The sequence below is a fragment of the Vibrio xiamenensis genome (assembly GCF_900100015.1).
GTDB lineage: Bacteria > Pseudomonadota > Gammaproteobacteria > Enterobacterales > Vibrionaceae > Vibrio > Vibrio xiamenensis.
On record NZ_FNDD01000028.1, the window covers coordinates 1 to 57,671 of the forward strand.

Consider the following 57,671-nt stretch of genomic DNA (forward strand, 5'->3'; position numbering starts at 1 on the left):
GGAGAGATGGCTGAGTGGTTGAAAGCACCGGTCTTGAAAACCGGCATACGTTAATAGCGTATCTAGGGTTCAAATCCCTATCTCTCCGCCACTATTGAGAAAGCCCGCTGAGAAATCAGCGGGCTTTTTTACGTCCATCGTAAATAAAACAGCAAATTAACCTTCGCGCCAAGATTACTTCTCTCCCCTACTCTGCTTCGCTTTAGTGTCATTAGAGAGTGCGTAGGCAATAAAAAGCCGATGCAAAGCATCGGCTGATTGTAATAAATTGAAGCTTAAACGCGCTGGCTTGCCATCTCTTTTAGTGCTTGTTTTTCTTGTTGAGACAAGAAGGCTAGCTCCAAACCATTGATTTGAGCTTGGCGAATTTGCTCAGCACTTAAGCCTGCCTTTGGCGCCGCAACTTCATATTCATAAGGCAGTTCAATACCTTCAACTGCTGGGTCATCGGTATTTAGACAAGCTAATACACCGTGATCCAAGAAAGTTTTAAGCGGGTGTTGGCTGAGCGAAGCAACCGTGCTGGTTTGAATATTGGAGGTGAGACAAGATTCGATACCGATACGGTGTTTGGCGAGATAATCCATCAGTTTTGGATCCTCAACGGCTTTAACACCGTGGCCAATGCGTGTCGCGCCTAATTCTTCAATCGCTTGCCACATGCTTTGCGCCCCTGCTGCTTCACCCGCATGAACGGTTACACTGAGTCCGGCATCTTTTACTTGCGAAAAATGCTTAACGAAGCGCTCTCCAGGCTGGCCAAGTTCATCACCTGCAAGGTCAACTGCGACAATCTTGTCTTTGTGGCTCAGAATCGCATCCAGCTCTTGCTGGCATGCTTGGGTGCCAAAGGTGCGGCTCATAATACCGATAAGGTTAGCTTTGATACCGAAATCTTTGCTACCCGCCTGCACCCCATCGATGACAGCCTCAACCACACCCTCAATCGGCAGTTGATGTTTCATCGCCATGTAATAGGGAGAAAAGCGCAACTCTGCATAATCGATCTGCGCGTTGAGCGCATCTTCAACATTTTCATAAGCGACGCGGCGACAGGCATCCAGATCGCCAAGCACAGCAACGCCCCAATCGAGTTTAGATAGGAACGCAACCAGCGAAGGTTCGGCTTCTACAATCTGCACATGCGGGGTTAAGTCTTTAATATTGTTTGCCGGAAGAGCAATCCCAAACTTTTGTCCCAATTCTAGAATAGTTTGGGTGCGAATATTACCGTCGAGGTGGCGGTGTAAATCGGTGACCGGGAGATTTTTAGTTATCATTCTGAGCATTCCAATTGAGGGAAATTAAATTAAGTATAAAAAGCCACACACCCGCTGTCAGTACGGTGTGAATTCAAATATCCCTTTTGAGCTTAGATTTTAATCGGTGTTTACTAATTGTGTTGGCCATTCATCATAGGGCATTGGTCGACTGTAGAGGAAACCTTGTCCTAATGGGCAGGTCAATTTCACCAACATTTCGGCTTGTTTTTCCGTCTCTATGCCTTCGGCAACTAAATTGACGTTCATTCCTTTGGTCATATTGATAATGGCCGCGACAACCGAATTATCGAGTTCTTGCTCGTTAAGCTTGTTAACGAAGGTACGATCGATCTTCAGACAGTTAAATGGCAATTTATGCAGGTAAGCAAGTGAGCTATAACCTGTACCAAAGTCGTCAATCGCGATCTGAACATTCAGCTCGCGAATGGATTGCATATTCTTCACTATGATTGGGTCGTTGTCGACTATTCGTGACTCGGTAATTTCTAAGGTCAGATTACTCGGTGTCATTCCGGTGCGAGCAAGGACATGTTTCAGAGTATCGATAAAATCACGCATCGATAGCTGATCCACTGACAAGTTAACGTGCATATTAAAATCGGTGCCCCACTTACCTTGCTGCATACCTTTGACGGTATCCGAGCAGGCTTTGGTGAGGATTTGTTTGCCGATTGCAGCAATCAGCCCGCTTTCTTCAGCAATCGAGATAAACTCAAGTGGCGGCACCACACCATCTTTTGAATGCCAGCGTGCAAGCGCTTCAGCGCCAACCACGCGACCGGATTTTAAGTCCACGATTGGTTGGTAATATGGAACAAACTCTTCGTTTTCAATCGCATCTTTGATCTTGGCTTGCATCAGGGTTTTACGCCTCGACAGATCGGCCATTTCGGGCTTGTAGTAGCTGATTTTAGTTAAGTCTTGTTTGGCATTGCTGAGCGCGATACTGCCGTTACGCAGCCACAGGGTCATATTTGACTGTGAGCCTTCGGTGACAATACCAATGGAGACATTCACCACTACACTTTCTTGCTGCATGGTAAATGGCGACGCGAACATTTTTTGAATGCGATTGGCGATCAGCGACGCCTCAATTTTTACGGCTGGGTTATCGACATAAATCGCAAACTCATCACCACCGATTCTGGCGATGTAAGCATCTTTCTCAAACAGCGTTTTTAGCCGCTCTGAAATGATCACCAACAATTGGTCACCTTTATAGTGACCTAAGCTGTCGTTGATATCGCGAAATTTGTTAATCCCAATCAGGAATAGACAGCCATTGAGCTTACGCAGGTTGTCACAAGTATCGATTAAGCCTTCACGGCTATAGAGCTTGGTTAACGAATCGTACAGCAGCTGTGAGCGTAGTGCTTTAAAGGTGGCCTTGAGGTTGTTCGCCATTTCGGTAAAGGCGTGCACCAGCATGGTGGTTTCGTAAATATGCCCCGGCTTTGGCATTTGGCTTTCCCAGTCACCTTTGGCAAGGTTACGGGCAGCCGTTGCAGTTGACGTTATCGGGGCGGTGACTTTATTAAACGCAATTAAGCCGATCAAAATGCCGAGTAAGCTGACACACAAACCTATCACCCAGCTGTCACGTTGGCTGCGAGCCAGTTCACCGAGCAAGTCGGTTTCAGGAATTACCACGCCGATGTACCACTTAAGACCGTACTTATCGATATATGGCGTCACGCGGTTGAAATAGCGCTGCTCATCGAGCGCAAAGGTAAATTGGTCAACATCGCCAGGCAGCGGCAGCGCACCCTGTTTAATCAACTGAGCACTTTTGTTGATAATCGGGTTGCCGTTTTCGGTAAGAAGTAAACGCTCACCTTTATTGGAGTATTTGGTTCCCCAAGACACGATGCTCCCCGTTGAGGATTGAGCGATAATGCGTTGGTGCGGGTCAAACAGATAGATATAGGCGTTAGTCTCTTGCTGCTTTTGACGCAGAAACTCGCTAAAGGTATCGATTTTGACATCGGTCACCATCACGCCAACAAACTTATCTTTTTCGAATACTGGATTAAGCGCGGAGAGAGTAATGTCCTGACGCTCGTCCACATTGGCGTAAATCGGCGACCACATCGGGTGCTCGGTTTGCGCCACTGGCACATACCAAGGACGCACACGCGGGTCATAATCTTTTATCACTGAGCGAATGTCGTCGGTGATCGTATCGCTGCGATAAATGACCAATTGGTCTTGAGTGCGACGGTCTTTCACCATCAAGGTGTATTTTTTATTGGGTTCTTTACGAAAGCCAACGTATTCAGCGTCTATCCCCCCAAAACCGATGGCGTCGATTTGTGGAATATCTTGGTAAATATTTTGAAAGCCGCTGAGTAAATAAGGTTGAATGTCTGCGGTGTTGTTGGTGTGGTAGAGCTGATTGAATCCAAGTCCATGACTGAGCTGTAAGCCGGCCTGAAAGGGGCGGTTGAGAAAGTTACGCAGTTCTAACGAAACATTGGAAGTTAGCGTGGAAAGTTGTTTCGCGCTGACATCCGCGACCATATCTTCGTAGTTGTTTTTTTGCACAACAACAATGATTCCGATTGCAAATAGAAAGATCAATACAAAGGGAAAGACCACTGCGGTTTTTAATGTGATTTGATTTATTGTGCGCATAAACAAGCTCTTAGGAAGCGTATGAATTCGTGTTGTAACATAAGTACAAAGCTAACAGAAGTGTACGTAACACTTTATTATTATCTGATGGCAAACTTTGTTCTTACAAGTTACAACACGAAATCGTGGGAGCAACCTTTAATAAAGCTCTTTGAGTTTTCTCGTCAGTGTATTTCTACCCCATCCAAGCACCTTAGCGGCGTCTTGTTTGTGTCCTTTAGTGTGATCCAAAGCGACTTCAAGCAAAATGCGTTCAAACTCAGGAAGCGCAAAAGCGAGTAATTCGGTTTCTCCTTGGGCAAGGGCCTTTTTCGCCCAATTGGCCAATTGTTGCTGCCAACTGACTTCATCAGAGAATTGATGCAGCGATTTTTCTTCTAACAGTTCTGAAGGTAAATCGTTAGGCAGAATTTCACTACCACTTGCCATCACGGTTAACCAGCGACAAATGTTTTCAAGCTGACGTACGTTACCCGGCCAATCGAGTTGATTAAGGATTTCGACCGTTGAAGGATGCAGAGTTTTCGCATCGACGCCGAGTTCTTCCGACGCTAAGGCTAAGAAGTGCAGCGTCAGTTTTTCGATATCTTGGCGACGCTCGCGCAGCGATGGAATATGGATACGAATGACGTTTAGACGGTGGAATAAATCTTCACGAAAATCCCCTTCATGCACCAGTTTCTCAAGGTTTTGGTGCGTTGCCGCAACGATGCGAACGTCAACTTTAATTGGTGAATGCCCACCAACACGGTAGAACTGACCGTCGGCCAAGACACGCAGCAAGCGAGTTTGAATATCCAGCGGCATATCGCCGATTTCATCCAAAAACAGCGTACCACCGTTGGCTTGTTCAAAGCGCCCTTGGCGAATGTTATTGGCACCGGTAAATGCGCCTTTCTCATGACCAAACAATTCTGATTCGATCAAGTCTTTAGGAATCGCCGCCATGTTTAACGCGATAAAAGGTTTTTGCGCGCGAGGGCTGTGACGATGCAGTGCGTGAGCAACCAGTTCTTTACCGGTTCCCGATTCACCGTTAATCAGTACAGAAATCGATGAACGAGACAGACGACCGATAGCGCGAAATACCTCTTGCATCGCCGGTGCTTCACCAATGATTTCAGGTGCCGCATAGGCATGAGGTTCTTCTTTCGCTTGTTCTTGCTTCTGTTCATGGCTGTGAGTGATGGCGCGCTCAACCAGAGTCAGCGTTTCGTCGACATCAAACGGCTTAGGTAAGTATTCAAACGCACCTTTTTGGTATGCGTTGACCGCAGCGTCTAAATCCGAGTGCGCGGTCATAATGATAACTGGCAGCTCTGGGTAACTGGTATTGACTTGAGCGAGTAGCTCAATACCGTCAATACCGGGCATGCGAATATCAGAAATCAGCACGTCAGGTGTTTCGCGCTCTAGCGCCAAAAGTACACTTTCAGCATCAGAAAACGTTTCGCATTTAATATCTGCTGAAGATAACGTCTTCTCCATTACCCAGCGAATTGAGCTGTCATCGTCTACGACCCAGACATATCCCTTACTCATAATATGAATTCCTTACAGCAATGCTATGCCTCTAAATCGGCAAATAAATCGTAAAAATCGTTCGTCCTGGCCAGCTTTCTACATCTATTTTTCCGTTGTGCTGGTCGATCAGGTTTTGGGCGATAGAAAGTCCTAGCCCTGTTCCCCCCTCACGGCCGCTGACCATGGGGTAAAACAATGTGTCTTGTAATTCGCTTGGAATCCCTGGACCGTTATCGATGATCTCTATGCGGGCTGCGAGTTTGCAGCGTTGACCATGGATATTGGCCTGGTGCACTGTCCTAGTGCGAATGCGGATTTCACCGTGCTCTTGTTTGGATAGAATTTCCGCTGCGTTACTGACGATGTTGAGCAGCGCTTGTTCTATCTGATCAGGGTCCATCACGATGTCTGGTAAGCTCGGATCATAATCGCGTTCGATGACCACTGATTTGCCAATATCAAGCTCGACTAACTGGCGAACCTTTTCGATCAGCAAATGCAAATTCACCGGTTTCTTCTTACCCGGTTTTTGTGGACCAAGCAGGCGGTCGACCAACGAACGTAGGCGATCGGCCTGTTCGATAATGATTTGCGTGTATTCAGTGAGCGATTCATCTGGCAGAGTTCGTTCTAGAAGCTGCGCCGCGCCACGTAAGCCACCAAGCGGGTTTTTAATTTCATGGGCGAGACCGCGAACCAGTAGCTTCGCCGCTTGTTGCTGAGCGTGTTGATTGAGCTCTTGAGTTAATCGACGTTGCTGGCCAATCTTGCGCATCTCAACCAATAGCATCAGCTCTTTATCCCATGAGATCGGGCTAACGGTGACTTCCAGCATCAGCGGTTTACCATCCACCACGAACGTGACATCGCTGTCGGTAATGCTTTGACCACTTTGCAGTGGCTGAGAAAGTAACGCGAGATCGAGGGATGCGTGTTGGATGAGATTTGATAACGGCTGGTCAACAATGCGTTTGACACTCTGAGAAAAAAGCTGCTCTGCCGCTGGATTGGCATAACGCACCAAGAGTGACTCTTCCATGATTAAGGTCGCGGTCACTAAGTTGTCAAGAATGATGTCACTCAGCTTTGGGCTCACAGTTGATATCCTTTCGATGTACCAATTAGGTGCAATGATCCATTATGGTGCATTGCATTTTCCCAAGTATGGCGCATAAATGCAGCGAGCTAAAGGAGAAACCAAAAAAGCATAGGTTGTTTAAGCCTTTAGACCTTAGCGAAAGCTCGCTTTATACATATGCACCATGATTACTCTACATAATGCAATAAGCTTGCCGTATCTAATCGATTGAATTTAAAACTGATGACTATCGCGATCTTGATGATCGCATGCGCTTTCTCTCAATTTTGACTCGAGACCGAATGGTGCCCTGTTGTGGGTCATTGGCTGTTTTTTATTGTGCCACTATGTTGGATATTTTGAGTAGTAATTTAGCGCTTGGCCGAAATGGGTCATGGCTGGTTCAATATGGTGATTGTGTATTGAACAGGCATAAAAAAAGCCCGCCGAAGCGGGCTTTTTTATCACCAAAGTGATTATACAGAGTAGTAAAGTTCGAACTCAAGTGGGTGAGTTGTCATGTTTATTTTCTGTACATCGCTAGATTTAAGGTCGATGTAAGAGTTGATGAAGTCATCAGAGAATACGCCGCCAGCAGTTAGGAACTCACGGTCTGCATCAAGAGCTTCTAGCGCTTGTTGTAGAGATTCTGCAACTTTTGGAATCTCTGCTGCTTCTTCTGCTGGTAGGTCATACAAGTCTTTGTCCATTGCATCGCCAGGGTGGATCTTGTTCTTGATACCGTCAAGACCAGCCATTAGTAGCGCAGAGAACGCTAGGTATGGGTTAGCTGCTGGGTCTGGGAAGCGAACTTCGATACGACGAGCTTTAGGGCTTGGTACCACTGGGATACGGATAGATGCAGAACGGTTACGTGCTGAGTAAGCAAGCATAACTGGTGCTTCGAAACCTGGGACTAAGCGTTTGTACGAGTTAGTCGCTGGGTTAGCAAATGCGTTGATTGCGCGAGCGTGCTTGATAACACCACCGATGTAGTACAGTGCAGTTTCAGATAGACCGCCGTACTTGTCGCCAGCAAATAGGTTAACACCGTCTTTTGCTAGAGATTGGTGAACGTGCATACCAGAACCGTTGTCGCCAACAAGTGGCTTAGGCATAAAGGTTGCTGTTTTGCCAAATGCGTGAGCAACGTTGTGAACAACGTACTTGTAGATTTGGATTTCGTCAGCTTTGTTAGTCAAAGTGTTGAAACGAGTTGCGATTTCGTTTTGACCCGCAGTCGCCACTTCGTGGTGATGCGCTTCAACAACAAGGCCCATTTCTTCCATGATTAGACACATAGCAGAACGGATGTCTTGTGATGAATCAACTGGTTGTACTGGGAAGTAACCACCTTTAACGCCAGGGCGGTGGCCTTTGTTACCTTCTTCGTAATCAGCGCCAGTGTTCCAAGCTGCTTCTACGTCGTCGATTTTGTAGAAAGAACCAGACATGTCTGTGTTGAATTTCACATCGTCGAATAGGAAGAATTCTGGTTCTGGACCAACAAGAACAGTGTCTGCGATACCAGTTGAACGCATGTAATCTTCTGCGCGTTTAGCGATAGAACGTGGGTCACGGTCGTAGCCTTGCATAGTTGCAGGCTCTAGGATGTCACAACGGATATTCAGAGTTGCTTCTTCAGTAAATGGGTCAAGAACGGCAGAAGCTGCGTCTGGCATCATCACCATGTCAGATTCGTTGATACCTTTCCAACCTGCTACTGATGAACCGTCAAACATCTTACCGTCTTCGAAAAAGTCTGCGTCAACTTGATGCGCAGGGATAGAGACGTGTTGTTCTTTACCTTTAGTGTCGGTAAAACGCAGGTCAACAAACTTAACTTCGTTTTCTTGGATCAGCGATAAAACATTTTCTACTGACATCTTGGATAACCTCCAGTGTTATTAAAACGGTGAAAGCGGGAATTCTTTTGAATCCAGCATTGATTAATTTCATTTCAATTTAATTAATCGATGCTATTTTCCGTAAAGCTAAAACCATGCCAGAAAACAATTTTCATATAAATCATGGCCTTAAAAAGTCGTTGCACGTTTTCGGGCAACCAGGTGCACTAAAATGATCCTTTGTTGCATTGTTTTGGTGCGTTAACTGGATTTATGCACCACGATGTGACATTAGCGAGTTATTGAAGTCGGTTTATAACCATTTTGTCAATGTGGTTTTGTGGGAAAAGATAGGAATGCTATGCATATTTATCGCAATGCTGGCAACACGCAGCAAAAAGCACAGAGTTAGATCACATATTTCTAGGTTTTTCCCCAGAATCTGGTACATTATGGCGGCTTTTTTTTAATCAAGTAAGCAACGCTTTTAATGATTACAATTAGAAGATGGGCTTCTTATATCGAGTGAATCTAATTCCATGACTACTCCACAGATTGATAAATTACGAAATATCGCGATCATCGCGCACGTTGACCACGGTAAAACCACGCTGGTAGATAAACTGCTACAGCAATCCGGTACGCTTGAGTCTCGCGGTGAAGTTGAAGAGCGAGTCATGGACTCGAACGACATCGAAAAAGAACGTGGCATCACCATTTTGGCGAAAAACACTGCGATCAACTGGAACGACTACCGTATCAACATCGTAGATACTCCAGGGCACGCCGACTTCGGTGGCGAAGTTGAACGTATCATGTCAATGGTCGATTGCGTACTGTTGATCGTTGACGCGGTTGACGGTCCAATGCCTCAAACCCGTTTTGTAACTCAAAAAGCGTTTGCTCACGGCCTAAAACCTATCGTGGTCATCAACAAGATTGACCGCCCAGGCGCTCGTCCTGATTGGGTAATGGACCAAGTATTCGACCTATTCGACAACTTAGGTGCAACTGACGAACAGCTAGATTTCAAAGTTGTTTATGCTTCTGCTCTTAACGGTTGGGCTGCTCTAGAAGAGGGCGAAACTGGCGAGAACATGGAACCGCTATTTGAAACTATCGTAAAAGAAGTGGCGGCACCAGAAGTTGACCTAGACGGTCCACTACAGATGCAAATCTCTCAGCTAGATTACAGCTCTTACGTTGGTGTTATCGGTGTTGGCCGTGTAACGCGTGGTACTGTGAAGCCAAACCAACAAGTTACTGTTATCGGTGCTGATGGTAAAACTCGCAACGGTAAAGTGGGTACAGTACTAGGTTACCTAGGTCTAGAGCGTCATGATGTTGAACAGGCAAACGCGGGTGACATCATCGCGATTACTGGTCTTGGCGAACTAAAAATCTCTGACACCATCTGTGCTCAAGGTAGCGTAGAAGCGCTTCCTGCACTTTCAGTTGATGAGCCAACGGTTACGATGACTTTCCAAGTCAACACTTCTCCATTCGCGGGTAAAGAAGGTAAGTTCGTGACTTCACGTAACATCCTTGAGCGCCTTGAGAAAGAATTGGTGCACAACGTAGCACTACGCGTTGAGCAAACTGACGATCCAGATAAATTCCGCGTTTCAGGCCGTGGTGAACTTCACCTATCTATCCTGATCGAAAACATGCGCCGTGAAGGTTTTGAGCTGGCGGTATCACGCCCAGAAGTTATCATCAAAGAAGAAGATGGTCAGCTAATGGAACCGTTTGAAACTGTGACTATCGACGTGCTTGAAGAGCACCAAGGTGGCATCATGGAAAACATCGGTCTGCGTAAAGGTGAGCTAAAAGACATGGCACCAGATGGTAAAGGCCGTGTACGTATGGACTTCATCATGCCTTCTCGTGGCTTGATCGGTTTCCAAACTGAGTTTATGACTCTGACTTCAGGTTCTGGTCTGCTTTACCATACATTTGATCACTACGGTCCACACAAAGGTGGCACGATTGGTCAACGTAACAACGGTGTGTTGATTTCAAACGCAACCGGTAAAGCTCTGACTTACGCACTATTTAACCTGCAAGATCGTGGTCGTCTATTTACTGAACACGCAGACGAAGTCTACGAAGGCCAAGTTATCGGTATTCACAACCGCTCTAACGACCTAACGGTAAACTGTCTGAAAGGTAAGCAGCTAACCAACGTTCGTGCATCAGGTACTGACGAAGCGCAGGTTCTATCTCCTGCAATCAAGTACACACTTGAGCAAGCGCTTGAGTTTATTGATGACGACGAGCTAGTTGAAGTAACACCTCAAAGCATCCGTATTCGTAAGCGTCACCTAACGGAAAATGACCGTAAACGTGCAGGTCGTGGCGCGAAGTAATTCCGCTCGATAACCGCGAATAATGCTAAGCCCTGAATTGGAAACAATTCGGGGCTTTTTCATCTCGGTGAGTTTAAATTGTCGAGATAAGTTTAAATTGTCGACATAAGTTTAAATTGGTTACAGGAGTTTCTAAGTTATGGACCCGATCATCATCAGTGGCGGACCGGGCGCAGGCAAGACCACCCTATTACACGCGTTGGCCGAGCGCGGTTTTACCACGTTCAATGAAGTTCCGAGAGACTTAATCGAGCAGCAAAGCCAGTTTGAGAACGGCATTTTGCCTTGGGATAATTTGCCTGCGTTTGCCGAGCTGTGCCTTGAAGAGATGCAGCAGCAAAAGCAGCAAGCGATGTGCGAGAAGGTGGCGTTTTTAGACCGCGCGATTCCAGATATTTGCGCGTATCTTAGTGGCGCAGGGCACCCGTTGTCACAGCGTTACTTAGAGGGCAGTCGTGGCTACCATAGTCAGGTGTTTTTCTGTCAACCGAATGAGTTTACCTATGTGCAAGATGAGGTGCGTCCTTATCCTTTTGCAGAGGCATTAGAGTTGCATCAGCAGTTGCTTGCTAGCTATCAAAGCTTGGGTTACCACATCATAGAGGTGCCGTGGGCGAGCGTAAGCGAACGAGCGGAGTTTGTTGCGCGGCACATAATGCTTGGCAAATAAAAAAGCCGTGAGGGACACTCACGGCTTTTTCGCTAATTAAACGCTTATTTGTCGTTTAGGTGAGCGATGAATTTATCTGATTCAGCAATCGCAGAGTTCATCTCGTTGATCGCATTTTGGATATCCAGTTCTAGATCTGAGAACTCGCCTTTCAAAGAACCAATCGCGCTCGCATTGAGGTTATGTTTCAAGTACAAGGTGTTGTCACGCAAAGTATCAAGTACAGGGTCCATTTTCTTCTCAGCACGTTTCATTGCAGCAATCATGCTTTGGTAAGAAGATTTGGTGGTACGCATTTTAGCGGCACTTTTGTTACGTAGCGATGCGTTCGAGTACATGTCGAGCTCTTGTTGCCACTCTTCAAATAGCGCAGCTGAAACGTCTTCAATCGCGGCAATACGGTCACGAACGTCTTGAGCAGCGGCTTCGCTGTCTTCGTACTCTGCGTTAATTTTGTTATACATTTTTTCTAATTCGCCGCCATCATAATTAGTGAGGGCAGACAGTGCTTCTAAAGCACTTGAGAACTCTTCTTGAGCGTCTTGTTGGGATTCTTTTGCGTCTTCGACACGGTCAACCATAATATCGCGTTTATGGTAGCCTACTTGCTCCATCGCGGAGTAGTAAGCAGATTGACAACCAGTCAGTGTCATCAGAGAAATGAAGATAGCTAACAAGTAAGGCATGATGAATTTCTTTCCATTACAATAAGTTGAAGAATCAAACCGATCTCGGAAGTGAATGTTTCCGAGTCACAGATTGTTGGGTAATAGCATGAACCACAGATTAAGCGGTTACAAGGTGAAAACTGCCGCGTTCGCAAGACAAACCGTACAATTCTTCCGCTATCTATTTACCAGAGTTATACATGATCGTGTGAGTGTGAGTGCAGGTTATATGGCATACATCACGTTATTGTCGATTGTGCCAATGTTGACGGTATTGTTTTCGGTGCTGTCAAAATTCGAAGTTTTTTCTGATGTCGGCGAGGTGGTTCAACAATTTATTATCACCCATTTTGTCCCCGCCGCCGGAGAAGCGGTTGGCATGGCGCTTAGTGAATTCATTCAAAACACCGGCAAAATGACCGCAGTTGGTAGTGCGTTTTTGGTGGTTGCGGCGCTAATGCTGATCTCCAATATTGATAAGAATCTCAACTATATCTGGCGTGCGCGTGGTCAGCGCCAAGCGATGTTCTCTTTTGCGATGTATTGGATGGTGATCACGCTCGGCCCTATGTTAGTCGGTGCGAGCATCGCGGTAACATCGTATATTACGTCTCTGAAACTTATCGAAAATGAAACCATCTCCGGTCTTTATGATGTCATACTGCGTTGGTTGCCGATCATGTTGTCTTTCTTTGCGTTTATGGGGTTGTACCTTTTAGTACCGAATAAACGCGTCAAGTTTTCACATGCGATTGTTGGTGCGGCGAGCGCAGCGCTGCTGTTTGAATTGAGCAAAAAAGGGTTCGCGTTTTACATTACCCAGTTCCCATCATACCAACTCATTTATGGGGCTCTGGCGGCCATACCGATTCTGTTTATCTGGGTGTATCTGTGTTGGATGATCGTGCTGCTTGGCGCGGAAATAACCGCCGCGCTTGGTGAGCGAGAGCACTGGAGTAAAGGGCTTGTCGTGGTAGACTCTTTCACTCATGTCCATCCGCAACTCGATGAAAGGAATAAAGATGATCGCACTGATTCAACGCGTGAGTGAAGCTGCAGTTAACGTTGACGGCGAAATCGTCGGTCAAATCGACCAAGGTCTACTTGTGTTACTTGGGGTTGAGAAAGACGATGATGAAGCAAAAGCCAAACGTCTAATGGAGCGTGTTACGACTTACCGCGTGTTTGAAGACGAAGCGGGAAAAATGAACCTTAACGTGCAGCAAGTCGGTGGTCAGTTGTTAGTGGTGTCGCAATTTACACTGCCCGCAGACACCAAGAAAGGCACTCGCGCTGGTTTTTCTCGTGGTGCCCACCCGGCAGATGCCGAGCGTTTGTACGATTATTTTGCTGATCAGTGCGAAGCGTTATTGCCTACAGAGCGGGGTCGATTTGCTGCAGACATGAAAGTCTCGCTTATCAACGACGGCCCAGTGACTTTCTGGCTGCAAGTATAATTATTAATGACAAGTATAATGACAGGACTGGATGGATTTCAGACTGCCTAGCATCGCGGTGAAGTATGCTAAAAACAACTTAAGGGATGACTATGTTTAAACTGATTACGCCGAAAACCGATAACCAGCTCAACAAGTATTATCATTTTCGCTGGCAAATGCTGCGTGAACCTTGGCGTATGCCGATAGGTTCCGAGCGTGATGAGTACGACGCCACCAGTCATCACCGCATGATCACCGATAGCCGAGGCAGACCAATTGCCATCGGACGCCTTTATATTACCCCTGATAACGACGGCCAAATTCGCTATATGGCGGTGAAAGGTAATCGTCGCGACAAAGGCATGGGTTCGCTGCTGTTGGTCGCTCTTGAGTCATTGGCGCTGCAAGAAGGTGCCAAACGCCTAGTATGTAGTGCCCGTGAAGATGCGATCGCATTTTATGAGAAGAACGGTTTTGAGCGCCGCGGCGAACTCAATGATGAACGTGGCCCGGTGCGCCATCAACAGATGGTCAAACAGCTTAATCCGATGTCCAACGTATTGAGAAACCCTGAATGGTGCGCTGAGCTGCAGCAGCGCTGGGAAACTCAGATTCCAATCAGTGACAAAATGGGCATCAAAATCAATCAGTACAACGGTTATCAATTCGAATGCAGCGCTCAGCTTAACCCAAACCTTAATCCGCATAATACGATGTTTGCGGGTTCGGCATTTACTTTGGCAACGTTAACCGGCTGGGGCATGACTTGGCTGTTAATGAAAGAGCGTGGTTTAAGTGCCGATATCGTGTTGGCGGATAGCCGCATTCGTTATCACCATCCGGTGGAACACAGTCCTGTGGCATCGACCTCGATGGATGGCATTAGTGGCGACTTGGATCGCCTAGAGTCAGGGCGCAAAGCCCGAATTGTCATTCACGTAGTGATTTACAGTGATGATGTCGCAGCGGTCGAATTTACTGGTACCTATATGCTGTTGCCTAACTATCAATCCTTGATTGCATCGGGCGAGGCTTGAGCCTCATCGCTCGGCTGTTGAAGCTGAGTTTGCTCGTCAGCGGTTTCGTCGTTATCACTCGTTGACTCAGGCTGTTGCGGTTTGGAATCCAAACATTGTTGCGACTGAGGGCCGACAGAAATGGTTTGACTGACCACGTCGGAATGAAATTCACCGCACTGACCTTGAATCGATAGCGCGAGCGTGTTTGAACGGCGCGAAACCAAATCTAGGCTGCCTTGCAGTGATGCATTGGCGTTACCTGAATTGACTTCAATGCGCCCGCGGTCAGCGGATAACTGCAAATCATCAATCGAAAATTGACTTTGGGCGGGCGTATTCGCGCCATCGGCAATCTGTATTTGGCCTTGGCGAATCGCCGCTTTGAGCTCGCCAGATAGAGAATGAGTCAGCATCGATTGATCGCCAGCCAGGCCATTTAGCGTAGCGCTGAAATCAGCCAAACCTTGCAAGCTTACCGGAGTGGTAAAATAGCGCGCCAATGGCTTGATCGGCACGCCATCACCTTCCGCTGATAACTGCCATGGCTGGCTAATCGCATTTAAATCTCCATTGGCGGTAATATCCAAATAACCTTGTTCTAGCGGCACAAACAGTCGTGAAATACTCCAACGACCATGCTCAGCATTTAGTTCAATGATCGCCTGCGAACTCATCACTTGGTCATAGCTAAGATTATTGGCCGACAACTCCGCTTGGCCATCCCACAGCCCGATTTGATGGTGCTCGACTAAGCTAAGTTGTGAGCCGGAAGCATTAATTCCCGTCAGTTGCCAATAGGGTTCGCGCTCGGTTTGAATGATCTGACCGCGCTTGATATCAAGTTGGTCAAATTTGACGAAACTAAAGCCTCTTAACCATTGGCGCAGGGTTTGCGCATATTGCTGGCTGTGGTCGAGAATCTTAATGTCGCTGGCATGCAGCTGGTGGAACACCAACTCTTCGGGAGTAATGGTCGCCGAAAGCTGAACATTACCTTCGGCAAACTCACTATCAAAATCTTCAATTTGAATTCGGCGATCGGCAAATTCGAGTTTGGCACTCGGCTCAATCAGCTGTAATTGTTGGTTGTCGATGCTGTCGGCGTTAAACGACAACGAAGCGTGTTGCTGCTGGTACAAAGAGCGGCGCAGGTCGACATCTTCAATTGAAATATCGGCATTATTGATGCGATAGCCTTGTAGGCTAAAGCTGCTATTGAGTAAATCTAAGCTATTGATGTGAAATAGCTGACTGGTAAACGGTGACCATAAATCGATTAACGTTGGCAGTGGCTCATTTTCGGGTACGTTGAGATGATTAATGGTGGCATTGACTAAAGACCACTGCTGACCATATTGCTCCGCTTGGCCTGAAATCATGGCATTGCGCCAGTGAAATGAGCCGCCGTAGATAGTGCTATTTTGCGGCCGATATTCGGCATCAATGAGAATATCGCTGAGTGTTTCTTGGTTGATTTTCCACACCCCAGCAGACACTTGTAGGTTGCCAAACGGCAGAATTTGCTCGCTACTTTGCCATTCGGGATTGCGAACTTGCACGCTCAATTCATGAACTTGCCACTTTTCGCCGGTCAATTTTAAATTCTTAATTGCCAGCTGCTGCATACTCAATGGATGCAATTGTGGGCTGAATTGTTTGAGTTGATCGGTGGTTAAATCCATACCGTCGAGCAGGACGCTGTCGAACTGGACTTTGCGATCGAGTAGTTGTGAAATCGATAACCACACTTGGACTTGGTCAACATTAAGTGTTTGTCTGTCAAAATGAATCTGGGCGTGGTCAAACGTAAAGTGGGCTGGGTAGTCGTAGTGCACGCTACGGGCTTGGATATCTAGCGGAGAGTATTCGAGGACACGGTTAACTAAGGTCGTCGCGTACGGGGTGAACAGAGCAGTAAAAGCTGCGCCAATCAACACCAGGCTGACTATCAGCAAAATCACCACACCAGACCAGAGTTTTTTCATTCTTTCGTGCTACCTCATTCATCAGTTCAGCCTAGCTTGAAACATTTCTCCCGTCGCTTCAATAACAAAGCCCCTCAAAAGAGGGGCTTTAGTACTAATTTTCCGTTGAGGTCACTTAATCAGCTTGCGTGCATCAATCGAGTTGAGGGCCGGCACTGACTAATGATTTACCTTCTTGATTGTCGGTGTATTTTTCAAAGTTGTTGATAAAGCGCTGGGCCAAATCTTCCGCTTTGCTTTGCCATTGCAATGGATCGACATAGGTATCACGTGGGTCGAGAATGCTGGCATCCACACCTGGTAGCGCCGTTGGCACTTCCAAGTTGAAAATTGGAATGTGCTTGGTTTGGGCTTCTTCAATCGAACCATCAAGAATCGCATCGATGATGCCGCGAGTATCTTGAATCGAGATGCGTTTGCCGCTGCCGTTCCAACCTGTATTGACAAGGTAAGCTTCAGCGCCCACCGCTTCCATACGTTTGACCAACACTTCAGCGTATTTGGTTGGATGCAGAGTTAGGAACGCTGCGCCAAAACATGCAGAGAAGGTTGGCGTTGGCTCTGTGATACCACGCTCAGTACCCGCCAATTTGGCGGTAAAACCAGATAGGAAGTGGTATTTGGTTTGCTCTGGGGTCAATTTTGACACCGGAGGCAACACGCCAAATGCATCCGCAGAAAGGAAGATCACTTTATTGGCATGACCGCCTTTCGATACCGGTTTAACAATGTTGTCGATGTGGTAAATCGGGTAAGAAACACGGGTGTTCTCGGTTTTTGAGCCGTCGTCAAAGTCGACTGAGCCGTCAGGACGAACGGTGACGTTTTCAAGTAGCGCATCACGACGAATTGCGTTGTAGATATCAGGTTCAGCTTCTTTGGATAACTTGATTGTTTTTGCGTAGCAGCCGCCTTCAAAGTTAAATACGCCATCGTCGTCCCAGCCGTGCTCATCGTCGCCAATTAGCGCGCGTTTAGGGTCGGTTGATAACGTGGTTTTCCCCGTGCCAGATAAGCCGAAGAAAATCGCTACGTCGCCATCTTTACCCATGTTGGCGCTGCAGTGCATGGATGCGATGCCTTTAAGTGGCAAAAAGTAGTTCATCATCGCGAACATACCTTTTTTCATTTCGCCGCCGTACCAAGTACCGCCAATCAATTGCATGCGTTCAGTCAGGTTGAACACGGTAAAGTTTTCAGAGTTCAGACCGTGTTTTTGCCAATTTGGGTTGGTGCATTTCGCGCCATTCATGACCACGAAGTCAGGCTCGAAACTGGTGAGCTCATCTTCGCTTGGACGAATGAACATGTTTTTCACGAAATGCGCTTGCCAAGCCACTTCAGTGATGAAGCGAATGCTAAGGCGAGTATCAGGGTTTGCACCACAGTAACCGTCTAACACGAACAGACGTTTTCCTGAGAGTTGATCTGTAACCGTGTCTTTCAGGTCATTCCAGATCTCTTGAGTGATCGGCTTGTTGTCGTTTTTCACTGCATCAGAGGTCCACCACATGTGTTCTTGTGTGGTCGCATCTTTAACAATGTATTTATCTTTGGGTGAGCGGCCAGTAAAGATACCGGTGTCAACCGCGATTGCGCCGAGTTCAGTGACAACACCTTTCTCGTACCCTTCGAGGTGGGGTTGGGTTTCTTCTTCAAAAAGCAGGTCGTAACTTGGGTTACGCACCACTTCTTTGACATTGTGAAGCCCGTACTGGGAGAGGTTTATTGTTGCAGCCTTATTATGTTCCATAACGGTCATAGGTGCTCCTTATCGGAATTTTTGTAGGGAATTTAGTATTTTTAATAATGTTTTATTTTAGTTTGCTCATCATGCTAGCAACGGGCCTTTAGCAAAACAGGGAGGTAGTTCAAAAAATAACCACTATTTTACTGTGGGTTTAAGCGATCCGTCACATATTAGCCCTGTCAGTTTATCGTGTGCGCAAAGCATTGCGCTAGTGCTTGAGCATTATTAATTTTAAAAAAATAAGTACGGCATGCGGCCTTGTGGAATCAGGCTTGGCGGCGAGTGAGATCACAAAAAAAGCCAGCGAATCGCTGGCTTTTTGAATAAATTATCGTGCTTGATAAATTGTACAAATTAATGCATTTTTTTTCTGGATTGATCGACAGATTCAAACAACTCGTTCACTTGGGTTGCGTCAAACGAGTATGTCGTGCCACAGTAATCACAATGTAGTGAAATTGCGCCAATTTCTGCAACGATATCATTAACTTCTGAGCGTTCCAGCGTGACGATGGCAGAGCCACTGCGCTCGCGAGAACAGCCACAGTGGAATTCTACCGCTTGCGGTTCAAACAAACGCACCTTTTCTTGGTTGTATAAACGGTAGAGCAATTCGTTGGCTTCGAGAGTAAATAGCTCTTCATCTTTAACGGTGTTGGTCAACTGTTCAAGATGCTCGAAATCGTCGGCGCTGCCGGTACCGTCAGGCATGACTTGAATCAGCATGCCAGCGGCGTGTTTATCATCGCTACGAATCCATAGGCGCGTTTTAAGCTGCTCTGAATTGGCGAAGTAGTTTTCGATCACTTGAGTTAAGTTATCGCCTTCTAAACCAACCACACCTTGGTAGCGTTCACCTTGTTTTGGATCGATGGTGATCACCATGTGACCTTTACCCATCATCTCATGCAGCGTGGCGTTGTCGGCAATGTCACCTTCCCAACGAGCAACACCACGGACTTTTTGATCGTGGTCGCCGTTGATAACCGCGAGCGATACCGGACCGTCACCTTGCAATTGAATGGTAATAGAACCTTCAAATTTTAACGTCGCCGTTAATAGTGTGGTTGACACCAAAAGCTCACCCAACAGAGTTTGCAGCGCTGCTGGATATTCCTTGCTAGAAATGATTTGTTGGTACGTATCTTCCAATTGCACCAACTCGCCGCGTACAGATAAATCTTCAAATAAGTAGCGGTGTAATACATTGTTTGCCATGTGGCGATTCCTCTCGAGAATATTCCAGCTTATTGATGTTTAAATTTAATGATGTCGCGACGCTGCTTTTTATCCGGGCGACGCTCTGGGCTCGGATTGTGTGCGTTAAGCTTACGACGCTGTGCTTCTTGCTCGCGTTTTTCGATGCTGTCGGCGGTTTCGCTATACAGCGTTTGCGCTTCTGGCGCTCCGCGACGTTGATCAGACACTTTTTCGATAGTAACGGTTTTTTCTTCGTTACCTTGGCGCAGCGTAATCACCGCACCGAGTTCAACCATTTTACTTGGTTTACTGCGTTGGCCATTATAATGGACTTTACCGCCGTCGACCATGGTACGAGCAATCGAGCGAGTTTTGTAAAAACGCGCCGCCCACAGCCATTTATCCAAGCGAACGGCTTCGGTGTTGGAACCCATTGGCAAATATTACCTCTAAGGATGTACAGTGATGCCACTTTTGATAGATAACTAAACAATGGTGACAGCGCTCCCATTTTTCAAGCAAGATCTAAAAATCTACACTCGTCTCATACAATATGCTCAGAGTGGTATATTGTGTGGAATATTTTGTTTTGTAGATCGGCTATTAACTTAGTAGGATATGCACAACTTGAACAGCCTTGACTACTTGTATGAAAGGATTTGAACAAGTATAGGTCTGTGGTGTCACTATAGACTGAATTGACCACAAAGGAAGAAGCGTGAGTTTCCGCGATATAACAACCAATCCATTACAGTTCTTACAACCCATACTCAAAAATCAAGCCCGTTTGAGCCGCATAGCAACCTGTATCCTTGCGCTTATTACTGCATGGTTATTGGGGCAAATGGTGTGGTTATTTCTTCCCTCTTCCCCGATTTCACCATGGTCACCCAATTCTGGGGGCGCAGCAAATCATACGAAACCAAATCACCAAATCGATGTCTCAGTTTTGCAGCGCAGCAACCTGTTTGGTCGTTACCAAGAACAAGAGAAAAAACCTCAACCGAAAGTGGTACAAGATGCGCCTAAGAGCCGCTTGAATGTTACTCTGGTTGGTGTCGTTATCAGTTCTGTGCAAGAAAAGAGTCTCGCTGTGATTGCTAATCATGGCGAGCAAGCGACTTACGGTGTTGGTGAAGTACTGGATGGTACTCGCGCTAAATTGGTCGCCGTACACAGCGATCGCGTGATTGTCGAAAACGACGGTCGCAACGAAACTGTGATGTTGCAAGGCATCGATTACACTAAACGAACTTCGCCAAGCGCCCAGCGTGCTGACCCTGAAGATCGTGAGGTGCATAATAACGATGATCGCGAGCATGAAGAACAGGGTAACGCTTCAAAACCGAAAAATGACTCGGTTGCGACAACCTTGGATGAAGTTCGTGCTCAAATAAAAGAAAACCCACAACAACTGTTCCAATACATTCGCATGTCGATGGTAAAACGCGACAATGATGTGGTCGGTTATCGTTTAACCGCAGGCAAAAGCCCAGAGTTGTTTGAAGAAGTCGGTTTGCAAGATGGCGATATTGCCACCCAAATTAACGGCAACGATTTATCGGATCCAAAAGTGATGTCCGAGATATTTAAATCGATACCCGACTTAACAGAATTGAATTTAACGGTTGAAAGAGATGGTCAACCCTATGATATTTATATTGAATTATAAGATTAGCGCGTTCGTTATTCTTCCAAGGAGAACACAGTGAAGCATTGGCTCAATAAAAGTGCCTGGTTATTGCTCGGGAGCCTATTAGCTTCGCCAATGGCCGTAGCGAATGAATACAGTGCCAGTTTTAAGGGTACCGATATTCAGGAGTTCATTAATATCGTTGGCCGCAATTTGGAAAAAACCATTATTGTGGATCCTTCGGTGCGCGGCAAAATTGATGTGCGCAGCTACGATATGCTTTCAGAAGACCAATATTACCGCTTCTTTTTGAATGTCTTGGAAGTTTATGGTTATGCCGTCATCGAAATGGATAATGGTGTTCTGAAAGTCATCAAATCCAAAGATGCCAAAACCTCAGCGATTCCTGTGGTTGGCGACGACAGCGCTAAAGGCGATGCGGTCGTCACGCGTGTCGTTGCGGTGCGTAATGTCTCAGTGCGCGAGCTATCGCCACTTTTGCGCCAGCTTAACGATAATGCCGGTGCGGGTAACGTGGTGCACTATGACCCAGCCAATATCATCTTGATCACTGGCCGCGCTGCAGTCGTTAACCGTTTGGCCGATATCATCAAACGTGTTGACCAAGCCGGCAACAAAGACATTGAAGTGGTGGAGCTTAATAACGCGTCTGCTGCGGAAATGGTGCGCATTGTTGATGCACTAAACAAAACCCAAGATGCCAAAAACACCCCAGCATTTCTTGAGCCTAAGCTGGTGGCCGATGATCGCACCAACTCAATCTTGATTTCTGGTGAGCCGCAAGTGCGTGCGCGCCTCAAACGCATCATAAAGCAACTCGATGTCGAAATGGCGACCAAAGGCAATAACAAGGTTATCTACCTGAAATACGCCAAGGCCGAAGAGGTGGTCGATGTGCTGAAAGGGGTTTCTGAAAACCTGCAAGCTGAAAAAAGCGGTGATGGCAAATCATCGTCGAGCAGCAAAGGCCGTGACCAAGTGCTGATCGCAGCGCACGCGGGTACCAACTCGTTAGTGATTACTGCGCCGCCAGATATCATGCTCGCCCTGCAAGATGTGATTTCTCAGCTCGATATTCGCCGTGCTCAAGTGCTGATTGAAGCGTTGATCGTAGAAATGTCGGAAGGTGACGGTATTAGCCTTGGCGTACAATGGGGCTCGCTGGAAAGCGGTTCGGTCATTCAGTACGGCAATAGCTCGGCGCAAATTGGCCAAGTGATGGTGGGTTTGGAAGAAGCGAAAGATACTCAAACCGAAGAGAGTTACTGGGATTCTGACGACGACGAATGGGTGACTCGCCAATCAACCGAAGAAGGCGATTATTCAACCTTAGCATCGGCGCTATCTGGCGTGAATGGTGCGGCGGTGAGCGTGCTGATGGGCGACTGGACAGCGCTGATTGAAGCGGTATCCAATAACTCAACCTCAAACATTCTGTCTTCGCCAAGTATTACCGTGATGGACAACGACGAAGCGTCGTTCATCGTTGGTGAAGAAGTTCCGGTTATCACTGGTTCTGCCGCGGGTTCAAATAACGAAAACCCGTTCCAAACCGTGGATCGTAAAGAAGTCGGTATTAAGCTAAAAGTGACGCCACAGATCAACGAAGGCGACTCTGTGCAGCTTAAAATCGAGCAAGAAGTATCGAACGTTTTAGGTGCCAATGGTGCGGTTGACGTACGTTTTGCTAAACGTCAGCTCAATACCTCGGTGATGGTTAACGATGGTCAAATGATTGTACTCGGCGGTTTGATTGACGAGCGCGCCGTTGAAAGTGAGTCAAAAGTACCGCTACTTGGCGACATTCCTGTCCTTGGCTACTTGTTCAAATCAACCTCAACCGAAGTGCAAAAACGCAACCTGATGGTGTTCCTCAAGCCAACCATTATTCGTGATGGCGTGACGGCGGATGGTATCACCCAGCGTAAGTACAACTTCATTCGCGCAGAGCAACTGTACAAAGCGGATAAAGGTTTAACCTTGATGGATAACGACAACATTCCAGTGATGCCGAAATACGGTGATGACATGGGACATCCTGCGGAAATTCAAGCCTTTATCGAACAGATGGAAAGCAAATAATTATGAGTGAAACTCTCTCGGCCGCTGCCGCTTATCGCCGATTGCCATTCAGTTTTGCCAATCGCTTTAAGTTGGTACTGGAAACCAATCAAGAACAGCTGGTGCTGTACTATGTTGCACCACTGGCGGTTGAAGCCTTGCTTGAAGTACGCCGTGTTGCCGCCGAGAGTTTTACTTTAGTTGAAATTGACCGTGAAGCATTTGAGCTGAAATTAACCGCTGCGTATCAACGTGATTCGTCGGAAGCGCGTCAGTTGATGGAAGATCTTGGCGCCGATAAAGAAGACTTTTTCTCGCTAGCTGAAGAGTTACCTCAAGACGAAGACTTGCTGGAATCGGAAGACGATGCGCCGATCATCAAATTGATCAACGCCATGCTTGGCGAAGCGATCAAAGAAGGCGCGTCGGATATTCACATCGAAACCTTTGAGAAAATTCTCTCGATTCGTTTTCGCGTTGATGGTGTATTGCGTGAAGTGCTATCACCAAGTCGCAAACTGGCACCGCTGGTGGTATCGCGGATTAAGGTTATGGCCAAACTCGACATCGCTGAAAAACGAGTGCCTCAAGATGGCCGTATCTCGTTGCGTATCGGTGGCCGCGCAGTTGATGTGCGGGTTTCAACCATGCCGTCATCGCATGGCGAACGCGTGGTAATGCGTCTGCTCGACAAAAACGCCACGCGTCTTGATTTGCATAGTTTGGGGATGACGCCATCCACTCACGAAAAATTCCGCCATATCATCGAACGTCCACACGGTATTTTACTGGTGACCGGTCCAACCGGTTCGGGTAAATCCACCACTTTGTATGCTGGCTTGCAAGAGCTGAACAGCAACGAACGCAACATTCTCACCGTTGAAGATCCGATCGAATTTGATATCGACGGCATCGGCCAAACTCAAGTTAACCCTAAAGTCGACATGACCTTTGCTCGCGGGCTGCGCGCAATTTTGCGTCAAGACCCAGACGTGGTGATGATCGGTGAGATTCGTGACTTGGAAACCGCGCAAATTGCGGTTCAAGCGTCATTAACCGGTCACTTGGTTCTGTCGACCTTGCACACCAATACCGCGATCGGTGCGATTACCCGTTTGCGTGATATGGGTATTGAACCATTTTTGATCTCTTCATCGCTACTAGGTGTGTTGGCGCAGCGCTTGGTACGTACTTTGTGTTCAGACTGCAAACAGCCCTTTGCAGCCAACAAAGAGCAGAAACAACTGTTTGGCTTGGAGGAGCATGAAGAGCTGACGCTGCATCGTGCCCATGGCTGTGAGAAGTGTAATCACAAAGGCTACCGTGGCCGAACCGGTATTCATGAGTTGCTTTTGATTGACGATGCGGTGCAAGAATTGATTCACAGTGAAGCGGGCGAGCAAGCGATTGAACGTGCGGTGCGCGATCACACGCCAAGTATTCGCAGTGATGGCTTGTCCAAAGTCCGTCTTGGGATCACCAGCCTTGAAGAAGTGATGCGGGTGACCAAGGAAGTATAATGGCAGCATTTGAATACAAAGCGCTCGACGCCAAAGGCAAAACCAAACGCGGTGTCCTTGAAGGGGATAATGCGCGTCAGGTACGCGCGCGGCTGAAAGAGCAAGGCCTGATTCCAGTTGAAGTCGTTACCACCCGTTCGGGCAATAACAGCGGCGGTCAGCACAACAAAGCGCAACCTGCGGCGGTGTCTTTCAAACGTGGCATCAGCACGCCGGATTTGGCGTTGATTACGCGCCAGTTATCGACCTTAGTGCAATCGGGTATGCCACTTGAAGAGTGTTTGCGTGCGGTGTCTGAGCAATCCGAAAAGCCGCGTATTCGTAATATGTTGTTGGCGGTACGCTCGAAAGTCACCGAAGGTTATACCTTGGCAGACAGCCTTGGCGACTACCCCCATATTTTTGATGAACTGTTTCGCTCGATGGTTTCGGCGGGTGAAAAATCCGGTCACTTGGATGCGGTGCTAGAACGTCTGGCGGATTACGCCGAAAACCGCCAGAAAATGCGCTCTAAACTGCAACAAGCGATGATCTACCCGATTGTGCTGGTGGTGTTTGCGGTGTGTATCGTGGCGTTTTTGCTCGCGGCGGTGGTGCCAAAAATCGTCGGCCAATTTGTCCAGATGGGCCAAGAACTGCCGAAATCAACCCAATTTTTGCTGTCATCCAGTGACTTTATCAAGCACTGGGGGGTGGTGATTTTAGTGCTGGTAGTGATTGGCACTTACGTCGGTAAATGGGCGCTGAGTAAGCCCAATTTGCGTTTGAAGTGGGATCGCAAAATTGTTTCTATGCCATTGATTGGTAAGATTTCTCGTGGCTTAAATACCTCGCGTTTTGCCCGTACTTTATCGATCTGTACTTCAAGTGCGGTGCCGATTTTGGACGGCATGAAAGTCGCGGTTGATGTAATGTCTAACCACTACGTCAAACAGCAAGTTTTGTTGGCGACCGACAACGTTCGCGAAGGGGCGAGCCTGCGCAAAGCGCTGGAACAAACCAAACTGTTCCCACCAATGATGCTGCATATGATTGCCAGTGGTGAACAGAGTGGTGAGCTTGAAAGCATGCTCACCCGCGCAGCAGATAACCAAGATACAAACTTTGAGTCGACGGTGAATATCGCCTTGGGCATTTTCACTCCCGCACTGATTGCTCTGATGGCCGGCCTAGTGCTGTTTATCGTCATGGCAACCATGATGCCGATTCTAGAGATGAATAACTTAATGAGTGGCTAGGGCGACACCTTAAGGTGTTCGCTACCAATTGGAGAAACAAATGAAACGCATGTATAAGAAGCAGTCGGGCTTTACCCTATTAGAAGTCATGGTTGTCGTGGTCATTTTAGGTATTTTGGCAAGCTTTGTGGTTCCTAACCTGTTAGGTAACAAAGAGAAAGCCGACCAACAAAAAGCCATTACCGATATTGTCGCGTTGGAAAACTCACTGGATATGTACAAACTCGACAACAGTGTTTACCCAACCACTGACCAAGGCTTAGAAGGTTTGGTGAAAAAACCAAGCAGCCCAGAGCCACGTAACTACCGTGATGGCGGTTACATCAAGCGTCTGCCAACCGACCCATGGGGCAATGAATACCAATACCTAAGCCCTGGCGATAAAGGCACTATCGATGTGTTCACTTTTGGCGCAGATGGCCAAGAAGGCGGCGAAGGCATTAACGCAGACATCGGCAACTGGAATCTTCAAGATTATCAATAATATTTTAGGGCAGGCTCAGCCTGCCCGTTTTTCGTCTATGTCTCGCCCATGCGGTTTCACATTACTTGAAATTCTTTTGGTGCTAGTCCTGTTAGCCGTGGCGTCCGTTGCGGTCATTGGCACGCTTCCAACCAGCGCTTCCGACGTTGCCAAGCAGCAAGCAAGAAGTTTTTTTCAGCGTATCCAATTGCTTAATGAAGAAGCTCTGCTCAGTGGCAAAGAGTTCGGTTTGCGAGTCGACGAAAAAAAATCGCGCTACACCTTAATGCAACTTGGCGATAAAGGCTGGGAAGAACTCACTTTGAATGATATTCCTGCGGTCACTGAGCTGAGTGATGGCGTGGTGATGCAATTCGATTTGGGCAGCAGCGCTTGGCAAGATAAAGACCGCCTGTTTGATCCCAATGAAAGCTTGTTTGACGACGATAAATTTGCCGAAGAAAAGAGCGAGAAAAAACTGCCGGCACCGCAAGTTCTGATCACCTCAAGTGGTGAGATTACCGCTTTTACTTTGGCTCTGCATTTACCTCGTCAAGGGGTTAACGATGGCTGGCGAATCATCGCTCGTGAAAACGGCGCTATCGCAATTTTGGCGCCCGGAGAACGTGATGAGCAAGCCAAGTCATAACGCGCGCGGCATGACGCTGCTCGAAGTGCTGATTGCGTTGGCCATATTTGCTACCGCGGCGATCGCCATCATACGTTCGGTGAGCCAACACATTAATACCCTAACCTATCTGGAAGAAAAGACTTTCGCCTCGCTGGTGGTCGATAACCAGATGGCAAAAGTCATGCTTGGTGAAGGGGCTTTGACCAAGCAAAAAGGCAAAGAAGAGATGGCGGGTCGCACTTGGTATTGGCAAATTACGCCAGTGAAAACGGCCAATAATTTACTCCAAGCGTTTACGGTAAGTGTGGCGGCGAGCGAGAAAGGCGCGCCGATTTTGTCGGTCAGCAGTTATGTGGAGCCGCAAGATGCCAGCGAATAAACGTCAGCGTAGCCAAGGATTTACCCTTATTGAAGTGCTGGTGGCGATTGCGATTTTTGCCAGTTTAAGCGTCGGCGCTTACCAAGTGCTTAATCAAGTTAGCCGCAGTAACGAGTTGTCGCAGGAAAAATCTCAGCGTCTGAAAGAATTACAGCGGGCGATGATCATCCTCGATAACGATTTTCGCCAAATGACCGCGCGCACGATGCGTAGCGAAGGTGAAGAGCCATCAACCAAGTTGTTGTTATGGCAAGAATACTTATTAGATTCCGATAGCCAAGGCGTGATGTTTGCGCGCGGCGGATGGCAAAATCCCCAGCAGCAATTTCCACGCGGTGAAGTCACTAAAGTGGGCTATCGAATTAAAGACGATGTGCTCGAGCGAGTGTGGTGGCGCTACCCGGATACGCCAGCTGGCCAAGAGAGTTTAAGCCGTCCGATTTTGACCAAAGTGAAATCTTGGTCTATGAGCTTTTTTGATGGCAAACAGTGGCAACAAGAGTGGCAGCAAGACAATACTCTGCCCAAAGCGGTCGATATTAAGCTCAATCTGGAAGATTACGGTGAGATTGAGCGGATTTATCTCACCACTGGCGCGACCTTAACCAGCAGCGCTGACAGCGAAGAGGAGTCGAGTAGTGATACCTCGAGCAACAGTGACGACTAAGCCGCGTCAGCGCGGTGTAGCGTTGATTGTGGTGCTGCTGATTGTCGCTATGATGGCGACCATCGCCGCGACCATGTCAGAGCGGCTGTTTGGTCAGTTCCATCGCGCGCAAAATCAGGTCAGTTATCAGCAAGCCTATTGGTATACGATTGGCGCGGAAGCGTTAGCCAAAGTCGCGATTGAGCAGAGCTTCACCGACAGCGACACGATCAATTTGTCTCAACCTTGGGCGATTGAAGAACAAACCTATCCGCTTGATTATGGCGAGTTGAGCGGAAAAATGTACGATAAGCAGGCGTGCTTTAATTTGAATTCTTTGGCGAGCGTACAGCAGACTTCTAATCAGCAAACTGCGTATAAAACCGCAGTCTTGGAGCGCTTGTTGGAGTCGCTGGATGTGGAAAGCTATCAAGCGGAAACCATTGCCCATTCAATGCAGGATTTTATCGATAGTAACGATACCGTCGATACTATTTCTGGGGTTGAAGACAACACCTATGAAGCGATGTCGCCAGCGTATTTAGCACCTAACGGTTATATTGCTGATAGCAGCGAAATGCGGGCCGTGTATCAGGTGACTGGCGATGTGATGCAGAAGTTGGCGCCCTATGTGTGCGCCTTGCCAACCGATGCTCTTAAGATCAACGTCAATACTTTGGATGTCAGCCAAGCCAAGTTGCTCGCCGCGATGCTGGGCAGCAGCGCTGATGAAAGTGTGGCGCAAAACCTGATTCAAGGCCGACCTTATGATGGTTGGGCGCAAATCGATGACTTCCTCGCCAGCCCCGCATTGGCTGCGCTGAGCGATGATGATCTCGATGATTTAAAAGATCATGTCACTGTGGATAGCGCGTACTTTGAGCTTGATGCTCAGGTAAAGGTTAACGACTCAAGAGTGCGTATTCGCAGTTTATTATTTAGTGAGAATCGAGAAACTGCGACGGTGATTCGCCGTCGCTTTGGAGGAATCGGTGAACGAGTTTCTGATCGTTCGGCTGAGCAGCAATAAGGCTTCACCAGTCCAATGGCTGGCGTGGTCTGAGCAACAAAACGAGGTGATCGCCAGTGGTGAAATCCCGAACTGGGATGCCATGGCCGAGCTTGCCAACTACGCTCAGCTGCGTAGCGTGATTTTGCTGATCTCAAGTCAGGACGTGATCAACCATAACGTGGAAGTGCCGCCGGGTGGCGCGCGCCAGTTTGAACATATGCTGCCGTATTTATTGGAAGATGAATTGGCGCAGGATGTTGATGAGCTGCACTTTGCGGTGATTGGTAAACAAGCGGGCGAAGCCACAGTGTGTGCGGTTGAAAAACGCTGGTTTCATGACTGTTTGACCTATTTAAGCTCGTGTGGGCTGGCGGTTAAACAAGTGATGCCGGATGCGTTTGCGCTGCCAACGGTTGAAGGTATCAGCGCGGTTGAAATTGCTGACCACTGGTTAATGAAAAAGTCGCCGCAGCAGGCGATCGGTGTTGATGCCTCTTGGCTGCCGATCATCGCCAGTTCAGATTGGGTCAAAGATGGCGATGAATATCTGCCGCTGTTCGCGTATTCGCCGCTACCAGAAATAGCGCTTAATGAAGGGCAAGAGTGGCAAAACGTGGAGCCAGTGCTGGTGATGCAATTGCTCGCTCAAGGAGCTATCGCCAGCAAAGTCAATTTACTTACTGGCGAGTTTAAGCCCAAGTCTTCTCTCGGGCGCTACTGGAAAATCTGGCAAAAAACCGCGATTGCAGCGGGAGTGTTACTGCTGGTTTCGCTTGGCAATAACTGGTTGCAGCTACGTAATTATCAGGCGCAAGCCGATCAATATCGAGATGAAAGTGAACGTATTTTCCGCTCGGTCAGTGGTAAAAACCGCATTCCGACCGTCAGCTATTTGAAGCGCGAAATGGAAAGCCAAGTCAATTTGTTGTCCGGCGGCGGTAGCCAAACGGATACGGTTTTGAATTGGTGGATGAAGCTGCCTGAGGCGTTAAAAACAGTTAAAGACCTGTCGATCATCAGCATCAAATACGATAGCGGTCGTCAAGAAGTACAGATGGAAGCTAAGAGTAAAGACTTTGAAACTTTTGAAAAGGCACGCGAAGCGCTGTCGAACCAATTTTTGGTCGAACAAGGTCAACTCAACCGTTCTGGCACCTTAGTTAACGGTACGTTTGTACTTAAACAGCATACAGGAGCGAACGGATGAAAAACTGGATAGCTTTGGCTAGGCAGTGGTGGTCGAGCATCACCCAACGTGAGCAGCGCTTACTGATTTGCGGCGCCATTTTGCTGGTGCTTGGTATTTTATACTGGGGAATTTGGCAACCAGTGGCAGAGCAAGCCAAACAAGCGGAGCAACGCGCCGCCAGTGAGAAGCAGCTGTTGTCGTGGGTAAAAGAGCAAGCGAACACCATCACCGAACTGCGCGCTCAGGGCGGTAAAGCTTTTTCCAATCAGCCGCTTAACCAAATTATTTCGTCATCAGCACGACGCTTTAATGTCGAGTTAGTGCGCGTGCAACCGCGCGGTGACATGATGCAAGTTTGGGTTCAACCGATGCCGTTTAACCGTTTGATTGATTGGATCGCTTACTTGCGTGTTGAGCAAGGAGTCAACGCGATGTTTGTCGACTTAGATAAAGGCGACAAAGAGGGCGTGGTTGACGTCAAACGCCTGCAGTTTAGTAAAGGATAATTCAGTGAAAAAATACCTGCTATTGGGCTTGGGATGCCTGTTGGTGTTATTGGTTAGCGCAGTGGCGAATATGCCAGCGCGAATCATTAACTGGTTGCCTCTCCCCGCTCAATTAACAGTGGAAGGTGCCAGCGGCACGGTGTGGAACGGTCAAGCGCAGAGCGTTGCCTGGCAAGGGCAAAACTTTGGTCAGTTGCAATGGAAACTCAGCGTATGGAAATTGTTTACCGCTAAAGCCGAGGCGCAAGTACGTTTTGGCCGTGGTAGCGATATGGGCGTGATTGGCCGCGGTGTGGTTGGTTACAAGCTCTCAGGGCCGTATGTGGAAAACCTGGTTGCGTCGCTGCCCGTCAATCAGTTGATGCCTTACTTGCCGCCGATTCCGGTGCCACTCGATCTTGATGGTCAGCTAGAACTAACGGTTAAATCGCTGAACTATGCTGCGCCGTATTGTCATGATGGTGAGGGTACTTTGGTGTGGAACACTCAATCACTCAGCTCGCCAATGGGTGAATTGCAAGTTGGCCCGGTTGTAGCTGACATCAACTGTAAAGACAGCGTTATTGATGTCAAAGGCAGTCAGCAAAGTGACCAAGTCAGCAGTGGCTTCAGCGCAACCTTGCAAAGTAACAAGCGCTATAAAACCCACGCTTGGTTTAAGCCTGAACCAGAGTTTCCGCAAAACCTGAGCTCTCAGCTTAAGTGGCTAAAACCCAATCGTAGTGGTCAATATGAGTTTGACTACGACGGCCGCTTCTAAGCGAAGATTGGTTGTGTCGAACGTTAAAAAGCCTCTTCAAAACAGAGGCTTTTTTATATCTTGAAGATTAAATTGGCATCGCTGGAACAGCGCTAAAAGAACAGCTCGACAGGTTGCTCGCTAATTTCAAATTCTGCTTTAAGCTCGCCGAGCAGAGTTTCCGCCACGCTTGCCAAAATGGCGTAGTAACGGCTGGTCTCGTTGGCGGCCAGCAATTGCAAATAACGAAAACACCAAGTGAATAGATGGTCTTCAAGCAAAGTCACGGCTTGTGAGTGTTGCTCGTTAATCAGCAATTGGCTCAGCGCCAGTAGCATTAGGCCGAACTGATCTTGTGGCTCGCGTGAGGAATGCTCAAGCGTTAAACCACAACTGGCAAGAAAAGCCTCGTAGCGGTGAGTACTTTCACCAAACACCATATTATGTCTATCCAGATACACTGAACCCCAAGGCGGGCAAGCCATGTGGCCTTGGCCCTCAAACAGCACTGAATATTGGTATTCATGCTCCTCAAGCGTTAGCGTAGGCAAATCGCCAATCAGCGCTGCGATGTGCTTGGCATTCGGCCATTGCAACATGTTTGGCAGTTCAGCAAGGTGTTGGTATAAATCACGATTTTCCTCGGCTGGACGTTCATAAAAAGCGCGGCCAAGTAGCGTCAGGGTAACAATCAATGGATGCATAATCTTCTCGTGAGTTTGAATCTTGAGGTTGATTGATAGAGGCGGTGTTTCTCCGCCTCAATCCTACTTACATGCCAATGGCCCAAAGGTCATAGAAACCGATGCGACCAGCAATTTCGGCGACCACAATCACCGCCGTTGCCAGCAGGGGTAAGCGGTTATTGGTCATTGATGCTGAGCGGCTTAGGTAGATGATCAGCATGATCATGCCTAGCAGTAATAACCCAGCTTTCGCGACCCAAAACATCAGGTCAGCTGATTCAAAAGGCGCACTCGTTTGGCCCAAGAAGGCAAAATAGCTCGGCAGTGTTGCCACTAAGAGCACAATTGCCACGCTGCTGATGCCGCCAGCTAATTTGCTTGAGCTCATCGCGGCAACCAATGCACCGCCACACATCACCGCGGTCATCACCATTTGCCAACCGGTGAAGTTGGTATTCCATGGCTGCACACTTTCAAGTTGGTAAACCTGTGGAATGCTGTAAATAAGATAGGCCGCCGCCAGTGAGGCCAGTAAGCCAAGCACTTTGGTCAGCGCGTCAGGAATCGCATCTATAAAGCGCGATGCCACAAACGCAAACGCCAACCCGCCGTAGACCGCACAGGTGATGATTTCGTTACTCATTGGCGAGCGACCAATGCCAAATAGTGCATTGATAGCACGCAGTGGCTGACCAAGGTGGAAAATCGCCGATACGCCAGCGATACCCACCAACACAATGCAAGTGATTGCTAGTTTATTGATGATGGCGTCGCTGAATTTATCTTGTTTAAACAAGCTCAGTACCCACATTAAAATAAACGCGCCCGCTGAGGCTTGCGCGAGTACCGTAAAGAACACCAAAGGTAATTCTTTCATGATTAAATCTCCTCTGGGTTCAAGACAGCGCCACTTTTATCGCCACTTGGACGAGCATGTAGATGCGCTTTGACGATGAGGTTTGGCGACGTTAAGTGCGCTTTTGGTAGCGGTGCGACTTCATTGGCGCTGCCGTATTTTTTGCGCAGTTCGTTGATATCACCAAAATCCAGTGCACGTTGTGGGCACGATTGTACGCAGATTGGCTGCTCGCCACGTGCGACGTATTCGTAGCAGCCATCGCATTTGGCCATCACTTGTTTTTGCTCATCGAACTGTGGTGCGCCGTATGGACAGCGCATTTCGCAGTAGCGACAACCAATGCACACGTCTTGATTAACCACCACTAAACCGTCTTCTTCACGTTTGTGCATCGCGCCAGTTGGGCAACCTTTAACACAAGTTGGATTTGAACAGTGGTTACAGCTGATCGACAGATAGTAACTGAACACATCTTGTTCAAAAGTACCGTCTGGATTCTTTGTCCAAGCGCCACCGCCATATTCGTAAACCCGGCGCAGTTTCGGCCCGACATCAAGGTGGTTGCGATCTTTGCAGCTTACTTGGCATGTTTTACAACCCGTGCATTTAGACGAGTCGACATAAAAACCATATTGAGTCATTGTTCTTTCCTATTAAGCTCGTCGAATTTCTACCAGGTTGGTATGTTGTGGGTTACCTTTCGCCAGCGCGGTCGGGTGCTGAGTGGTTAAGGTATTGATACAGCCACCGATATCCAGACCGTCTTTGTTGGTTTGACGCCAGGCGCCTTCACCCATAGCAACAACACCAGGCATAATGCGTTGGGTTACTTTCACCGGTTTAAGCAGTTCACCACGTTTATTAAAGACCACCGCCATGTCACCGTGTTTTAAACCACGGGCCTGGGCATCGATAGGGTTCATCCACACTTCATCCGGAACCGCTTCACGCAATACTGCCACCGAATGATAGGTTGAGTGGGTGCGGCGTTTGGTATGGAAACCTGTCATCTGGAGCGGGTATTTTTTCATGGTTTCGGTATCGCCGAAGCCTTCTTTCACCGGCATATATTCGGCGATCGGCGTAATGCGTTCGCCTTCCGGCAGTTCCCACTCCTGGTCAAGTTTGGCCAGTTGTTCCGAGTAGATTTCGATCTTGCCCGATGGCGTCGTCAGCTTGTTTTTGAGCGGATCTTCGCGGAACTCTTTCAGCGCGATATGTGACTCAATATCCGCCACTTCGCGGTCGACGATGCCCATACCGTCAGTTTTGGCAAATTCAGGCAAATTCGGGCGTTTTTTACGGGTTTCGTTATAAGCGTGTTCAATCCACTGATCCAGCGTGCGCCCTTCGGTGAACTGGTCATAAATGCCAAGTTTTTTGGCAATATCGGCCAGTACGTCGTAGTTGAGGCGGTTTTCCCACAGCGGGGTGATGGTTTGCTGCATGCGCACTAAATAGTGGTACGGACCAGTAGCGTAAGAGTTGTTGATCAAATCTTCCGCTTCCAGCCAGGATACATCCGGCAGCAGAATATCGGCATACCGCGCTGAGCTGGTCATATGGTGATCCCACACCAGAATAAACTCACACTTGGACTCGTCAGACAGAATCTCGTGGGTTTTGTTCAGGTCAGAGTGTTGGTTCATGGTCACGCCGCTTGAGTAGCTCCACAGGAATTTAATTCCTACATCTAACTTGTCTTTACCTTTCACATAGCTGTTTTTGGCGGTCATGTTTTCCGGTTCTTCGATCGCCTTGGTCCAGAGGAAACATGGAATCGAGGTTTTTACCGGGTTTTTAATATCGAATCCGACCACAGGGTATTTAGAGCTGTAGCCCCAGTTACCGCTGTTGGTGCCCTGACGACCAAACTGTTTGGTGATAACCGGCAGCATCATGATCGCTTTGGATGCCTGCTCACCGTTGGCGCTGCGCTGAATCCCCCAGCCTTGCGAGATCCACGCCGCTTTGGCGTTAACCAGTTCGCGTGCCAGCTGGCGAATCCGTTTCGCCGGAATACCGGTAATCGACGCTGCCCACTCGGCGGTTTTTTCTTCGCCGTCTTTCAGGCCCAGAATATACGATTTGTACGAAGCGTTTTTCTCAGCAGAAGCCGGCAGGGTGGATTCATCCCAGCCCACGGCGTATTGGTTGATAAACGCATCGTCAGCGAGGTTTTCACTGACTAAGGTGTGACAGATCGCTGCAACCAGCGCAGAGTCGGTGCCCGGGCGAATCGGAAGCCATTCGGCGTTCAGGCCAACCACAGAGTCGGTGCGACGCGGGTCGATGATGATCACTTTGGCCTGGCTCTGCTCCAGTGCGCGGTAAATTTCTTGGATCTGGCCGCCGCCCGACATGCGGGTTTCGGCGAGGTTCTGACAGAACATCACCACTAAATCTGAGTGTTTGATCTGCGCTAAATAGCTGCCTTGTGGCGTGCCGTAAATAAACGGTTCGACCCGGCCAATCTGCGCGGTTGAGTATGTGTTGTGCTGTTCCAGATAGCCGCCGGTGAGGTTAAGCAGGCGTTTACAGGCGCTGCGGCCATGTAAGTTGGCACCGGTTGAACCTGAGCCGTACTGGTAATAAACCGCTTCGTTACCATAGGTATCAATGGTGTGTTTTAGCCTGTCAGCAATGATGGTGGTCGCTTCATCCCAACTGATGCGCTTGAATTTACCTTCACCACGTTTGCCGATACGTTTCATCGGGTATTTAAGGCGATCTGGGTTGTAAGTTTTGTAGCGGTTAGAGCGGCCGCGCAAACAAGGGCGAATCTGGTGTTCACCAAACACATTGTCATCGCCGCCGCCATCTTCACGGTCAATGCGTACGATATGGTCATCTTTAACATGAACTTTGAGCGGGCAGCGGCTGCCGCAGTTGACCAGACAGGCGCTCCACTTCACCTGCTCTTCAGGCTCAGATTTAGCGGGCGCTGCGGCCTGTGCTATCGATGAGAAAGGAAGCGATAACCCGGATGTTAAGGCAGCCGCGGTGGCGGTTTTACCAGATGCATCGAGAAAGCCTCTTCGTGACAACTTACTAGAGAGTAAGTTCTTGATTTGCTTTTTCATTCTTTTGCCTTTTATAGTTTTTGGACAATGCTCATTTCTATGGCGCTGGTTGGGCATTGGGTGCGACATAGGTTGCATCCATTGCACCGCACCGCATCGATAGACGGCGGCTGATTCGGCTCAATGGTGATCGCGAGTGTTGGGCAAGAATCTCGACATTCTGCACAATACATCGCCATATGCGGGTTACAGGTGGAAGTCACGGTCGGGCGCAGTAAACAATCACTGACAGGGCTATTGAGCGCGCCAGTGCTGCAGACAATTTTGCATTGCGAGCAGTGGCTACAGGAGCTGAGTTCTAAATCCAGCTGCGCGAGGTCGTTGGCGATGGTAATGATGTGATTCGGACAATGCTCGGCGCATAAACCGCAGCCATCACATCGTTCAATAAACTCATCCTCACTCACTGCCGTCGGCGGACGAGGCACGGTTCTTGGCGTTGAATTGGCCTTTTTAGCCTGCTGAAGAAAATGGCTAAAAAATTGGCGTCTTTGAACATCGACCATAGCACCGCACACACTTAGTAACACTTTAGAGGTATGTTAGGAGTGTGAATAATCTGAGGAGTTGATATTAATCAACCGAATTTGATTATTTTGTGAGACATTGCTGCGAAAATAAGACACCAGTTGAATGTTTACTATTCAATATATTCAACTAGTGGATTGCATTTTGATGACTATTTTGGCTGAAAATTGATGAATATTTCGCCCTGTTAAAGCGAAAATATCCATCAAATTGGTTTGAGTGAGAAATGCGAAAATAACGGTCATGCGCCGCTAATTCGCCAGCAGATTGTTACTGGGTTGAAGGTATTAATTCGTTAATGGGTTGGAAAACTTAGCTGCACTCTCAGGCCGCCTTCACTGCGATTGGTGACCGACACTGCCCCTTGGTGTTGGCTCACGATCCGTTTGACGATCGCCAGTCCAAGCCCCGTTCCTTCGCTGCCACGCGCTGTATCGCCGCGCGTGAAAGGGTTAAACAGTTTATCTACTTGATGCGGTTCAATGCCCGGGCCGTTATCTTCCACGCATACCCACACGAGTTTGTTGTCGGCGGTCATGCCGGTTGAGACTTTCACCCAGCCGTTTCCATAACGAATCGCATTGACCACCAAGTTGGTCATGGCACGTTTGATGGCAATCGGGCTGCCTAGCGCCGGTTTTACGTTTGGCTGCAAGGCAGTCTCAATTTGAATTTCATAGCCGCCTTGGGCGCTCGCCACATCGCTGGCTTGCTCATTAATATCGACGGCTTCAAAGGTCTGTTGATTGACCGGTTTGAGGTAGTCCATAAACTGGCCGATGATTTCGTTACACTCTTCGGTGTCGCTAATAATGCCTTCAGCGAGGTAGCTTTCATCGGGCGACATCATTTCGGTTGCCAAGCGAATACGAGTCAGTGGCGTGCGAATATCGTGACTGATGCCCGCCATCAAAAGGTTGCGGTCTTCTTCCAATGCTTGAATCCCGTCGGACATCTTGTTAAAGGCGCGAGTGACCGAGCGAATTTCCAAGGCGCCTTTTTCTGGCAGTGGCGGTGGAAACTCACCGCGCCCAACTTGTTTGGCGGCTTTTTCCAGCGCAATGAGCGGCCTATTTTGCCAGCGAATAAACAGCCAGCCACCGACGATGATCAGCAGCGCCATAATGATGCTGTTACGAAATAGCGGCGCAAAGTCCTCTTCTTGCAGCTCTGAAAGTGGAATTCGCATCAAAAAGCCCGGCAGAATATCCGACTTCATCCACAGCACATAACTGTGCTGACCTTGGCTCATGCGCACTTCGGTCGGCGCATCAAATTCCTTGGTCATCTCCTCGCTCATCAAATCGATTTTCATCGCGTGCTGATAGGATTCATCCATCTCGCTATGCTCTGGATGAATTGTGACGCCAAGCTGCTCCAGTACCTGACGGCGCTGCAGCGCGTTCATATTCAGACCGCCTTGCTGATTGAGCGGCTCTTTGAGCATCAAGTTAATTTCATGGCTGAGGATTTTGTTGAACTGCTGCAAGCTTGGCAGCAAAGCGTAGTTAAATACCGCGTAGTAGGAATAGATTTGACTGCCGATCAGCAGAGTTAAAAACAGCACAATGGATTGCGTGAATGAGCTGCGAAAGCGCATAGGTGTCCCTTGAATTTCAATAATAAACCCGGCGTGGAAGCCGGGTTAACAATAGAGTAAATGGTCAGTTATACCGCTTTGCCATCGGGCACGAACACATAGCCAAGGCCCCAAACGGTTTGAATATAGCGCGGTTTGCTTGGGTCGACTTCTAACATGCGACGTAAACGCGAGATTTGTACATCGATGGAGCGCTCCATCGCTGAATATTCACGTCCGCGTGCCATATTCATCAATTTATCGCGTGACATCGGCTCGCGAGCATTGGTAACTAAAGTTTTTAGCACCGCAAATTCACCGGAAGTCAGCGGCATTGGCTCATCACCACGGAACATTTCACGCGTGCCCAAGTTCAAACGAAACTCGCCAAATTCGACAATTGACTCTTCTGCACTTGGCGCGCCAGGCAGTTCGACACTTTGGCGGCGCAGCACTGCTTTAATACGCGCCATTAATTCACGCGGGTTAAACGGTTTTGGTAGGTAATCATCCGCGCCTACTTCCAAACCGAGGATACGATCGATTTCGTCGCCTTTGGCGGTCAGCATCAGGATTGGCAGCATGTTGCCAGCGTTGCGCAGGCGGCGACAAATCGACAAACCGTCTTCGCCAGGTAGCATTAAATCCAGCACCATTAAATGAAAGTTTTCGCGGGTGAGTAGGCGGTCCATCTGTTCGCCGTTGGCAACACTGCGGACTTGAAATCCCTGCTCGGATAAATACCGCTCAAGCAGCGAACGCAGTCGCGCGTCGTCATCAACCACTAAGATTTTGTAATTCTCTTGCATATACCGATTCCACCTATTCAACAACCAGCCTCTACCAAAGGCAAAATGTAACACTGTTCTCGCTCCCACGGAGCAAAGGAAATTGTTAGCGTTTATTTCCTTTTTAGCGAATGTCATCTGCGGTTGCAATCGGAGTGGGTCAAGATTCTGAAAACAAACCTGTCGCGCTTTTAAGGTTTGGTCGATTTGCTGGTTTTTAGCGGCTTTTATCTGGTTATTTATATCGCGAATATCGTCCGCTTTTGCTGCGAAATTATCACCAATGAGCTCTAAAAGAGGCATTTTTAACTGTGAATTTCGTTCCGTAACCTACGACTTTCTTAATGCCTATTAAATACCACTAAATGCCTATCAAGATAGTGAGAAAGCCACCGACCTTGATTGCTAAAATTTTGTGCAATTCATTCAAGGTTAGGACAGCAATCATGGGCGTCACCGTCAATGCAAATGGACTTAGCATCGTACATAAAGGCTCGGGAGGAGAAGCCAACGCGACTCTGCCTGATGTGTGTCTCACTCAATGTGGGCCGCCTGTGGTGCCAATTCCTTATGGCAACAATGCCAAATCGGCCGATTTAGTTGATGGCACCACCACCATCACGATGGACGGTGGCAACAGCGTCGCGATCAAAGGCAGCAAATTCTCTAAAAGTACCGGCGACTCGGGCGGCGACAAAAAAGGCGTTGCTTCCGGCACCATTGAAGGCGAAGCCGAATTTATCTCTGCCTCTCCAACCGTCAAATTTGAAGGCGCGGGCGTGTGCCGCCTGTCCGATCAAATGACCATGAACAAAGCCAACACCATGTGTTTAGGCGGCGCGCAAAACCCTTCGGTTACGGTCACTGAAGATGCAGAAGGAACCTATACCGTTGATTTAGAAGTCACATATGAAGATGGTGAAGGGTTTCAAGCAACATACATCTTAGTTGACTCTACTGGGGCTAAATATGAAGGTCAGCTAGATGAGAAAGGAAAAGCGTCTATATCTGGTGTGTCCGCTGGAGTTTTTACTGTTGAATTTGGTGAAGATCAGAGAGATTTCAAGCCACTAGAAAAGCACATAAACAAAAACCCACTCTATAAAAAGAAGTTTGATCCTGCTGAGCTATTAGAAGAAGCAAAAATGGGAAAGATCGGTTTCTGGGAGGCAACCAAAAATCAAGCCGCTACTACCGGGAATTGGTTGTGGGGGGTGTTAATCGGAGACTTTAATAAGGATCCAACCTCTGGACAAATTATGTTGAACACAATTCTTGGGGTGATCCCTGGAGTTGACCAAGTTTTAGATGCCAGAGATATTGGAGCCAACTTATTTTTTCTAGCTGATGAAAAAAACCGTTCTGATCCTGCAGCATGGGTTGATCTAGCTCTATCTGCTATCGGCGCGATTCCTGAAATAGGCTCGGTAATGAAAGGGGTTGGGCGAGCGATTAAATCTAAAAAATCTCGAGATGATATATTTGCGTCTGTGAGAGCTATGGGGAAAGGGAATGTAGAAAAATTCCTTACCGAAATAGACTGGAGCTATCTCAAATATGAAATTTTGCAGATTGTCGCAGAAAGTATCGCTAGCTTTGGACAAGTTCTGGATCAGCTTGCAAATTATGCTGATATGTTTGGGTATGAAGTTTACGCAACAGAAATTCTGACATTTAAATCTAAAATGGAGGATATTGAGAAAGCTGCTGAAAAAAACATTCCAGATGCATTACTGTATTTTAAAGACCTACTTGATCAAGGTTTGAAAAGAGGGCATTCGCGTTCAACGAAAGGCTCTCATGAAGCGAAAAGTAGCGCAGAAAGTGGAAGCCATACTGAAACGGTCAGTGAAGATAAGAAAAACAAAAAAGCTGATAAGTGCTGGTTGTGTGAAAAAAACATTGGTAAAAAGAAACAGAAAAAACCATCTGCGACGTATTGTGAACATAATGGCTATAAGGGGAAGCATTACTCCGAGAAAGATAAACATTTTGGCTTCACAAAGCGTGGTAATAGTGATAATGGGCATTATCCTTGGCAGCTTTTGAAAGCTCACAATAAGCGAAAAAATGCATCTCCAATGCGGCACCCTCTATATGCGCGATGCTATGACAAAACTGAAGATGGAAAAGGATATGTTCGTCCACAGCAGATATGGAGTAAAGCTGAGGCTTTAAAAGAATTTGATGCTCTTAAAAAATTGGATTTAAGTGATAAAGATGACATGCCAGGTGTAGAGAAAAACTTGCAAGCACATCATATTATTACAGTTGACGAGATGAAGAATAATAAATTTCTTTTTAATAAGTTACCCTATCTTGGTTATGATCTGAATGATTGGCATAACATTGTAGTTCTACCTGGAATTCCTGAACTAGCATGTTTCTATGAGATGCCATTACACAGTGGGTCACATCCAACACCGTATACAGTTAAAGTTAAAAATGAACTTAATAAACTCTCAATTAGGATTAAAGAGTCTGAATTTTGTGATGAACCTGCTCTTAAAGCTGCAGAAAAAATTTGTGATGAGCTTATAGATATTAGTGATTCAATTCATCAATTAATTATGGATTTTGATGAGGATGGCGCATTAAATAATAACTTCCATGATATTTATCATACGGGAAATAAGGGATGTTGTAATCAGCTAAATCATTCAACGATTAGTGAGGGTTTATTAGCTTGCCGACATCGGGTTGCATCATTGGAAAATCCTAATTTGCATCATGATTTTAGAACAACTATTAAAAGGAAAACACAGAGAATTCCTTATTCTGGCAAAAAAAGTTCTCCTATAGGATACTGATAATGAATTATTACAAGTTAGTAAATAAATTTGAAGATGGAGAGGGATCATTTACGGTTCAAGAACCTTGGGATGAAGTTCTTGAATATTTTAACCCTCAGTATAAAATTATGAAAATAAAGGCATCTGTATTAGTTGATGAATACAAAGAAAAGGGGATGTCAGATTTTCTTAAAATAGGTTTAGGTAAGTTAGCAAGTAAAAAAATTCAAAAAATATTCTTTGATAATGGTATTAGTGGTATTCAATTTGTACCTGTTGAAGTTGAAAATAATGGTAAGTATACTGAATATGCATTTATGAATGTCATAGCTCATTATGATTTGCTGGATCCTGTTTCTTCTAACGCTAAGAAATTTAGCGATGCTCTTGGTGGGTATACTAGAGTTCGTAAAGAGATTATTGATCAGAAAAAATTAGATTCATTAGATATTAAGCATGATTGTTTTACTCTTTCTACATATAAAGAATCGTATTACGTTAGTGAAAGAGTAAAAGATATATTAGAAAAAACAGGTGTTTCTGGAATAAAGTTTAAATCTATGGAGATATTATGATCGAACAAAAGTTTCAGGAGTTAGGAAAGTTGATGGAAATTAAAAATAATTCATTGTTTCCAAAAATGGCTGATTTGGTATTGGTTTTCTTTCCTTCTCCTGGTTTATTTGTTAGGGATAATATAGTTATTCCTAATGAGTTTAAATCTGAAGCTTCAATATATTATGAAGCTGATGGAGAGCCTTTTGAGGATATGTATATATTTTTACCTGCAGTTTTGCAAACTCAATATGATTTAGGGGACAGAAAATCAGGTATTGTATATGAAAAAGATACTTTAAAATTTGAACCTAGTCTTGTTGAAGCGTTGTTAGAGCAATCACCTAAGGTGATTGAGCATCGTTCAAGTTAGTTAATAGAAAAAGGGCCTTGGCCCTTTTTCTATTACCCTCATCACTCACCTTGCTGATAAGAGATAGAATTCACAAACCACTCTTTTTCGCCTTCTGGGGTTTTGACCACAAACTCGTCGTCGACTTCTTTCTTGACTAGTGCGCGGGCCATTGGTGAGTCGATGGAGATATAGTCTTTAGCGTCGCCGTAGATCTCTTCTGGGCCGACAATGCGAAACTTCTTCACCTCACCCGCTTCATTTTCAATTTCCACCCAAGCGCTAAGTACATCTCTCCAAATCGGCCGATTTAGTCGATGGTACCACCACCATCACGATGGACGGTGGCAACAGCGTCGCGATCAAAGGCAGTAAATTCTCTAAAAGTACTGGCGACTCGGGCGGCGACAAAAAAGGCGTGGCCTCCGGCACCATTGAAGGCGAAGCCGAATTTATCTCCGCCTCTCCAACCGTCAAATTTGAAGGCGCGGGCGTATGCCGCTTGTCCGATCAAATGACCATGAACAAAGCCAATACCATGTGTTTAGGCGGTGCGCAAAACCCTTCGGTTACGGTTTCTGAAGATGCAGAAGGAACCTATACCGTTGATTTAACGCTGACTTATTCAGATGGCGATCCGGTTCAAGGCGCAACTTATACGCTAACCGACCAAACTGGTGGAGTATTTGAAGGCAACCTTGATAACAAGGGTAAGTCTTCTGTAAGCGGAGTCGCGCCGGGCGAGTTTAAAGTTGAGTATGGCGAAGATACGCGTGAGTTCATGCCCAATAAAGCCACCAAACAAAATCCCAACTTTAACCCTAAGGCCAATGCCCAGCAGCTTATTGATGAAACGAAAAAAGGCGAAATCGGCTTTTGGGAAAATGCTTGGAAGCGAATGTCAGGCTCTGCCAGTTGGATTTGGGGCGTTATTTTAGGTGACTTCAACGATGATGCGTCAGTTGAACAGATCATTGCGAATACCGCCTTAACCATGATTCCAGTGGTTGACCAAGCCGCTGATATTCGTGATTTATCCGCCAACATCATGACGCTGCTTGATGAAAAAGAACGTGATAAAACCGAGAACTGGTTGGCTTTAGCGCTGACTCTTATCGGTTGTATCCCTACTTTTGGCAGCGCGATGAAGGGGACGTGTAAAGTCGCGCTTAAAGCGACCAAAGGAACATCCAAAGACACGCTACTCGCAGTATTGCGCGGCATGGGCAAAGGCGACCCAGAAAAATTCCTGCGCTCTTTAGATTGGATGGATTATGCAAAGCAAACCAGCGAAATCATTTCTGATGTTTTAAAACCTTGTATTGATGTGGCGACCGAACTGGCTTCTTATGCCAACCGCATGGGTGCAGAAGCGCTTGGCGAATATTTCTTAAAGCTTGCAGACGAAGTGCAAGTTATCGATAAGTTGGTTCCCAACAAATTGAAAGAGGCCATGGGTGAATTTGATGACCTGTTCTCGCGAATTCTCGGCAAAAGTGAAAAGCCATCACCCGCTAAGAAAAAGCATGATTCTGGTGAATCCTCGCAAGCGGGAAAAAGTAAAGATGAAACGAATGAGCAAAAGGATAAAAATCAATTCAAATGTCCTGTATGCCATAAAACACCCGAAAAATGCGGTGCGTATTAAAATATTAAGGAGAAATTATGGCACCCAAAAAAAGTAACTCATCAACTGTAAATTCTCATAATTTGATTGAAGGTAGTGGATCTAAGTTGGCTGCACAGATCCGTACTAAAAATAATTATGGTCCTAATTTTAAGAAGCACCCATGGGCGGATAGTCGAGTTGACAGTGATCAATGCGGGCTCGAGGCTCATCATATTATTACTACAAAAAACTTAAATACGCGGAATTGGAAAAAGTATAGAAGAGCCTATGAATATGATATTAATTCATGGGAAAATGGAGTCATGTTTCCTTCTGAACCAGATGTGGCTTGTCAAGCTTGTACTCATGTTCATCGCTCACATCACAGTGGTGGGTTAGATTTTACAAAAGTACAATCTAAGTATTGGAAGAAAGATTCTCCTGAGAAAGAAATAAATGATAATGTAGCGTCGTACTTGCGTGCTCTTGATTATAAATATATTAAATCTGTATTTTCGGATATAGATTCAATCAAGCAGAATGCAGTATCCAAGGTATATTGTAAACCTGGAAATAAAGAAAAATTTTCTTTACACATGAATCAAAAATCAAAAGATATTCTCGCTAAACTTAATAGTTTTTTGTACACTATTTCAACTTTTGGTCATGATTATTCTCCTGCAAGTAAAGTTGGATGTGCGGGTGGTAAATCTGAAAATAAAAGTAAAAATAGAAGTTATTGTGAACATAGAATAAATAAAACAAGCCATGGGATTTTTAATCATGCTGATAATGAAATCAAGAACAGAACTTTGAAGGTTGGAGAATGAGCGATTACTATTTTGCTAGAGAGATCATTGATACACCTTTTTATGATTTTCCTGATGAGCTATCTGATGCTGTGCCAGCAAATATTTTTTCATATCCAAATCAACCAGTTCCTCTTATAAAAATATTTGGACCTTTGGAAGATTATAATCTTGTAGATATATTTTTAATTCCATCACTTAGTATTGAATTTGATTTATTTGAAAGTATGTCCTTAGGTGATATCTTTGGAGTAAATTGGGTGGATATCATTCTTTTTGATAAAGGAAATAATTACTACAAAATGTTGCAATTATGCAATGAAGTAAAAGCTATTGATAGGAATAATAGTGATTTCGAATTTTATGATGAATTTGAAGGAGGAGAGTTTATTTCAGGAATGAATAAACTTATTGTAGATGAAAAGCTAATTGATAGTGTCGAGCTTAGTAAAAGGCTTATTTTTAGAGACCCCGGCTGGAGAGAAAAGATTTTCTATCACGAATCTATTGTCAAAAAAATAATGGCATCGAATGTTAAAGGTATAGAGTTTTTTTCTGTAGATGGGTACTCAGAGTTTTTGAATGTATGATTAATGATATTATGAATTTCTTGGATTAATAAAGGATAGTTTAAATCAGGATTTCTTTTATCTCTTCTGTAAGTGTTAGGGCATTACAAATGCAACGTTTAGTCTTTGAATCAAGGAGCAATTGGTCTTGTACAGGAACCATTTGAATTTGACGAAGAGGCACCAGTATTATAATTATGAGAAGTGAATATTAAGTATTAACTTCCCTGAGTTCGGTAGTTTTCTATTCTAATTCCCCCACCCAGCGCTAAGTTCATTTCTCCAAATTTGTCGATTTAGCTGACAGTACTCAAGGAAAAGGCGCTATCCTTGGGATACTAGAGATAAATATCACTCTCTGAATGATTAAAGTTAGATTGACAATTTCTATTTACTAAACCCATTGTTCACGTAGCCAGCCTAATTTCAATCCAAGCAATAAAATTATTTTCCAATTATTTATAGTGTGATGAACTTTATAATTTTTTGATCAAATTATCGAGTCTAAGCAAGGGAGAGCAAAGTTTATTAATTTTAATCTGGAAATGTTGATAATTGTGATTCTAAATCAAAAAGATAACTATGGAATTTAGGATTTATCTTGACGTTTTATATGAAATTGATATTTTTAATATAAAATTCGATGTTAAATTTATGAAGATATCAAGATATATATAATATGGAATACGCAGTTATATCGGAAGATTATATGAGAAGCCCCTCTCAGTTTCAGTGTGTAGATAGTAGAGAGTTTTTATACAGCACTAACGATTACATTCCGACGACTACTATTAATGCAATCAAGTGGCAAGATGGAAACATTTTATCGACCATGGTTCATCCAATAGCAAGTAATGGTGATCTTTGTATAACTAAGGATCTCGCTGAAATAATAATGAGCTTTGATCCATATGGCATTGAGGTTTACCCTGCATCTTTAGTTGTTAAAGATGGAGAAGTAACGGAAAGGTATTTATTAGCAATAAATAATATTCAAGATGTCGTAGATTATGATAAAAGCGTGACAGAGATATCACCGAATAGTGGCGATTTGATTGTACATAGGTTGTTCTTAAGTGAGGATAAGCTGCTTAAAGTTCCCGAAGATAAAAAAGTCATATACAGAGCTAAAGATATGAATTCTACGGTCTTTTTTGAGCCTAAGATTTATGATTTAATCAAAGATGACGATAGGTTTAGACTTGTAAGAAAATTGAAGAAAGACATAACAATGAGAGCACCTAAAATTTAGAGCCTAATTATGACAAATCAATACTATATTTTATCAAAGCGGATACTTGAGCAATTTCCTTTTCAGCAAACACCAAAGTGTATGCTTCAAGCAGAGCCTGATCTATTGCTTGAAATGACCTTTTCGCCAAAGCTTTTTATTATTGATCATATTGCGAGTAAAGTTGAAGCGTTGGTTCAGCATGGTGTGGAGTGGTTAGACGCTCGTGTAGATTGCTCTCCTAGCCAGCCGGCGGACGATCAAATTCAGGTATATGAAAACTTTCGTATGCCATATATCCATCAAACTTATCGCTTAACCAACCAAGAAAAACAATACGGAAAACTCAATTGGTTGGATATTGATAGTGCGGATTTTCAGTGGGACACATTAGAAAGTATTCCTTTGGAAGATCGCCTGATTTTTAAGTTAGAAGAAGATTACGGTATTATTTTAATTCATGAAAGTGTGATTGAACTACTCAAGTCATTAGTCAAAGATGTGTGGGTGAGAGACGTTTAGAATTTCTCGTTTAAAATCTAAGGGGTTGGTAAATTTAAAAATGAGTGAGTATTATTTTGTGAGAGAAGCTTCATCTATACCAAGGTATATATTTAGTGATAAATTTTCCGATGCTGTTCCTAATAGTGCTTTTACTTATCCATCAAAAGAAATTGACCTCTATGTCGATCTGAAACCCAAAGACGAATATTTATTTCCTGATTCATTTGATTTGCCAAGTTATTCTATAATAAAAAGTCTTTTTGAAAATATAAACTTAAAGAATATTTATGGAGTAAATTGGATTGAAATAAGGTTGATAGATAAAAAAATAGAAAACTTCTTTATGTTACAAATTGCTAATGAAATAAAAATTATAGATAGAGTTAAAAGTGTCACTCAGGAAATAATGGATTTTGGCACTGAAGATGAAACTATTTTTGGTATTGAGAAGTTAGTCCTAGATGAAAGAGTAATGAATGATATTCCAAGGGATAAGCGTCTCATTGTTACAGATCCTGCTTGGCATGAGGTTTTTTTTCATAAAACAATTGTAGAAGAAATAGAAAAAATATCATTGGTAAGTACAAAATTTATTCCTGCGGAAGGGTATTCGGAGTTTTAAATGTATAATGTTTTTTGTAAAAGTTATTTTTCAAGGTTTCTTCCAGAAAAAAGGCCGGGAATTATTTTTAATAACCCAGACTTATTTATAATTTTCGAACCAACGATCCGGTTTGTTATCTGGCAGGAAATATTGGATCGTATAGATTCTAAATGGAAAGATCAACTTACCCTATGGCCTACGTGGTTAGATTTTGGTAAAGATGAAGAAGATTACGATAAACAGTTCCAGGATTACTGGACGATAGAGCTTGTAGCTTTACCTAAAGTTAATGTAAATGATCCTATAGAAATAGCTAGACCACTAGTACAAGGGCTTGATGGTACCATATATATAAATCAAAATTTTGTAGAAGACCTGATAAATTCCGGTGTAAAAGATGTTTGGTATGATACAACTTTTCCTTATGGGCGTTATTAAACCGAAACATATGTAAGTCGGATATTCGCTGTCCTACATGTTATTTATAGAGTTGTACATATATGAACATATACAATGAACAGTATTACATATTAAAGTCTTCACCCTTTAAACAAAAGTTTTTAGAATTGAAACCATCCACAGATACAGCCCGTCGTAATCATACATTTGAACGTCTTGACTATGCTGATGGTGCTGTTTTTTTTGAAAATGCTTTCAGAGGGGATATACCATTTTACCTTACAAACGGTCAATTCGATGGTATCTATCCTGTTGTTTCATCAGATATCGCTGATGCATTATCGTTGTATGAAATTCGTGGTTTCCAGCTGTTTCCTGCTGTAATCATGGATGATTCAGAAAAATGGCATGAGGATTTCTATTTTTTTAATTTTTATGAAAAATTTGATGTTGTAGATTTTGAAAAAAGTATCGTTTCCAATTACAAACCAAACTCCAAGTATAATGAAGTTATTAAATTTACTCTTGATGCTGATATATTAGATTCTATAAATGAAGAAGAACGATTAATTATTGACTTAGCTAGAGTCGAGGGTGGATCTTTAATCTTCCATGAAAAAATTGTAAATTTGCTAAGTAGATTTGAGATAGAAGCTTTTCAATTTTTTAAATTAAGCGAGTATGAGCTAGGTATGGAATTTAGATAGATTCTATAGGGTTAATTGAAAAAGGGCCAAGGCCCTTTTTCTTTTATCCCCATTACTCACCTTGCTGATAAGAAATAGAATTCACAAACCACTCTTTTTCGCCTTCTGGGGTTTTGACCACAAACTCGTCGTCGACTTCTTTCTTGAGTAGTGCGCGGGCCATTGGTGAGTCGATGGAGATATAGTCTTTAGCGTCGCCGTAGATCTCTTCTGGGCCGACGATGCGAAACTTCTTCACCTCGCCCGCTTCATTTTCAATTTCCACCCAAGCGCCAAAAAACACTTTGCCTTCTTGCTGCGGCGCGTAGTCGACGATGGTGACATCCGGTAGAAACTTACGTAAGAAGCGCACTCGACGGTCAATTTGGCGCAGCAAGCGTTTGTTAAAGGTGTAATCCGCGTTCTCTGAGCGATCGCCAAGGCTCGCTGCCCAAGTGACGATTTTAGTGACTTCCGGGCGTTTTTCGTTCCACAGATAATCATGTTCTGCTTTGAGTTTGTTGTAGCCTTCGCGGGTTATAAGCTTGGTTTTCACTGAATTTTCCTGAACTGTCGAGTGCCTATTGCGGCGATGGCTCTATATTACGAACTTTTCGTCGCGCCTCCAATGCTTGGATGCATTTTGCCTAAAGGCAGAAATGACTGGGAAATGACAGGCGAAGCTCGAATTTGCCAAGTTGATGTAGTAGAAATGACTCACTGTCGTTGGCAGGAAATGGTGTTGGTATTTATCACTACCAAGCGCAAATTGCGTCTTCTGCGACAAAAGCAAAATCAAAACCGCGTCAGCCGACTGGTAAGACTGGAAACTGGCGTGATTCACCCTCATATAGGGTTAAATATTAGAACCAACAAGAGATTCAACGGATGAGCCAAGCTATCTGTAATATTATTGCCGGGGAGCTGAATGTTCGCCCCGAGCAAGTCAACGCGGCGGTGACCTTAATTGACGACGGCAACACGGTGCCATTTATTGCCCGTTACCGTAAAGAAGTCACCGGCGGACTCGACGATACCCAACTGCGTAACCTTGATAGCCGTTTGTCCTATCTGCGTGAACTTGATGACCGTCGTCAAACCATCATCAAATCGATTCAAGACCAAGGCAAAATGACGCCAGAGCTGGAACGCGACATCGCGGCGGCTGACAGCAAAACCCGTCTTGAAGATTTATACCTGCCTTATAAACCAAAACGTCGCACTAAAGGCCAAATCGCGATTGAAGCTGGGCTTGAACCGCTGGCCGATAAGCTGTGGAATCATCCGCAAACCGACCCTGAAAGCGAAGCGCAAAACTACCTTGATGCCGACAAAGGCATTAGCGACACCAAAGCGGCGCTGGATGGCGCACGCGCGATTGTCATGGAACGCATTGCTGAAGATGCCAACTTGCTGGAAAAAATTCGCGGTCATCTGAATCGCAACGCTGAGTTGGTTTCTCGCGTGGTGGATGGTAAAGAGCGCGAAGGTGAGAAGTTTAAAGATTACTTTGACCATCACGAGTTATTGGCGCGTGTCCCTTCACACCGTGCGCTGGCGATGCTGCGTGGCCGCAACGAAGGCTTTTTGACACTGGCGATTAACGCTGACCCTGAACAAGAAGAAAGCGTTCGTCAGTCTTACTGCGAAACATTGATTGCGCAGCACTACGGCATTGATTTAAGCGATGCCCCTGCCGATGGTTGGCGCAAGCAAGTGATCAGCTGGGCGTGGCGCATCAAGGTTTCTATGCATATGGAAACCGAGCTGATGGGCGCACTGAAAGAGCGTAGCGAAATCGAAGCCATTGAAGTGTTTGCCACCAACTTAAAAGATTTGTTGATGGCGGCGCCAGCAGGCCCGCGTGCGACATTGGGCTTAGACCCAGGTCTTCGCACCGGCTCAAAAATCGCAGTGGTTGACTCCACCGGTAAAGTGCTGACCACCGACACCATTTACCCACATCCACCGCAAAAGCAATACGACAAGTCGATGCAAGTGGTCGATGCGTTAGTGCGTAAATACAACGTTGATTTAATTGCCATTGGTAACGGTACCGCTTCACGAGAAACCGACTCGTTTGTGGCAGATCTCATCAAACGTGGTGGATTAAAAGTTCAGAAAATCATGGTCAGCGAAGCTGGCGCTTCGGTGTATTCGGCATCCGAATTGGCAGCCAATGAGTTTCCAAATATGGACGTTTCACTGCGCGGCGCGGTGTCGATTGCCCGTCGTCTGCAAGATCCGCTCGCAGAACTGGTTAAAATCGATCCTAAATCCATCGGTGTGGGTCAATACCAGCACGATGTCAGCCAAGCGATGCTAGCGAAGCGTTTGGACGCTGTGGTTGAAGACTGTGTAAACGCCGTGGGCGTGGATGTGAATACCGCATCGCCAGCATTGCTAACGCGCGTGGCGGGTTTATCCAGCACGCTGGCGCAAAACATTGTCGATTATCGTGATGAAAATGGCCGTTTTGAATCGCGTACTACGCTGAAAAAAGTGGCGCGTTTGGGGCCAAAAGCGTTTGAACAGTGTGCCGGATTCCTGCGCATTATGGATGGCAAAAACCCGCTTGATGCGTCGTCGGTTCACCCAGAAGCTTATCCGGTGGTGAAAACCATTGCCGAGAAGAACAACAAAGCGGTCAAAAGCTTAATCGGTGACAGCGAATTTTTGCGCTCGCTAAAAGCGGTGGATTACACCGACGACACATTTGGTGTGCCAACCGTTAGCGACATCATCAAAGAGCTTGATAAACCTGGCCGTGACCCGCGCCCTGAGTTCAAAACCGCCACCTTTGCTGATGGTGTGACTGAGATTTCCGATCTCGAACCGGGCATGGTGCTGGAAGGCGTGGTATCGAACGTGGCGAACTTTGGCGCGTTTGTCGATATCGGCGTGCATCAAGATGGCTTAGTGCATATTTCGGCGCTAACGGATCGCTATGTTTCCGACCCACGTGAAGTGGTCAAAGCTGGCGATATCGTTAAAGTCAAAGTGATGGAAGTGGATGCGGCGCGTAAACGTATTGGCTTGTCGATGCGTCTGAATGATCAACCGGGTCAAGATAATCGCGCGCAGCCGCGCAGCGGCGCTCCGAAAGGTCAGGCGCCAAGAGGTGGTCAGGCTCGTAAACCGCAGCAGCGTCAAGACAACTCGGGCGGCGGTTTAGGCGGCGCATTTGCTGAAGCATTTGCTAACGCCAAACGTCGTTAATCTTTGCTTTAAAGCAAAAATAGCAAGCAAAGTTCGAAAGTAAAAAGCCAGCAATCTTGCTGGCTTTTTTGATGCGTGATGTGGCGATAACGGTGAAAAGAAATACCCACTTAGCGAGTGCCTCGTGGGCATTTAAGCGCGGTGTTCTTTCTAGTGAGAAAGACTACAACACAGCAATTACCTCCGAAGGCGTATTCGGTGCAATCGAGTGACCATAATGATATTTAATCACTATGCGTCTGCGCTCCATTTTACCTTCGGTTATCGCGGCATCGATGATGTACTTGGGCAGGCGAAAACGCATGGCGTAACCCTTGCCTTGATCTTCACTGTAGCTATCGAGTGCCAGCAACCGAAACAGTCGCTCTAAAGTATCCTTGGGATCTTCTGAGTAACGTTCGCGAACCAGCGTTGAGTCGTCGGTCTCGTACTCCGGATGTTCCGCCGGATCCCAAGATGACTGTTTACGCCGTTTATCATCTGCTTTTACTCCACGTTCAGCATTCGATTTTGCCAAAGCCATGGTTGGCGCAACTGGCTCGCGGACTTTGTTGTCGCGCGCGGCCTGTTCCGTTTGTACATTTACCGATGGGGCGATAAGCGGCACACTAACGTTCGTTGGTGACACGATCATAGTCGAGACCTCCCGAGCATCGCCCTTCCCAACTCCAGATGTTTTTGTTGTTGGTAATTTGTTATCGACACAATTGGTCAAAAATTTAGCGTTTTACGCGACTTTTTATACTGAATGCCAACTTGAACGCGGCCTGTTTGACAAACCGCTACGGACTTTTCTTCCTTGCTACTTAGTCCAAAGCAGCGAATTCGACAATTTTCTGGCAGAACTCGTCAAGCTCGGTGATAAATGGCGCGTGGGAAGAAGCCTGAAAAATATGCATGACACTGCTTGGCATGATGGCCTGCACATCGCTAGCGACTTTGACGGGCACTAAGCCATCCAAGCGACCATATAAGCGCAGCACCGGCGCTGTAATTGCCGAAAGCTCAGAACGCAGATCAACATCCGCCAGTATGTTTAGCCCCGCAAGCAAAGAGGCTGGGTTAGGCTCTGGGCGTGACAGTACCGCTTGTTTGATGGTTTTAACATCTTGGCGCGCTGATGGGCTGCCCATCGCTTGCAGTGCCATAAAGCGCTCGATGGTCAAGCGAAAATCATCCAACAATTGCTCGGTGAAGTTGCTCAGCACCAGCGGCTGAATGCCGCGCCATGGTTTTTGGGCCGCGGCTTTGGTTTCTGTGGAGACTTGTGTTTCTGCAGCGGTTTTTGTCTCTGCAGCGAATTTAGGCGAACTGGCGACTGTGATTAAGCGCGTCACGCGCTGTGGGTGATAAATGGCGATATGACTGGCGACTAACCCGCCCAATGACCAACCAAGCCAAATCGCTTGCTGCGGCGCGTGTTCAAGAACCGCTTCTGCCATCTCTTGCAGTGAATCGGTATGTGTTGCTGCGCTGTGGCCAAAGCCCGGCAAGTCGACCACATGAACGCGAAAATATTGGCTGAGCTGCTCGACGGTTTGCTGCCAAACCGCGCCGTTCATGCCCCAGCCGTGAATCAAAACCAAATCGGCACCTTGGCCTTGGGTGTGCCAATACAAACTTGGTGCGTTGCTCGCATTCTCTACCACTTAAATCATCCCTTTCTTGTTCGCCACTGCGCCACAGTCAGCGGTATTCAATCGTTATTTGAGTTTGATATGTTAACCAATTGGCGCCAGAAAGCCATGCAAGGCTTCGCAAATTATTCGCCGCCCAGATGGTGTGAAATCTGCCGTTTCGCGCTGAAGAGCCCACAGTCACACTTGCCGATTTGTCAGCATTGTCTGCACTATTTTCAGCCCACACCGCGCTGTCAACGCTGCGGCTTGCCGACTTTGCTGAATGTGCCGCAATGCGGGCAATGTTTACGTACGCCTCCACCTTGGCAGCGCGTGGTGTGTGTTGGTGATTACCAGCCGCCGCTGTCAAACTACGTTCATCATTTGAAATATCAAGGTCACTTTTGGCATGCGTCTTGGCTTGCGCAGTTGCTTGCCAAGCGTGTTACCAAGGTGCCGGATATGATCACCTGCGTGCCTTTGCATTGGCGGCGGCATTGGCAGCGCGGGTTTAATCAAAGTGAGTTGTTGGCGAGCTTTGTCGCGAAAAGCCTCGGCTGCGCGCACCACAGTAAACTGTTTCGCCGCGTGCGCCATACCAAGCCGCAGCAAGGAATGAATAAACGCCAGCGACAGCGTAATTTACGCCGCGCATTTGTACTTAATCGTCATTTACTTAACCATAAGCCGCAGATACACCATGTCGCGATTGTGGACGATGTGATGACCACAGGTAGTACAGTGCGGCATTTATCTGAATTACTCCTTGAAGCGGGCGTCAAAAGCATCGATATTTACTGTCTATGCCGCACTCCGGAGCCGAAAGATTAATTCCGGCTAAGTGATTTAGAGAAAAGGGCTAGATCTCAAAATTCACAGGAGTAGAATGGTCAGCAAATAGCCTACAAATTTACTCAGGTATTCGTCGTGTCAAATACAATTACTATTACTGAATCTGCACAATCTCACTTCGGCAAGTTGCTGGAACAGCAACCAGAAGGCACTAATATTCGTGTGTTTGTGGTTAACCCAGGTACGCAAAATGCGGAATGTGGTGTGTCTTACTGTCCGCCAGAAGCGGTTGAAGCTACCGATACTGAACTGGCATTTGCGAGTTTTTCTGCGTATGTCGATGAGCTAAGCCTACCGTTTCTTGAAGATGCGGAAATCGATTTTGTAACGGACAAAATGGGCTCGCAACTGACTTTGAAAGCGCCAAACGCCAAAATGCGTAAGGTGTCTGATGATGCGCCGTTGCTAGAGCGCGTTGAATACGCGATCCAAACTCAGGTTAACCCACAATTGGCAGGCCACGGCGGTCACGTTAGCTTGATGGAAATTACTGAACAAGGCGTGGCGATTGTCTCGTTTGGTGGTGGTTGTAACGGCTGTTCAATGGTTGATGTGACGCTTAAAGAAGGCATCGAAAAAGAGCTTCTTCAGCAGTTTGACGGTGAATTGACTGCCGTTCGCGACGCCACAGACCATGATCGCGGCGATCACTCATACTACTAAGCGGTTATGGCTAAGTAGATACGATCTGCGTATCAGTACAAATTCAGGGTTGGCATTGCCAGCCCTTTTTTGCGCGTTTTATATAATTGCGCCTAATTGAAGTGAAATAAGTTTTTTAACGTTACGTCAACAAACGGGCAATTTATCAATATTGCGCTTTCCAAGCTGCGCATTTTTCTCATATATTAGTGGCTTAATCTTAGGGGATTGTGCCAATCAGTCGCTTATTGATAGAACACCCTATCGATAGACATTTTTGATTAACATTGCCCCGAACTCGGTTTTCCACCTTAGCGGTGACCTTGCACTTAAGTGCGATGCTTCACGGTTAAGTCATTCGACCCAATCTAAGGAGCTGGCGCGTGAGCAAGCGGACTCTGCCACAAATTTTAGCCAAGCAAACCGTGGCTAAATCTAAGCTTTTCGCGATTGAATCGCTCGACCTACGTTTTAGTAACGGTGAAGAGCGCACCTATGAACGCATGCGCCCGAGTGGGCGAAATGCAGTAATGATGGTGCCGGTGACCGAGCAAGGCGATTTGCTGTTGGTAAGAGAATACGGTGCAGGAACAGAACGTTATGAACTGGGTTTTCCCAAAGGATTGATTGATCCGGGAGAAACGCCAGAGCAAGCGGCGGTTCGTGAATTGAAAGAAGAAGTGGGTTTTGGCGCCAATAAACTCACTCCGCTCAAAGAGGTGGTACTCGCGCCGTCTTATTTTTCCAGCAAAATGACTTTATTTATCGCCCAAGATCTATACTCAGAAAAGCTCGAAGGTGATGAACCTGAACCACTTGAAATCGTTCGCTGGCCGTTAGCGCAAGCGGAGGAATTACTCACTCATCTCGACTTCTGTGAAGCGCGCTGCATTACGGCGTTGATGCTTGCGCTGCGTATTTTGAACCCGTAATGGTGCCTAAGGAACATTGTTCAATGCCTGAATCCAAAGATCTCTCCCATCTGTTACCGAACGTGATTGAAATTGCCCGTTCGGCGGGGCAGTTGATTCTCGATATTTATCAAAAGAAGCAATACCAAGAATTTACCAAAAGCGATGATACGCCGGTGACCAGTGCTGATATCGCGGCGCATAAGCTGATCACCGAACGTTTGTCCGATCTTACGCCAGACATTCCGGTGCTGTCGGAAGAAGCGGCTGACATCAGTTTGGAAAAGCGTGCTCAGTGGAATCGCTACTGGCTGGTGGATCCGCTCGATGGTACCCAAGAATTCATCGCTCGCAGCGGCGACTTCGCGACCATCATTGCTTTGATTGAGAATAATCGTCCGGTGATGGGCGTGGTTTACGGGCCGGTTTCTGGCGTTACTTATTACGCGTATCACGGGAAAGGCGCGTGGAAAGTGCCGGATATGAACGAAAGCGTTTCTATCAGCAGCCATAAACATGCGGGTAAAGGCTTTCCTATCGCGATGGCGATCAGCCGCCGTCAAGATATCAACCGCATTACCAGCCGCATGAACACGGAATGGAATTACGATTTAGTGCCACTTGGTTCGGCAGCATTGAAAGCGTGTTTGGTGGCAGAAGGTGCGGTGGATTGCTATCTGCGCCTTGGGCCAACGGGCGAGTGGGACACGGCTGCGACTCAATGTATTGTTGAGGAAGCGGGCGGGCGCATTTTAAGTACGGTGTTGGAGCCGCTGTCTTACAACGAGCGCGATACGCTTGAGAATCCAAACTTTATTGTGCTTGGTGACGAATCACTGCCGTGGGATGAGATTTTGCAGCGCAAAGACTGACTTTTTTGCCGGAATCGCAACAATAAAAAAGGTGGCCCTAGCCACCTTTTTCAGTTTTAGAATTTGCGTTGTTAGCTCTTGGCTTGAGTTTGCTCGGCGTTCTCAGCTGCTTTGGTTTCCGTTAATACTTTGGTTTCCGGCAATACCAGATTTAGAATAATCGCGGTTAAGCCGCCCGCAGCGATGCCAGAGGAGAGAATGTTTTTAATATACTCAGGCATAAACTGCAGAATTTCTGGTTTCTGCGCAATGCCCAGCCCCATCGAAAACGACATCGCCATAATTAAAATCGCGCGGCGATCGAGCTCCACGCGCGAAATAATTCGAATGCCTGCGGCGGCGATAGTACCAAACATCACGATGGTTGCGCCGCCAAGAACTGGCTCAGGAATCAACTGCACAAAACTTGCGACGCCTGG

Annotated in this window: 53 protein-coding genes, 1 tRNA gene and 2 pseudogenes (1 of these 56 running past the window's edge); 34 read left to right on the top strand and 22 right to left on the bottom strand. The window is 46.4% G+C overall.

Going from position 1 to position 57,671, the window contains the following annotated elements:
* A tRNA-Ser gene (locus BLS03_RS18835) sits at positions 1–91 on the top strand.
* 184 nt (positions 92–275) lie between these two features.
* On the opposite strand, the gene add is transcribed toward BLS03_RS18835, so the two are convergent.
* The 5 genes from add to glnA form a co-directional block, all read right to left on the bottom strand.
* On the bottom strand, positions 276–1,280 hold the full coding sequence (gene add / locus BLS03_RS18840; protein WP_093277719.1) for an adenosine deaminase: 1,005 nt from the start codon (positions 1,278–1,280) through the stop codon (positions 276–278).
* 99 nt (positions 1,281–1,379) lie between these two features.
* Positions 1,380–3,917 carry a phosphodiesterase GepA gene (gene gepA, locus BLS03_RS18845; protein ID WP_093277722.1) on the bottom strand — a complete coding sequence of 846 codons (2,538 nt, stop codon included), beginning with the start codon at positions 3,915–3,917 and terminating at the stop codon, positions 1,380–1,382.
* A gap of 138 nt (positions 3,918–4,055) precedes the next feature.
* The gene (gene glnG, locus BLS03_RS18850) at positions 4,056–5,459 is read right to left on the bottom strand and encodes a nitrogen regulation protein NR(I) (RefSeq protein ID WP_093277724.1); all 1,404 of its coding nucleotides are present in this window, start codon (positions 5,457–5,459) and stop codon (positions 4,056–4,058) included.
* A 31-nt stretch (positions 5,460–5,490) separates the two neighbouring features.
* Complete coding sequence (gene glnL / locus BLS03_RS18855; protein ID WP_093277727.1) at positions 5,491–6,537, bottom strand: nitrogen regulation protein NR(II); 1,047 nt, start codon at positions 6,535–6,537, stop codon at positions 5,491–5,493.
* 458 nt (positions 6,538–6,995) lie between these two features.
* Positions 6,996–8,405: a glutamate--ammonia ligase gene (glnA, locus tag BLS03_RS18860; RefSeq protein ID WP_093277729.1), complete on the bottom strand. Its 1,410-nt coding sequence runs from the start codon at positions 8,403–8,405 to the stop codon at positions 6,996–6,998.
* Between the two features lie 500 nt (positions 8,406–8,905).
* Here glnA and typA point away from each other — a divergent pair, with 500 nt between their 5' ends.
* Together typA and BLS03_RS18870 are read left to right on the top strand one after the other, a co-directional pair.
* On the top strand, positions 8,906–10,735 hold the full coding sequence (gene typA / locus BLS03_RS18865; RefSeq protein WP_093277732.1) for a translational GTPase TypA: 1,830 nt from the start codon (positions 8,906–8,908) through the stop codon (positions 10,733–10,735).
* 139 nt (positions 10,736–10,874) lie between these two features.
* On the top strand, positions 10,875–11,405 hold the full coding sequence (locus BLS03_RS18870) for an AAA family ATPase (protein WP_093277734.1): 531 nt from the start codon (positions 10,875–10,877) through the stop codon (positions 11,403–11,405).
* 44 nt (positions 11,406–11,449) lie between these two features.
* On the opposite strand, the gene BLS03_RS18875 is transcribed toward BLS03_RS18870, so the two are convergent.
* On the bottom strand, positions 11,450–12,091 hold the full coding sequence (locus tag BLS03_RS18875; protein WP_093277737.1) for a DUF2959 domain-containing protein: 642 nt from the start codon (positions 12,089–12,091) through the stop codon (positions 11,450–11,452).
* Between the two features lie 88 nt (positions 12,092–12,179).
* On the opposite strand from BLS03_RS18875, the gene BLS03_RS18880 reads away from it, so the two are divergent.
* From BLS03_RS18880 to BLS03_RS18890, 3 genes are all read left to right on the top strand, one after another.
* Positions 12,180–13,124, top strand: coding sequence for a virulence factor BrkB family protein (locus tag BLS03_RS18880; protein WP_093277739.1), 945 nt, complete (start codon positions 12,180–12,182; stop codon positions 13,122–13,124).
* Positions 13,096–13,530 (top strand): D-aminoacyl-tRNA deacylase, encoded by a 435-nt coding sequence (gene dtd, locus BLS03_RS18885; RefSeq protein ID WP_093277742.1) that lies wholly within the window; start codon positions 13,096–13,098, stop codon positions 13,528–13,530. The genes BLS03_RS18880 and dtd overlap by 29 nt, the downstream gene beginning before the upstream one ends.
* 92 nt (positions 13,531–13,622) lie before the next feature.
* The gene (locus BLS03_RS18890) at positions 13,623–14,549 is read left to right on the top strand and encodes a bifunctional GNAT family N-acetyltransferase/hotdog fold thioesterase (RefSeq protein ID WP_093277744.1); all 927 of its coding nucleotides are present in this window, start codon (positions 13,623–13,625) and stop codon (positions 14,547–14,549) included.
* Here the strand turns inward: BLS03_RS18890 and BLS03_RS18895 are convergent.
* The 4 genes from BLS03_RS18895 to hslR all read right to left on the bottom strand — a co-directional run bounded on the left by BLS03_RS18895 (position 14,519) and on the right by hslR (position 19,900).
* Positions 14,519–16,516 (bottom strand): AsmA family protein, encoded by a 1,998-nt coding sequence (locus tag BLS03_RS18895; RefSeq protein ID WP_093277747.1) that lies wholly within the window; start codon positions 16,514–16,516, stop codon positions 14,519–14,521. The genes BLS03_RS18890 and BLS03_RS18895 overlap by 31 nt on opposite strands.
* A gap of 133 nt (positions 16,517–16,649) precedes the next feature.
* A complete protein-coding gene (pckA, locus tag BLS03_RS18900) occupies positions 16,650–18,278 on the bottom strand; it encodes a phosphoenolpyruvate carboxykinase (ATP) (protein WP_093277749.1) in 1,629 nt (542 codons plus the stop codon).
* 342 nt (positions 18,279–18,620) lie between these two features.
* Positions 18,621–19,484, bottom strand: coding sequence for an Hsp33 family molecular chaperone HslO (gene hslO, locus BLS03_RS18905; RefSeq protein WP_093277752.1), 864 nt, complete (start codon positions 19,482–19,484; stop codon positions 18,621–18,623).
* Positions 19,485–19,513: 29 nt separating this feature from the next.
* Positions 19,514–19,900 (bottom strand): ribosome-associated heat shock protein Hsp15, encoded by a 387-nt coding sequence (gene hslR, locus BLS03_RS18910; RefSeq protein ID WP_093277755.1) that lies wholly within the window; start codon positions 19,898–19,900, stop codon positions 19,514–19,516.
* 284 nt (positions 19,901–20,184) lie between these two features.
* Here hslR and gspC point away from each other — a divergent pair, with 284 nt between their 5' ends.
* The 12 genes from gspC to BLS03_RS18970 are packed head-to-tail and all read left to right on the top strand — an operon-like array spanning position 20,185 to position 31,525.
* Positions 20,185–21,138 carry a type II secretion system protein GspC gene (gene gspC / locus BLS03_RS18915; protein ID WP_245696737.1) on the top strand — a complete coding sequence of 318 codons (954 nt, stop codon included), beginning with the start codon at positions 20,185–20,187 and terminating at the stop codon, positions 21,136–21,138.
* A gap of 36 nt (positions 21,139–21,174) precedes the next feature.
* Positions 21,175–23,202 (top strand): type II secretion system secretin GspD, encoded by a 2,028-nt coding sequence (gene gspD / locus BLS03_RS18920; protein WP_093277757.1) that lies wholly within the window; start codon positions 21,175–21,177, stop codon positions 23,200–23,202.
* A gap of 2 nt (positions 23,203–23,204) precedes the next feature.
* Entirely contained in the window at positions 23,205–24,701 is a 1,497-nt protein-coding gene (gspE, locus tag BLS03_RS18925) for a type II secretion system ATPase GspE (RefSeq protein ID WP_093277759.1), read from the top strand.
* Entirely contained in the window at positions 24,701–25,939 is a 1,239-nt protein-coding gene (gene gspF, locus BLS03_RS18930) for a type II secretion system inner membrane protein GspF (RefSeq protein WP_093277762.1), read from the top strand. The genes gspE and gspF overlap by 1 nt, the downstream gene beginning before the upstream one ends.
* A 40-nt stretch (positions 25,940–25,979) precedes the next feature.
* Complete coding sequence (gene gspG, locus BLS03_RS18935) at positions 25,980–26,423, top strand: type II secretion system major pseudopilin GspG (protein WP_093277763.1); 444 nt, start codon at positions 25,980–25,982, stop codon at positions 26,421–26,423.
* A gap of 37 nt (positions 26,424–26,460) precedes the next feature.
* Positions 26,461–27,051: a type II secretion system minor pseudopilin GspH gene (gene gspH, locus BLS03_RS18940; RefSeq protein ID WP_093277766.1), complete on the top strand. Its 591-nt coding sequence runs from the start codon at positions 26,461–26,463 to the stop codon at positions 27,049–27,051.
* Positions 27,032–27,412, top strand: coding sequence for a type II secretion system minor pseudopilin GspI (gene gspI / locus BLS03_RS18945; protein WP_093277769.1), 381 nt, complete (start codon positions 27,032–27,034; stop codon positions 27,410–27,412). The genes gspH and gspI overlap by 20 nt, the downstream gene beginning before the upstream one ends.
* Entirely contained in the window at positions 27,399–28,079 is a 681-nt protein-coding gene (gene gspJ, locus BLS03_RS18950; RefSeq protein WP_245696738.1) for a type II secretion system minor pseudopilin GspJ, read from the top strand. The genes gspI and gspJ overlap by 14 nt, the downstream gene beginning before the upstream one ends.
* Positions 28,051–29,088 carry a type II secretion system minor pseudopilin GspK gene (gene gspK / locus BLS03_RS18955; RefSeq protein ID WP_176765637.1) on the top strand — a complete coding sequence of 346 codons (1,038 nt, stop codon included), beginning with the start codon at positions 28,051–28,053 and terminating at the stop codon, positions 29,086–29,088. The genes gspJ and gspK overlap by 29 nt, the downstream gene beginning before the upstream one ends.
* Positions 29,051–30,277, top strand: coding sequence for a type II secretion system protein GspL (gspL, locus tag BLS03_RS18960; RefSeq protein WP_093277774.1), 1,227 nt, complete (start codon positions 29,051–29,053; stop codon positions 30,275–30,277). The genes gspK and gspL overlap by 38 nt, the downstream gene beginning before the upstream one ends.
* Entirely contained in the window at positions 30,274–30,765 is a 492-nt protein-coding gene (locus tag BLS03_RS18965; protein ID WP_093277778.1) for a type II secretion system protein M, read from the top strand. Before gspL ends, BLS03_RS18965 begins: the two co-directional genes overlap by 4 nt.
* Positions 30,766–30,769: 4 nt before the next feature.
* Positions 30,770–31,525 (top strand): type II secretion system protein N, encoded by a 756-nt coding sequence (locus BLS03_RS18970; RefSeq protein ID WP_093277781.1) that lies wholly within the window; start codon positions 30,770–30,772, stop codon positions 31,523–31,525.
* 92 nt (positions 31,526–31,617) lie between these two features.
* Here BLS03_RS18970 and BLS03_RS18975 read toward each other — a convergent pair whose 3' ends face one another.
* The 7 genes from BLS03_RS18975 to ompR form a co-directional block, all read right to left on the bottom strand.
* A complete protein-coding gene (locus BLS03_RS18975; RefSeq protein WP_093277783.1) occupies positions 31,618–32,208 on the bottom strand; it encodes a TorD/DmsD family molecular chaperone in 591 nt (196 codons plus the stop codon).
* 67 nt (positions 32,209–32,275) lie between these two features.
* On the bottom strand, positions 32,276–33,067 hold the full coding sequence (locus tag BLS03_RS18980) for a dimethyl sulfoxide reductase anchor subunit family protein (protein WP_093277787.1): 792 nt from the start codon (positions 33,065–33,067) through the stop codon (positions 32,276–32,278).
* 2 nt (positions 33,068–33,069) lie between these two features.
* The gene (locus BLS03_RS18985) at positions 33,070–33,690 is read right to left on the bottom strand and encodes a DMSO/selenate family reductase complex B subunit (protein ID WP_093277792.1); all 621 of its coding nucleotides are present in this window, start codon (positions 33,688–33,690) and stop codon (positions 33,070–33,072) included.
* A 12-nt stretch (positions 33,691–33,702) separates the two neighbouring features.
* A complete protein-coding gene (locus BLS03_RS18990; RefSeq protein WP_093277794.1) occupies positions 33,703–36,132 on the bottom strand; it encodes a DMSO/selenate family reductase complex A subunit in 2,430 nt (809 codons plus the stop codon).
* An 11-nt stretch (positions 36,133–36,143) separates the two neighbouring features.
* A complete protein-coding gene (locus BLS03_RS18995; RefSeq protein ID WP_093277797.1) occupies positions 36,144–36,638 on the bottom strand; it encodes a 4Fe-4S binding protein in 495 nt (164 codons plus the stop codon).
* A gap of 317 nt (positions 36,639–36,955) precedes the next feature.
* Positions 36,956–38,260 (bottom strand): two-component system sensor histidine kinase EnvZ, encoded by a 1,305-nt coding sequence (gene envZ / locus BLS03_RS19000; RefSeq protein ID WP_093277800.1) that lies wholly within the window; start codon positions 38,258–38,260, stop codon positions 36,956–36,958.
* Between the two features lie 68 nt (positions 38,261–38,328).
* Entirely contained in the window at positions 38,329–39,048 is a 720-nt protein-coding gene (ompR, locus tag BLS03_RS19005) for an osmolarity response regulator transcription factor OmpR (protein WP_093277803.1), read from the bottom strand.
* A 425-nt stretch (positions 39,049–39,473) separates the two neighbouring features.
* Here ompR and BLS03_RS19010 point away from each other — a divergent pair, with 425 nt between their 5' ends.
* Genes BLS03_RS19010 through BLS03_RS19020 form a run of 3 tightly spaced genes read left to right on the top strand, consistent with a single transcriptional unit; the run spans position 39,474 to position 42,747 of the window.
* Positions 39,474–41,837: a PAAR-like domain-containing protein gene (locus BLS03_RS19010; RefSeq protein WP_093277806.1), complete on the top strand. Its 2,364-nt coding sequence runs from the start codon at positions 39,474–39,476 to the stop codon at positions 41,835–41,837.
* Positions 41,838–41,839: 2 nt separating this feature from the next.
* On the top strand, positions 41,840–42,394 hold the full coding sequence (locus BLS03_RS19015) for an imm11 family protein (protein WP_093277809.1): 555 nt from the start codon (positions 41,840–41,842) through the stop codon (positions 42,392–42,394).
* Positions 42,391–42,747, top strand: coding sequence for a hypothetical protein (locus BLS03_RS19020; protein ID WP_093277812.1), 357 nt, complete (start codon positions 42,391–42,393; stop codon positions 42,745–42,747). Before BLS03_RS19015 ends, BLS03_RS19020 begins: the two co-directional genes overlap by 4 nt.
* A 41-nt stretch (positions 42,748–42,788) precedes the next feature.
* Here BLS03_RS19020 and BLS03_RS19025 read toward each other — a convergent pair.
* A pseudogene (locus BLS03_RS19025) lies at positions 42,789–43,007 on the bottom strand (GreA/GreB family elongation factor); the annotation flags it as partial.
* A 14-nt stretch (positions 43,008–43,021) separates the two neighbouring features.
* On the opposite strand from BLS03_RS19025, the pseudogene BLS03_RS19030 reads away from it, so the two are divergent.
* The 8 genes and pseudogenes from BLS03_RS19030 to BLS03_RS19065 all read left to right on the top strand — a co-directional run.
* Positions 43,022–44,374, top strand: a pseudogene (locus BLS03_RS19030) (PAAR-like domain-containing protein); the annotation flags it as partial.
* Positions 44,375–44,391: 17 nt separating this feature from the next.
* A complete protein-coding gene (locus tag BLS03_RS19035) occupies positions 44,392–45,165 on the top strand; it encodes an AHH domain-containing protein (RefSeq protein WP_093277818.1) in 774 nt (257 codons plus the stop codon).
* The gene (locus BLS03_RS19040; RefSeq protein ID WP_093277820.1) at positions 45,162–45,734 is read left to right on the top strand and encodes an imm11 family protein; all 573 of its coding nucleotides are present in this window, start codon (positions 45,162–45,164) and stop codon (positions 45,732–45,734) included. The genes BLS03_RS19035 and BLS03_RS19040 overlap by 4 nt, the downstream gene beginning before the upstream one ends.
* Positions 45,735–46,392: 658 nt before the next feature.
* Positions 46,393–46,965 (top strand): hypothetical protein, encoded by a 573-nt coding sequence (locus tag BLS03_RS19045; protein WP_093277822.1) that lies wholly within the window; start codon positions 46,393–46,395, stop codon positions 46,963–46,965.
* A gap of 9 nt (positions 46,966–46,974) precedes the next feature.
* Positions 46,975–47,466 (top strand): hypothetical protein, encoded by a 492-nt coding sequence (locus BLS03_RS19050; RefSeq protein WP_093277825.1) that lies wholly within the window; start codon positions 46,975–46,977, stop codon positions 47,464–47,466.
* Between the two features lie 40 nt (positions 47,467–47,506).
* Positions 47,507–48,070, top strand: coding sequence for a hypothetical protein (locus BLS03_RS19055; RefSeq protein ID WP_093277828.1), 564 nt, complete (start codon positions 47,507–47,509; stop codon positions 48,068–48,070).
* Complete coding sequence (locus tag BLS03_RS19060; RefSeq protein ID WP_093277833.1) at positions 48,071–48,490, top strand: hypothetical protein; 420 nt, start codon at positions 48,071–48,073, stop codon at positions 48,488–48,490.
* Between the two features lie 62 nt (positions 48,491–48,552).
* On the top strand, positions 48,553–49,158 hold the full coding sequence (locus BLS03_RS19065; RefSeq protein ID WP_093277836.1) for an imm11 family protein: 606 nt from the start codon (positions 48,553–48,555) through the stop codon (positions 49,156–49,158).
* A 52-nt stretch (positions 49,159–49,210) separates the two neighbouring features.
* Here BLS03_RS19065 and greB read toward each other — a convergent pair whose 3' ends face one another.
* Positions 49,211–49,693 carry a transcription elongation factor GreB gene (gene greB, locus BLS03_RS19070; RefSeq protein ID WP_093277839.1) on the bottom strand — a complete coding sequence of 161 codons (483 nt, stop codon included), beginning with the start codon at positions 49,691–49,693 and terminating at the stop codon, positions 49,211–49,213.
* Positions 49,694–50,025: 332 nt separating this feature from the next.
* Here greB and BLS03_RS19080 point away from each other — a divergent pair, with 332 nt between their 5' ends.
* Positions 50,026–52,356, top strand: coding sequence for a Tex family protein (locus BLS03_RS19080; RefSeq protein ID WP_093277843.1), 2,331 nt, complete (start codon positions 50,026–50,028; stop codon positions 52,354–52,356).
* A gap of 163 nt (positions 52,357–52,519) precedes the next feature.
* Here the strand turns inward: BLS03_RS19080 and BLS03_RS19085 are convergent, their stop codons facing one another.
* Both BLS03_RS19085 and BLS03_RS19090 read right to left on the bottom strand, forming a co-directional pair.
* A complete protein-coding gene (locus tag BLS03_RS19085) occupies positions 52,520–52,990 on the bottom strand; it encodes an ATP-dependent Lon protease (protein ID WP_093277845.1) in 471 nt (156 codons plus the stop codon).
* A gap of 172 nt (positions 52,991–53,162) precedes the next feature.
* Positions 53,163–54,005 carry an alpha/beta fold hydrolase gene (locus BLS03_RS19090; RefSeq protein WP_093277847.1) on the bottom strand — a complete coding sequence of 281 codons (843 nt, stop codon included), beginning with the start codon at positions 54,003–54,005 and terminating at the stop codon, positions 53,163–53,165.
* A gap of 69 nt (positions 54,006–54,074) precedes the next feature.
* Between BLS03_RS19090 and BLS03_RS19095 the strand changes: the two genes are divergently transcribed.
* From BLS03_RS19095 to cysQ, 4 genes are all read left to right on the top strand, one after another.
* On the top strand, positions 54,075–54,806 hold the full coding sequence (locus BLS03_RS19095) for a phosphoribosyltransferase family protein (protein ID WP_093277848.1): 732 nt from the start codon (positions 54,075–54,077) through the stop codon (positions 54,804–54,806).
* Between the two features lie 96 nt (positions 54,807–54,902).
* The gene (gene nfuA / locus BLS03_RS19100; protein ID WP_093277849.1) at positions 54,903–55,490 is read left to right on the top strand and encodes a Fe-S biogenesis protein NfuA; all 588 of its coding nucleotides are present in this window, start codon (positions 54,903–54,905) and stop codon (positions 55,488–55,490) included.
* Positions 55,491–55,852: 362 nt separating this feature from the next.
* Positions 55,853–56,401 carry an ADP compounds hydrolase NudE gene (gene nudE, locus BLS03_RS19105; protein ID WP_093277851.1) on the top strand — a complete coding sequence of 183 codons (549 nt, stop codon included), beginning with the start codon at positions 55,853–55,855 and terminating at the stop codon, positions 56,399–56,401.
* A 23-nt stretch (positions 56,402–56,424) separates the two neighbouring features.
* Positions 56,425–57,252 (top strand): 3'(2'),5'-bisphosphate nucleotidase CysQ, encoded by an 828-nt coding sequence (gene cysQ, locus BLS03_RS19110; protein ID WP_093277853.1) that lies wholly within the window; start codon positions 56,425–56,427, stop codon positions 57,250–57,252.
* 71 nt (positions 57,253–57,323) lie between these two features.
* Here cysQ and BLS03_RS19115 read toward each other — a convergent pair whose 3' ends face one another.
* A protein-coding gene (locus tag BLS03_RS19115) for a uracil-xanthine permease family protein (protein ID WP_093277855.1) crosses the window boundary here: on the bottom strand, positions 57,324–57,671 show its final stretch. Its footprint extends 1,053 nt past the window's final position; 348 of the gene's 1,401 nt are visible here — the last part of the coding sequence; its start codon lies off the right edge, out of view; it ends in the stop codon at positions 57,324–57,326.

Excerpts from the sequence above, each read along its gene's own strand:
- add (WP_093277719.1), bottom strand. The coding sequence starts at position 1,280 with ATGATAACTAAAAATCTCCCGGTCACCGATTTACACCGCCACCTCGAC.
- gepA (WP_093277722.1), bottom strand. The coding sequence starts at position 3,917 with ATGCGCACAATAAATCAAATCACATTAAAAACCGCAGTGGTCTTTCCC.
- glnG (WP_093277724.1), bottom strand. The coding sequence starts at position 5,459 with ATGAGTAAGGGATATGTCTGGGTCGTAGACGATGACAGCTCAATTCGC.
- glnA (WP_093277729.1), bottom strand. The coding sequence starts at position 8,405 with ATGTCAGTAGAAAATGTTTTATCGCTGATCCAAGAAAACGAAGTTAAG.
- typA (WP_093277732.1), top strand. The coding sequence starts at position 8,906 with ATGACTACTCCACAGATTGATAAATTACGAAATATCGCGATCATCGCG.
- BLS03_RS18870 (WP_093277734.1), top strand. The coding sequence starts at position 10,875 with ATGGACCCGATCATCATCAGTGGCGGACCGGGCGCAGGCAAGACCACC.
- BLS03_RS18875 (WP_093277737.1), bottom strand. The coding sequence starts at position 12,091 with ATGCCTTACTTGTTAGCTATCTTCATTTCTCTGATGACACTGACTGGT.
- BLS03_RS18880 (WP_093277739.1), top strand. The coding sequence starts at position 12,180 with ATGAACCACAGATTAAGCGGTTACAAGGTGAAAACTGCCGCGTTCGCA.
- dtd (WP_093277742.1), top strand. The coding sequence starts at position 13,096 with ATGATCGCACTGATTCAACGCGTGAGTGAAGCTGCAGTTAACGTTGAC.
- BLS03_RS18890 (WP_093277744.1), top strand. The coding sequence starts at position 13,623 with ATGTTTAAACTGATTACGCCGAAAACCGATAACCAGCTCAACAAGTAT.
- BLS03_RS18895 (WP_093277747.1), bottom strand. The coding sequence starts at position 16,516 with ATGAAAAAACTCTGGTCTGGTGTGGTGATTTTGCTGATAGTCAGCCTG.
- pckA (WP_093277749.1), bottom strand. The coding sequence starts at position 18,278 with ATGACCGTTATGGAACATAATAAGGCTGCAACAATAAACCTCTCCCAG.
- hslO (WP_093277752.1), bottom strand. The coding sequence starts at position 19,484 with ATGGCAAACAATGTATTACACCGCTACTTATTTGAAGATTTATCTGTA.
- hslR (WP_093277755.1), bottom strand. The coding sequence starts at position 19,900 with ATGGGTTCCAACACCGAAGCCGTTCGCTTGGATAAATGGCTGTGGGCG.
- gspE (WP_093277759.1), top strand. The coding sequence starts at position 23,205 with ATGAGTGAAACTCTCTCGGCCGCTGCCGCTTATCGCCGATTGCCATTC.
- gspF (WP_093277762.1), top strand. The coding sequence starts at position 24,701 with ATGGCAGCATTTGAATACAAAGCGCTCGACGCCAAAGGCAAAACCAAA.
- gspG (WP_093277763.1), top strand. The coding sequence starts at position 25,980 with ATGAAACGCATGTATAAGAAGCAGTCGGGCTTTACCCTATTAGAAGTC.
- gspH (WP_093277766.1), top strand. The coding sequence starts at position 26,461 with ATGTCTCGCCCATGCGGTTTCACATTACTTGAAATTCTTTTGGTGCTA.
- gspI (WP_093277769.1), top strand. The coding sequence starts at position 27,032 with ATGAGCAAGCCAAGTCATAACGCGCGCGGCATGACGCTGCTCGAAGTG.
- gspJ (WP_245696738.1), top strand. The coding sequence starts at position 27,399 with ATGCCAGCGAATAAACGTCAGCGTAGCCAAGGATTTACCCTTATTGAA.
- BLS03_RS18965 (WP_093277778.1), top strand. The coding sequence starts at position 30,274 with ATGAAAAACTGGATAGCTTTGGCTAGGCAGTGGTGGTCGAGCATCACC.
- BLS03_RS18975 (WP_093277783.1), bottom strand. The coding sequence starts at position 32,208 with ATGCATCCATTGATTGTTACCCTGACGCTACTTGGCCGCGCTTTTTAT.
- BLS03_RS18980 (WP_093277787.1), bottom strand. The coding sequence starts at position 33,067 with ATGAAAGAATTACCTTTGGTGTTCTTTACGGTACTCGCGCAAGCCTCA.
- BLS03_RS18985 (WP_093277792.1), bottom strand. The coding sequence starts at position 33,690 with ATGACTCAATATGGTTTTTATGTCGACTCGTCTAAATGCACGGGTTGT.
- BLS03_RS18990 (WP_093277794.1), bottom strand. The coding sequence starts at position 36,132 with ATGAAAAAGCAAATCAAGAACTTACTCTCTAGTAAGTTGTCACGAAGA.
- BLS03_RS18995 (WP_093277797.1), bottom strand. The coding sequence starts at position 36,638 with ATGGTCGATGTTCAAAGACGCCAATTTTTTAGCCATTTTCTTCAGCAG.
- envZ (WP_093277800.1), bottom strand. The coding sequence starts at position 38,260 with ATGCGCTTTCGCAGCTCATTCACGCAATCCATTGTGCTGTTTTTAACT.
- ompR (WP_093277803.1), bottom strand. The coding sequence starts at position 39,048 with ATGCAAGAGAATTACAAAATCTTAGTGGTTGATGACGACGCGCGACTG.
- BLS03_RS19010 (WP_093277806.1), top strand. The coding sequence starts at position 39,474 with ATGGGCGTCACCGTCAATGCAAATGGACTTAGCATCGTACATAAAGGC.
- BLS03_RS19015 (WP_093277809.1), top strand. The coding sequence starts at position 41,840 with ATGAATTATTACAAGTTAGTAAATAAATTTGAAGATGGAGAGGGATCA.
- BLS03_RS19020 (WP_093277812.1), top strand. The coding sequence starts at position 42,391 with ATGATCGAACAAAAGTTTCAGGAGTTAGGAAAGTTGATGGAAATTAAA.
- BLS03_RS19035 (WP_093277818.1), top strand. The coding sequence starts at position 44,392 with ATGGCACCCAAAAAAAGTAACTCATCAACTGTAAATTCTCATAATTTG.
- BLS03_RS19040 (WP_093277820.1), top strand. The coding sequence starts at position 45,162 with ATGAGCGATTACTATTTTGCTAGAGAGATCATTGATACACCTTTTTAT.
- BLS03_RS19045 (WP_093277822.1), top strand. The coding sequence starts at position 46,393 with ATGGAATACGCAGTTATATCGGAAGATTATATGAGAAGCCCCTCTCAG.
- BLS03_RS19050 (WP_093277825.1), top strand. The coding sequence starts at position 46,975 with ATGACAAATCAATACTATATTTTATCAAAGCGGATACTTGAGCAATTT.
- BLS03_RS19055 (WP_093277828.1), top strand. The coding sequence starts at position 47,507 with ATGAGTGAGTATTATTTTGTGAGAGAAGCTTCATCTATACCAAGGTAT.
- BLS03_RS19060 (WP_093277833.1), top strand. The coding sequence starts at position 48,071 with ATGTATAATGTTTTTTGTAAAAGTTATTTTTCAAGGTTTCTTCCAGAA.
- BLS03_RS19065 (WP_093277836.1), top strand. The coding sequence starts at position 48,553 with ATGAACATATACAATGAACAGTATTACATATTAAAGTCTTCACCCTTT.
- BLS03_RS19080 (WP_093277843.1), top strand. The coding sequence starts at position 50,026 with ATGAGCCAAGCTATCTGTAATATTATTGCCGGGGAGCTGAATGTTCGC.
- BLS03_RS19085 (WP_093277845.1), bottom strand. The coding sequence starts at position 52,990 with ATGATCGTGTCACCAACGAACGTTAGTGTGCCGCTTATCGCCCCATCG.
- BLS03_RS19095 (WP_093277848.1), top strand. The coding sequence starts at position 54,075 with ATGTTAACCAATTGGCGCCAGAAAGCCATGCAAGGCTTCGCAAATTAT.
- cysQ (WP_093277853.1), top strand. The coding sequence starts at position 56,425 with ATGCCTGAATCCAAAGATCTCTCCCATCTGTTACCGAACGTGATTGAA.